This window comes from Thermodesulfovibrio sp. (assembly GCF_049969575.1).
GTDB lineage: Bacteria > Nitrospirota > Thermodesulfovibrionia > Thermodesulfovibrionales > Thermodesulfovibrionaceae > Thermodesulfovibrio > Thermodesulfovibrio obliviosus.
The window spans coordinates 1-42,059 of record NZ_JBMFOO010000015.1; the positions used below are offsets into that span (position 1 = coordinate 1).

The following is a 42,059-nucleotide window of genomic DNA, read 5'->3' on the forward strand; positions in this document are numbered from 1 at the left end:
TTAGCAATTTCTTCTCTCCATATTTTTATTGCTGTATCCAGCTTGCCCTTTGTAGCAAAAGGAAAGAGTATGCCCGTATGAATGCTTTCATGAAGTGCCTCTTTTATTTTGGCTAAAGCTACTGATGCTGAAGTATCCTGAAAACCTGTATCAATAGCTCTCTCTAAAAAAGATGTAATTGAATAAAGCTCCTTTGTATTTATTCCTGCCTTTTGAGTTAAAAAAGAAGTATTGATAAAAATTTCCCGTGATAGATTAAAAATAATCTCTCCTGGTAATTTTCTTATAATTCTTCCTTTATTTTTGGTCTCAATTTTTACTGGATTTCCATTCTTAAATATTTTATATCCATCGTAATTTCTTATAATCTGATAGAAATCATTTTCCGATTCAATCTCTATCTTAATGGTGCCATTGTGTAAAAGATGAGAGCCTTTTAGAGGATATAGGGCTTCAAGCATAGAGTTTGCAAGAAGGGATTTGCCAGCTTCATTTTTGTCAAAAATAATACAGCAGGGATGTTCAAAAATAAATTCCCTTAGCCTGTATATTCCTACATTTTCTATGAATACTCTTTTTATTTTAATCATAAAATTTTGGTATTAATGTTTTCCCGGCAAAAGCATCAAGTCCGTATATTAAAGCATCTTCAATAATTTGTTTTTCCTCATCCTTTGCCACTTCTCTCATTTTGAGCATTTCATTAATAAAGAGTCCAATCGTTGTTTCTGGTGAGATTTCCTTTAATCTCTCAAATCTCTCAATATCAAATTTTGTGAATTCAGAAATATCAAATAAAATTTTATGTTCAGAAAAAAGTTCTTTTAAATAGCTAATATTTAAATCTCCCATGCCTTTGATTTTTAAAATAAAAAGGGTATCCTGAGGAGCATCACTCTCTGTGATTTCAGTAGATATTATATTTTTGACTTTTTCAATATTTTGAGAGGCTGAAATCTCAATTTTTTTGATGGAAAAATCACTTAACCCTACAAATTCTGTTTCAATTTTTGTTTTACCACTGTCTTTTACAATTTCAACAATCAGTCCACCCCTTTTACCATATTCATAGATTGAAGTTGGCACCATACTTCCTGAATAGGCTGCCTTTATTCCTGAGTCATCATAGATTTCCGAGTAATTATGATAATGTCCTAAAGCAATGTAATCAAAGCCTGATTTTAAAATATCACTGTCTTCAAAGGGATGCCAGATTTCTTTGCCTTCAGGATTAAAGTTAATTCTTGATGCGTGAATAACTGCTATATTAATTTTTGCTGGATTAATATTTATAGATTTATCAAAAGCTCTTGCCTGTCTATTGAGACAGGGCTTGCCATAAATATTAACATTATCAGAGCTGAAAAATGAAAATTTGGGCTTTTTAAATATTTTCACATTTTCTTGCCATCCTTTAAATCTGAGTATATTAAGAAGTTTTTCATCATATGGACAATTAGGTGCTAAAAAATCATGATTTCCAGGTGAAATAATAACAGGTTTTGGATAGATTAATTCAAAAACTTCGTTTAAAAACTCTATATCTTCCCTGTAAATTTTATCATTTTCAAAAAAATCTCCTGCCACTATCATGGCATCAAGCTGCTTTTCTTTAATGATTTTAAATGCTTTTAAAAGAGCTTGTTTACAATAGTTAAGTCTATCTATTCCCTTGATTTTTAAACCTAAATGAAGGTCAGAAATTTGTAAAAAATTAAATTTCATTCTTTTATTATAAAAAAATACTTGACATTATATGAAAAATTTGGTATTGTTTACATCAAATCCTTAATTTATCAATAAAAAGGAGGTAAGTAGTTATGACAAAGGCAGAATTAGTAAGCAAAATTGCAGGGAAGGCAGAGCTTACAAAGGCTGAGGCAGCGAAGGCACTGGATGCTACAATTGATGCGATTAAAGAAGCTCTCAAAAAAGGCGACAAGGTTACATTAGTAGGTTTTGGCAGCTTCTATGTTTCAAAGAGAAAGGCAAGAAAGGGAAGAAATCCAAGAACTGGACAGGAAATTAAGATTCCTGCAACAAAAGTTCCTAAATTTACAGCAGGAAAATCTTTGAAAGAAGCAGTAAAGTAATCTTTGAAAATTTATTTTAGGGGGGAGGAGAAAATCTTCCCCCTTAAATACTTTTTAAAAGTGAAGGATTGGTCTGAGTTTTTTTTAAAACATATCTTCAGAGAAAAAATTCCTCCGAAACAGCAATTAAAAAATTTAATTCTAAAAGCTTCTGAGCTTTTTACTTTTTCAGATTTTAAAAGACCTATAGATTACATGAAAAATCAGGATATTTTAAAAGGGTATCTTGCCTATTTTTTCCCTGTAAATTTGTCAAAAGTATATGGAATTCTTAAGGAGCTTTTCAGGCATCCTTCAATTTCTCATAAAAAAGATTTAAAAATAGTTGACATTGGTTGTGGTCCCTGTCCAGCAGTTCTGCCAGTTTTTAAGCTATTTGAGCAAGGAATAATTTCAGCAGGCTATATCAGATATGAAGGTGTTGAATTAGAAGATCAGGCTATGAATTTTGCAAAGGAAATGATTGAGAGATTTAAACCATATAATTTGTCAGTAAATTATGAATTTTTAAAAGCTGATGCATCAGATGTAAAAACTTATGTTGAATTGAAAGAATTAAAACCTGACATAATGATTTTTTCAAATTCTATGGGAGAACTATTCGATAAACAAGGAATAAGCCAGGAGGACTTTATAAAATTCATAAAGTATTTTATTTATCGTAATGAAAATTTTACTCTAATTATTATTGAACCAGCAACTAAAAGAAGTTCTATGAGGCTTCATAGACTCAGAGATAGCCTGATTGATGAGCTTAAACTTTATCCTTACAGCCCTTGTCTGAATAATCTTGCATGTTCTGCTCTTAAAGCAAACAACTGGTGTTATGAAGAAAGGAGATGGATTCCTCCAGAATATCTCTCGTTTTTAAGCGCAGTGGGACTGCAGGTAAATTATCTTAAATTTAGCTATGTAATTTTAAGAAAAGATGGGATAAACATAAAAGATACTTTTCCAGAACATGAGATGGTTATAAAAAACACTTCCCATCTTCTCAATGAAAAAGGAAAAAGCAGATTATGGGGATGCTGGGATGGAAGACTTGTTGATATTGAGAGATTAAAAAGAGACTATATAGAAGATGATTGCTGGCTGAAAATTAAAAAAGGCTGCTATTTTTCTTTTTCTGAGTTTATTGAAGTCTCAGAAAAAAAAGTCCGCATTCCTAAAAATTCTAAAATAGAAATTTTTTACTGTCCTGAAATTGTATCTTTTATTTCCTTGTAGGCAAGACGGGCAATCGCTCCTGCAGTATGAACTTTAAGTTCCTTTTTATTTTCACCTGAAGCTTCTTCTAATTCTTTAATCTTCTTTAATGCTATCTCAGGGTCTGAGCGAAGTATCATTCTTACTGTATTTTTTGTAATTCCTACTATGCTCGCTATTTCTTCCTCGCTTTTTAAAAATTTTTCTTTAAGCACAACTGCATAAGAAGCCCTTGCTAAAGCAGGAAGCCATGTAAGACTTCTGTATTCAGCAAGTTTTCTAATTCCACCAAGAAGCTCAATTGTTTTGAAAAAAACTTTTTGTGTAATCTCCTCAACATCAGAAGATTCATCTTTTTGAGGCTTGACTTCAATAACCATTTTTTACCTCCCAATAGGTTCAAGGATTTTTACAAGTCCTGTTTCTGTTATTTCAAGAAAATGCGTTTTTGTATCATGACCTGAAAGTCTACAACCATCAATTCTAAAAAGTCTTACAATATCACCGATTTCTTTTTTATAAAGTTTCATTTTGTATGCAGAATCAACCAGTTCTTTAGCTAAAACCATTGTTCCATCAACAATGTGTCCTACAGCATATCCTCCTGCAGCCTCTGCAGTAAGTTCTTCGTGTCCGCTTCTTTTTTGTGATACAAGGAGTGCTGTTTGATACCATTTTTTTAAAAAATTGAAAATTTGCCTTACCACAACTCTTGCAAGCATTTCTTTATTTTCAAAAAGCCCTGTAACAGAATCAATCACTGTAAATTTAACTTTATAGTTCTGAATTACATAGGCGAGAGTGGAAAGAAGTTCAGGAATATTTTCCCTTAAGCTTCCATAGGAAGCAGCATCAATCAAAATTATGTTGTCTTCAAATTTCTCAAAATTATATCCCATTGCCTGCGCTCTGAGCCTAAGCCCAGCAACAAGAAAGTTTGCAGGAGCCTCAACAGTTATAAAGGCTACTTTATATCCCTTTCTTGCCTGTTCTACAGCAAATTGTTCAACCATTAATGATTTTCCTGTGTCTGAAACTCCTGTAATATTAAAAACAGAGTAGGCTGGAATTCCTCCAAGAGGCTGATTAATAAGCTTACCATCTTTTAGTGTAACTATATAAAAAAGCTTGTCAAGCCCTTCAATTCCTGTTGAGACTCCTTCTATTTCTGGAGCTTTTTCAAGTGCCTGTTTAGCTGTAAATATAGCCTTCTTAACAGGCTCAGGATATTCTTTCTGTTCTTTTAATGTTTCTGTAATTTCAGTTTCCTTTTTCATTTTATGTCTTCAAATTTTTAATCAACTCTTCCACTGTAATGGCAGGCATTGTCATGAGTTGAACTGTGCCTCTTGAACCAAGTTCAACAGACATTTTCATCACTGTGATATTATCTGGAGCCTCAATAATGTTTACAAAATCATAGGGTCCAAGAACAGCATACTGCGCAATTAGCCTGACTCCCATTTTTTCAATCTCCTTGTTGACTTCAGTAATTCTTTCAGGCCTTTCCTTTAAAGTCTCTCTTCCTTCATCTGTAAGAGTGCTTAAAATAACATAGTAAGGCATAATACACCTCCATTATTTTTTTAAATTATACCAATTTTTTTAGTAAATTTTTTATAATTAAATTATGGATTACATGGTGATTTTCATAACAGCACCTAATGAAGAGGAAGCAATAAAAATAGCAAAAACTCTTGTTGAAGAAAAACTTGCAGGTTGCGTAAATATCATAAAAAATATTCGTTCCATTTATTCCTGGCAGGACAAAATTGAGGATGAGCCAGAAGTTCTGATGATAGTTAAAACACGCTCTGAGTTGTTTGAAGAGCTTGAAAAAAGAGTAAAATCACTTCATTCCTATACAGTGCCCGAGATTATAGGATTAAAAATTAAAAAAGGCAGTGAAAGCTATTTAAACTGGCTTAGTGAGGTTACAAAATGAAAGAGGAAGCTTATACTTCTTTGATCTGTAAGAAATTTTGCAACTACTATAAACCTGGCAAAGAAACTGAATTATGCGGAGGATATTTTTATCTCAAGCAATATATTACCTCTCGTGAGTTAGATGGAATTATTGAGATATTTCATTTAAATAATGAGGCAGTACCAGTTCAGGGTTTATCCTTCCTCTGTGATAAATGCGATTTTAGAGAAGATGGATGTGATTTCTTTGTCAATAAAAGCCAGATACCCTGTGGAGGATATCTGATAATTAGCAGACTCCTTTATTATTTAAATTTCTGAAAAAGGAGGAAGTGTAGTTTTTCTTACTCTCACTGTATTTGCATGTGCTTGCAGTCCCTCAAGGCTTGCAAGCACCTCAACATATGAAGCAAGTTTATTAAATCCTTTTTTGCCAACCTTTATAAGAGAACTTCTTTTTAAAAAATCATAAACTCCTAAGGGAGAGAAAAATCTTGCAGTTCCAGATGTTGGAAGAGTATGATTTGGTCCTGCCACATAGTCTCCAATGGGCTCAGGAGTCCATTGCCCTAAGAATATCGCTCCAGCGTTTTTTAAAAGGGGTAACAGTTTTTCAGGATTTTCTGTCATAATCTCAAGATGTTCCGGTGCAATCTCATTGGCAACATCACATGCTTCATTCAAAGATTTAACAATTATAATGGCTCCGAAGTTTTTAAGAGATTTTTTAGCTATTGATGCCTTTGGTAAAGATTTAAGCTGTACTGATATTTCCTTTTTTACTGCCTCTGAAAGCTTTTCAGAATTTGTGACAAGAATGCTACATGCCATCTCATCGTGTTCAGCCTGACTGAGCATATCAGCAGCTACAAAGGCTGGGATTGCTGAGCTGTCAGCAATAATAAGAATTTCACTCGGTCCTGCAATCATGTCTATGTCCACTTCACCGAAAACAAGCTTTTTAGCTGTTGCCACATAAATATTTCCCGGTCCTACGATTTTATCAACCTTTTTTACTGTCTCAGTTCCATAAGCCATTGCTCCTATTGCCTGTGCTCCTCCAATTCTGTAGACTTCCTTTATTCCGAGAAGATGTAAAGCAGCACATACTGTTGAATTTAGTTCTCCATGAGGCGTGGGAACACATATTGCAATCTCCCTTACTCCTGCAACCTGAGCAGGAATAATATTCATGAGAACCGTTGACGGATATGAAGCTTTGCCTCCTGGAACATACGCTCCTAAACGCTCAATAGGTCTTATTAGCTGTCCAAGGGTAATATCTTCCTCTTCATACTGCCAGGAGTTTTCAAGTTGATGTTCATGAAACTTACGGATTCTTTCTGAAGCAAACCTGAGTGCATCAATGACTTCCTTTGAGACATTATCTGCCTTTTTTTTGATTTCATCAGGTTCAATTTTAAGAGGAAGGTTGTGTCTGTCAAACAACTTTGTATATTTAATTAGGGCTTTATCTCTTTTTTTCTTAACTTCATTGAGGATTTTTTTAACATTTTCTTCAATTTCAGGCTCAGATGTTGACCTTTTACGGAGTTTTTTTATAAACCTTTCAAGCTCTATTTTATCTTTGATCGTAAGCATAAACCCAATCCAACCTGCTTTTCAGTAACTGTATCTCTAACTATAGCCTCATAGATATCTTCTGCTGTTACTATACTTCCACCGGGTCTTCCATATAAATAAACTTCAGCCATGCCATTTACAGCAAGCCTTACATCTTCAACCATCTGTCCTGCATTGAATTCAACAACAATGAATTTTTCAATTTCCTGAGCAAGCTGTCTTATTGGCTCTTCAGGAAATGGAAAGAGTGTGATTGGTCTTAAAAGTCCTATTTTAATTCCTTCCCTTCTGAGCCTTTTTATTGCTGAAATTGAGATTCGTGCGGCAGAACCGAAGGCTACAATAACAACCTCTGCATCCTCAATAAAGTAGGTCTCATATCTGACTTCCTTTTCTTTCCACTGTTGATATTTTTCCTGTAGCTTCCAGTTGCGTTTTTCAAGCTCTCCTTCTCCCATAAAAAGAGTTCTTATGAAACGGGATGGTCTTCCTTTTGCTCCAGTTAAAGCCCAGGAGGATTTATCAAAAGTTTTTAATTCTGGAAATCTCTGAACAACGGGCTCCATCATCTGGGCAATTACTCCGTCTCCAAGAATCATTACTGGATTTCTCCATTCGTCTGCCTTTTCAAAGGCAAGTATTGTATAATCCCACATCTCCTGAACACTGAAGGGAGCATATACAAGCAAACGATAATCTCCATGTCCTCCCCCTTTTACTGCTTGAAAGTAGTCAGCCTGACTTCCTGATATATTTCCAAGCCCTGGTCCCCCTCGCATCATGTTTACAATAACTGCTGGCAACTCAGCACCTGCAAGATATGATATTGCTTCCTGCTTAAGACTTATTCCTGGAGAGCTTGATGAAGTCATTACTCTAACTCCACATGCACTGGCACCGTAAATCATGTTTATTGCAGCGATTTCACTTTCTGCCTGAATAAATACCCCTCCTGCCTCTGGCAGCTTTTTTGATAAGTATTCAGGGATTTCATTTTGAGGTGTTATAGGGTATCCTGCATAAAATTTTAATCCTGCCTGAATTGCAGCTTCTGCAACAGCTTCATTTCCTTTCATTAAGATTTTATTCATGAAAAGCCTCCTATATATTTTCAATAAATTCCTCAGATGGAATGCCACCCTCGGAATGAAGAAACAGTGCATCTTTCATGATTTACTGAATATAATTACTATATCATCTACAAAATTTACTGTCAATATTTTTTGAATTGTATGATATAATTTATAAACTTTCCTATCAGGAGGCTAAAATGAAGGCAATTATGAAGGCTTTTAATAGAGCTGTTGCCCTTGACAGCAGTATTCATAGAAATTTAAAAGTAAAAATGCCAGAAAACTACTCATTCATGAAGAATGTTGAGATTGTTCCTCTTACTTACTCTGAAATTTTATCTGCTACAATGTATTATCCAGTTATGTTCGGTCTTCAGGAAGGAGTTGTTTTCCCCTTTGCTGTTACAGGAATTAACGGTAAAAATATATTTTTAAAAGAAAACGGAGAATGGAAGGTTGACACTGTTCCAAATGTTTGCAAGCACTATCCTTTTGGAGTTTTCAAAGAAGTAGATGAATATACAATTATTTTTGATGAAATTTATGCATCTGAAGATGGACAAAGATTGTTTGACGATGAAGGAAATGAAACTGAATTTTTTTTCACAATAAAACAGGGACTTACAGAACTTGCAAGAGATTTTCATGATGCAGAGGAGTGTTCAAAAGAGTTATTTGAAGGCGGATACTTAAAACCTTTAAATCTTGAAGTTGATACAAAACTCGGTAAAATGCAGTTTCACAATACACTAATGGCAAACATTGAATATCTTTCCAAGCTCCAGCCTGAAAAGCTTTATACTGTCAATTCAAAGGGTTATCTTTTAATTCTTCATGCTCATTATCTGAGTCTTAGAAATTTCAAGCTTTTTGATATATTTGCAGAGTTCTGAGATTAAAAATTCTGTTTCCAGACATTTTCTTTCTTTACATACATCTGGAAAACAGGGTTTACAGCTTTCATAACGAATTACTGTAAGATTTGCACCGATAGGATGCCAGACTTCAGGATCTGTTGGACCAAAAATAACAATTGAAGGAACTCCAAGATAGCTGCTTAAGTGGCTTACTCCACTGTCAAGCCCAATATAAAAATCTGCTTTTAGAAGAATTTTTGCTATTTCAACAGGATGCTCTGCATAAACTGAGTTTTTAAAGTTTTTTACCAGCTCAGATTCAGCTGGTCCAAGTAAATAAAGAGTCTCAAATCCGTAGTCTTTTAAAATTTTTTCCAGCTTATAGAAAAAAATTAAATCAGGATTTTTCTTTTTTGAACCACTTCCAGGATGAATGATGCAAAAATTATCATGTTTTATTTCTGAAAAAGGCAGTGTAAGAACCTTTGAAAAAGTTTCATTCTGAAATCCAAGTTTTTTTAAGTAATAATCAACAATCCAGAGCTGCTCTCCTGGAATTGGATTGATATAAATTGAGTTATTGCTATGTAAAATATCCCTGTTTTGTGAAAAAATTATATTTAAATCAAACTTCTCTTTTGGCTCATAAAATATTGTTTTTTTGCAAAAGCCTGCTTCTTTAGCGAGATTAAAATATTCCGTATTTCCCCACACAGTCACTTCATATCCCTTTTTTACCAGAATTTCAAGAAGTGGATAAACAAGGATACTGTCTCCTAAGCCTGCCATGCGATAAACAAGAGCTTTCATGATATAATTTTAAATCATGTATAAAATTAGAACAAATCGTGGAGAAATTTTTGAAGCTAATAAAGAAACACTTCTTCAGATTTTACAAAAACATGGAATATATGTTCCTACATCTTGCGGAGGCAGGGGAAATTGTGGAAGATGTAAGATTAGAATCTTAGAAGGTAAGGTAAAATCAGACTCATTTTTCGGAATATCAGAGTATGAAAAAGCAGAAGGTTTTGTTCTTGCTTGCCAGAGTTTTCCAAAAAGCGATCTTCAAATTGAATTGCCTGCTCAGTTAATTACAGTCTCTGAAAGAATAGCTCTTGCAAAAGCAGAACTTATTGAAAATATTTTTAAAACTCAGCCATCTCTTTTAAGTCCCCTTGTTGAGAAACTTCATTTAAAAATAGACCCCCGGGAGGCTCTGGCGGATTTTGAAAATTTAAAAATCGCAGCTTGTAGAACTTTATCAATATCACGAAAACTTGCAGCAGAGCTTTCAGATTTTTTAAGACAAAATCAGTGGAATATAACTTTAGTATTATCAGAGGATGAAATTATTGATTTTCTTTCAAAAAGACTCTATGCAGTAGCCATTGATATAGGAACCACAACTGTGGCAATGGCGCTGATTGATCTGGAAAAAGGCAGGATTCTTGATGTGGCAACCTGTTACAACTCTCAGATTAATTACGGAGATGATGTAATTACAAGAATTGTCTTTGCAGAGGAAAATCCTCATGGACTTAATGTTTTAAGAAAATGCATTGTTGATGATATCAATGCTCTTGTCAATACAGTTTTACTAAGGCATGAAGATGGCAAAATTTACTGTGTTATTCTATCTGGCAACACTACAATGTGTCATCTTTTCTGGGGAATTAATCCAAAGTATATAAGACAGGAGCCTTACACTCCTGCTTTAAACTATTACCCTGTGTGGAGAGCTTCTGATGCTCGGCTTTTGCTGGAGGCACAAATACCTGTTTACACTTTTCCCTCTGTTGCCGGTTATGTAGGAGGAGACATTGTTTCGGGAGTTCTGGCATCCGGGCTTTACAACAATGAAGAGCTCTCATTATTCATTGACATAGGAACAAATGGTGAAATTGTTATTGGAAACAGAGAGTTTCTTGTTACTGCATCAACCTCTGCAGGACCATGCTTTGAAGGAAGTGGAATAAGCTGTGGAATGCGAGCAACTCAGGGAGCTGTGGAGTCTTTTAAATATCATAGAGAAAGTGACAGTTTTGAAATTAAAGTTATAGGCAATGTAAAACCACAAGGAATATGCGGAAGTGGAATGATAGATATTGTCTCCGAACTTTTCAGTAATGGAGTCATTGATCAGAAAGGCAAACTTCTTCCTGATAGATCCAGACACATTGTCTTCAGTCAACTCTCACGCGATGATTCAAGATTCATTATTTCATCTGACTGTTACATAACTCAATCAGACATTGACAATATTATCAGGGCAAAGGCTGCTATCTATGCAGGTGTTTCAACACTTCTTGAAGAAATGGGGATAAGTGAAAAAGAATTAAAAAAAGTTTACATAGCAGGAGGATTTGGTGAGTTTTTAGATGTGAAAAAGGCTATTAAAATAGGGATGTTACCGAATCTTCCAGAAGAAAGGTTTATTTTTTTAGGTAACACATCCTTAACAGGTGCTGTTTTATGTCTCTTAAGCAAAGAGTTATGGAAAGCAGCAAATGAAGTTGCTCAAAAAATGACATACATTGATCTTTCCCGTTCTAAAAAATTCATGGATGAATATATTTCTGCGCTCTTCCTGCCACATACAGATTGGGAAAGATTTAAATAATTAAGTTAAAATAAGCATAAATCAACTTTGGAGGATAGGATGAGAGTTTTCAATACATTGACCAACAGGCTGGAGGAATTTGAACCTTTGAATGACAAAAAAGTGGGCATTTATGCCTGTGGAGTTACTGTTTATGACCTCTGTCACATTGGTCATGCAAGAAGTGCTGTTGTTTTTGATGTGATAGTGAAATATCTTAGATACAAAGGCTATGAAGTTAAATTTGTGCGAAATTTTACAGACATTGACGACAAAATTATAAATAGAGCCAATAAAGAAGGTGTATCATGGAAGGAGATTGCTGAAAAGTATACAGAAGAGTATTACAAAGACATGGATCATCTTGGAATAGCAAGAGCTGATGTAGAGCCAAAGGCAACAGAACATATAAAAGAGATGATAGAGATAATTCAAAAGTTAATTGAAAAAGGATATGCCTATACAGTAGATGAAGGTGATGCAAAGAGTGTTTATTTTTCCGTAGAAAAGTTTCCTCAATATGGAAAGCTTTCAAAGAAAAAGATTGATGAGCTTATGAGCGGTGTCAGAGTTGAGGTGGATGAAAGAAAAAAGAGTCCTCTTGATTTTGCCTTATGGAAGGCATCAAAGCCTGGAGAACCCTGGTGGGATTCACCCTGGGGTAAAGGAAGACCTGGATGGCACATTGAGTGCTCTGCCATGTCAATAAAGTATCTTGGTGAAACCCTTGATATTCACGGTGGCGGTGCGGATTTAATATTTCCCCACCATGAAAATGAAATCGCTCAATCAGAGGCATATACAGGAAAAACATTCGCAAAATACTGGATTCACAACGGATTTGTAACGATAAATAAAGAAAAGATGTCAAAATCTCTCGGAAATGTTTTAAATATCAGGGATTTGCTTGAAATCTATGATGCTGAGGCTTTGAGGCTTTTTCTTCTTTCAAGTCATTATCGCAGTCCCATAGAGTTTACCCATGAGTATGTAAAAGAGGCTGAAGCAACCCTTGATAGAGTTTATAGCACAATAATGAGAATTGATGATTTTGAAAAAATTGAGCCAAATGTCAGAAACAGCTCAAATTTTGAAAAAATTAAGTCAGACTTTGAAAATCTTAAACCAGATTTTGAAAGAGCAATGGATGAAGACTTCAATACTGCAAGGGCGCTGGCAGTAATATTTGAATTCATTAAAGAGCTGAATCGGTTCATGGATAAAAGACCTTCCGGTAAAGAAGAAATAAACCTGCTTTTTAATTCAAAAAAAATCATCAGAGAACTCGGCAGTGTCTTAAATTTATTTCAGAGGGAGCCAATTCAGTGGCACAGGGATTTGCTTAAAATTAAGAAAATTGAGATTACAGAAGAGGAAATTAATATGCTCATAGAAGAAAGATTTCAGGCAAGAAAGAACAAAGATTGGCAGAGGGCTGATAGCATCAGGCAACAACTTCTTTCAAAGGGAATTATTCTCGAAGACAAACCAGATAGAACAGTATGGAAAGTAAAAATTTAATGTATATTTATGGTGTAAATCCTGTTGTTGAGGCTTTTAAAGTTCCACAGGCTTTAAAAGAGGTATTCATAGCAAAAAAAAGGATTCCAAAACTTAAAGAAATCATTGAACTTGCTGAGAAAAATTCAATTCCTGTGAAAATTGTTGATGAAGCATTTATTGAAAAGATTTCACAGGGAGTTCATCAGGGAGTAGTTGCAAAGATAAAACCAAAGGAAACAATAACGCTTGATGATGCTTTAAATATTGCATCACATAAAAATGAACCTGCCTTTTTCTTGATTCTTGATTTAATTGAAGATCCCCAGAATTTTGGAAGCATATGCAGAGTTGCTGATGCAGCAGGAGTTCATGCAATAATTTATCAGGAAAGACGCTCTGCAGGATTGGTTCCTTCTGCATGGAAAGCCTCAGCTGGAGCTCTTTGGCATGTCAATCTTGTGCAGGTCAACAACATCAAATATGCGATAAGGGCTTTAAAAGAGCATAACATTAAAATCTACGGAGCTGAGGCAAAGGCAGAAAAGCTTTATTGGAAGAGCGATTTTACTCAACCAATGGCTTTAGTGGTTGGTTCTGAAGGAAAAGGAATAAGGCAGACAGTGCTTTCTTTATGTGATGAAGTGGTAAAAATCCCGATGAAAGGTAAAGTAAACTCATTGAATGTATCAGTTGCTACGAGCCTGCTTGCTTTTGAAGTATTAAGACAGAGAAGTAAAATAATTGATTGAATCAAAAATAAAATAAGGAGGAAGCTGTGGATGAAATTATTAAAGCAATTATTCTTGGAGTGATTCAGGGAATTACAGAGTTTTTGCCAATTAGCAGTACCGCCCATCTTGTAATTACGCCATGGATTTTTGGATGGAGTGGTGAATTGAACTCTTTAAGCTTTGATATTGCTGTTCATTTGGGTACTTTAATTTCACTTATTTACTGCTTTTGGAAAGACTGGATTGAAATTCTCTTTAAAGATACAAGAATGCTCGGGTTTTTGATAATTGGAACCATCCCTGCTGGTATAGCTGGTGTGGCTTTTCATGATTTGATAGAAACTTCCTTAAGAAATCCCTTAGTAATTGTTTTTACTCTTGTAGCTGTTGGCTTTTTAATGCTTTATGCAGAAAAAATAGGGAAAAGACAGCGAAGCTTTGTAACACTTTTTGATGCAATAGTTATTGGTTTAGCTCAGGCAATAGCTTTAATTCCTGGAGTATCGCGCTCAGGAATCACAATTACTGCAGGATTATTAAGAGGCCTGACAAGAGATTATGCTGCTAAATTTTCTTTTTTGTTGTCAACTCCTGCGATTGCAGGTGCTGCATTCCTTGATTTTCATAAATCATTAAAATTAAATTATTCCCATGATTATTCACTTTTTATTGTGGGAATTATCTCAGCAGCCATAACAGGGATTATTGCAATTAAATTTCTTCTCAGCTTCCTCAGAAAATACCCTCTGAATCTTTTTATATACTATCGATGGATTTTAGCAGGAGTGATTTTTTTGTTATATTTTCTTAGAAGCTAATGCAGAAAAAGATATATAAAAAATCTAAAAAATTTATTCCCGTTCGAGAAATTGAAAGAGGTGCAAATTCTCACACTTTATCTGCTTCTGATATAGTTAAATCAGTTTTACTCGTAGCCTTAGCAGTTTATGTTTCTGTATGTCTTTTTAGCTATAGTTTTCTGGATCTCTCTTTTCTAACTTATACAAAATCAAAGCCTGTAAACTGTGGAGGAGTAGTGGGTTCTTATTTGGCTGATTTTTTATTAAGCATATTTGGAGTTGGAGGATTTTTAATCCCCCTTTTGCTTCTTTTTTTAGGGATAAAAAGATTTAATGGCAAACCTATTGCTTTTAGAAAAATGCCATATATTTTAACTCTTTTATTTTCTTTGTCTGTTATGCTTGAACCTTTAAGAAAAATTATTGAAACTTATAAAAAGCTTCCCACTGGAGTTTCATGGATAGCTTTTCATGGGAGTGAAGCTTTTTTATCGCTCGCTGGAACTTATATTTTATGGAGTTCTGTATTTATTGCATCAGTTATTTTGCTTAAACCTGAAATAATAAGAAGAAAGAAAATGGAAGCTTCTGAAAAATCTACTTCTGAGAAAGAAATATCTGAAAAAGAAATAAAGGTGGTTAAGGTATCAAAATCTGAAGAACCAATAAAGGATGTTAAAATTTCAAAAACAAAACAAATTGAAAAAGAACAAAGAGTTGAAACAGAAAAAAAAGGTTTTCTTATTCCACCACTTTCTTTACTCAAGGTTGAAAAAACAGATGAGAGTATTTCAAAGGATGAAATAATAGCATCTGCCCGTAGCATTGAGGCAAGATTTGCAGAATTCGGCATTCATGGCAGCATAAAAGAAGTTCATCCAGGTCCTGTTGTGACAATGTATGAGTTTGAGCCAGCAAGTGGAATAAAGCTGAGCAGAATAATTACCCTTAGTGACGAGCTTGCTCTTTCTCTGAAAGCTCAGAGCATAAGAATATACCCAATTCCTGGAAGGTCAGCAATAGGCATTGAAGTTCCAAATAAAAAGCGGCATATTGTAAGACTTGGTGAAATTATCGCCTCTGAAAAGTTTCAGAACTCATTATCCTATCTTACTCTTGCACTTGGGAAAGATATATATGGGAATCCTGTTATAACAGATCTTGCAAAGATGCCTCATCTTTTGGTTGCGGGTGCGACAGGTTCTGGTAAAAGTGTTTGTCTCAATACAATGATACTCAGTCTTCTTTATAAGGCAACTCCTCATGATGTGAGGCTTTTGCTCATTGATCCAAAACTTCTGGAACTTTCAGTTTATGAAAATATTCCCCATTTAATGTCACCTGTAATTACAGACCCAAAAGAAGCATCAGAGGCATTAAAGAAAGTTATTGTTGAAATGGAGCGTAGATACAAACTTTTTGCATCAAGAGGCTTCAGAAACATAGAAAGTTTTAATCAATCAGTGCAAGAAGATGAAAAAGTTCCATATCTTGTTGTATTTATTGATGAATTTGCAGACCTTATGTTTACAGCACCAACAGAGGTTGAACAGGCTGTAACCCGCATTGCTCAAATGGCAAGAGCATCAGGAATACATCTTGTTGTTGCAACCCAGAGACCAAGTGTTGATGTAATAACAGGCATAATAAAAGCAAACTTTCCTGCAAGAATTGCCTTTCAGGTTACATCCAGGGTAGATTCCAGAACAATACTTGATACACAAGGGGCAGAGAAGCTTCTTGGAAGGGGTGACATGCTTTTTATGGTTTCAGGTGTGAAGATAATCAGGGTTCATGGTGCTTATGTAAGTGAGGAAGAAGTAAAAGCAGTTACTGAATATCTTCGCAGTCAAGGTAACCCGGATTACTCCCTTTTTGAATCAATTCAGATTCCTCAAGACAAAAAGGAAAATGGCAAGACAGAGGAAACAAACAGGGACGAACTTTATCAAGAAGTTATTGAATATGCTCGCCAGGCTGGAGAGATTTCAATTTCTCTTATTCAGCGAAAATTCAAAATAGGCTATAACCGTGCAGCAAGAATAATGGATTTACTTGAAGAAGACGGACTTGTAGGTCCGCCTCAGGGTGCTGGTAAACCGAGAAAATTTTTGGGATAAAATTTAACTTGCATTTTCTGAAGAAGTTGTGCTATTATAAAAATTGTCTGGTGGCTATACCGGAGGGGAAACACCCGTTCCCATTCCGAACACGGAAGTTAAGCCCTCCAGGGCCGATGATACTATGACCGCGAGGTCATGGGAAAGTAGGTCGCTGCCAGGCATTTTTTATTTATACAAAACCTTTCTGTAAAAATCTACCTTTATAAATTCCTATTAAAACAGCATAGAAAAATTTTACTTTACTTTTTATGATGTAGCATGTTATAAAAGATTAGCTTTGCATTTTGCAAGCTTTTAGCACCTGCCATTGGTGGGAGAATTAAAAGGAGGTTTTAAGAAGTATGGCTTTTGAAGGACGTGTTAAGTGGTTTAACGAGTCAAAGGGATTCGGGTTTATTCAGCAGGACGGCGGACAGGATGTCTTTGTCCATTACACCTCAATTAAGGGTGATGGATTTAAGACTCTGAAACAGGGTGACAGAGTGAGATTTGATGTTGTTGAAGGAGATCGTGGACCTAAAGCAGTTAATGTAGAAAAAATCTGACAACCCGAGGGACCTCATACGAGGTCCCTTCTATAAACTTTCCTATGCCTCTTCCAGAATGGGTTAAAAGCCAGCTTAAAGAAATTAAAAAAACGCAGAATTTTTTAAAAAATCGCAGATTAAACACTGTATGTGAAACTTTAAGATGTCCCAACAGAAGTATTTGTTATAAAGAGTCAATTGTTACTTTTATGATTCTTGGCAATGTATGCACAAGAGGATGTAAATTCTGTAATGCAGAGAAAGGAATTCCTGAAAAAATTGATTCTGAGGAGCCTTTAAGAATTGCCAGAGCAGTTAAAGAGCTTTCCCTGAAATACGTTGTCATAACTTCCCCAACAAGAGATGACCTAAAAGATGGTGGAGCATCTCATTTTGCAAAAACTGTGAAAGAAATTAAAGAAATAAATCCAGATACTTTGGTAGAAGTTCTTGTTCCAGATTTTCAGGCAGACATAAAATCCATCAAAAAGGTTTTGGATTCTGATATTTCAGTTTTTGCCCATAATATTGAAACAGTGCAATCCCTTTATGGATATGTAAGAGTTGGTTGTTATAGCCGTTCATTAAAAGTTCTTGAATCTGCAAAAAATTTTAATCCAGAATTAATTACAAAATCAGGATTCATGATTGGATTTGGCGAAAGTATGAGTGAAATATTTCAGACAATAAAAGATTTAAAAAATGCAGGTTGCGACATTATTACAGTGGGACAGTATCTTCAGCCTTCAAAAAAAGCTCTGCCTGTAGTAGAATATAAAAAAGTAGAAGTATTTGATGAAATTGCTGATTTTGCTTTAAAAGAAGGCATTAAAGTTGTTTTAAGCAACCCGTTAATAAGAAGCTCTACAAGAGCTTATGAAGCCTATAAAGCAGTAAAGGTGGGAGAATATGGAAAACTTTGAATTTTTTAATCCAACAAGAATAGTTTTTGGCAGAGGCACAGAGAATAAAATTGGTGAGATTCTTAAAAAAGACGGAGTTAAAAAGGTATTATTTGTTTATGGTAAAGAGTCAATAAAGAAAATAGGACTTTATGAGAGAGTCCTCAAGGCATTAAAAGACAATGATATTGAATTTATTGAACACAGCGGAGTAAAGCCAAATCCTGTGCTCAGTCATACAAAACAAGGAATTGAAAAAGCCAAAGCAGAAAAAGTAAATGCCATACTTGCAGTGGGAGGTGGTTCTGTTATTGATGAAGGAAAGACAATTGCAGTAGGAGCTAAAAGTGAAAAAGATGTATGGAGGTTTTTTAAAAGGCAGGATGAGATAAAATCTGCTTTGCCTGTTTATACAATTTTAACTCTGGCTGCAACAGGAAGTGAGATGAATGAAAATGCTGTAATCACAAATGAAGAAACTCAGGAGAAACTATCAATCTCCTCAAAATATATATTCCCTAAGGTTTCTATACTTAATCCTGAATTAACCTTCAGTGTTTCTGCACAATATCAGGCATATGCAGCAGTAGATGCTATTGCCCATACAGTAGAGTACTATTTCAGTGGTTCTTACTGCCCGATGATTCAAAATAGATTTATTGAAGGATTAATTAAAACAGTTATGGATACTACAGAGAGCATTCTTAAAGAGCCTGACAACTACAATGCCCGTGCAGAGTTTATGTGGGCTGCAACTCTGGCTTTGAATGGACTTGCAAAATTGGGGATAAGAGGAGGAAGTTTTCCCAATCACATGATTGCTCATGCATTAGGTGCTCTTTATGATCTTCCACACGGTGCCTGTCTTAGCATCATTATTCCAGCATGGATGAAGTGGTATAAGGATAAAAATCCTGCACAGTTTAAAAGATTTGCAAAAGAAATATTTAATAAAGAAACAGCTGATGACGGAATTTCAGAGCTTAAGGCATGGTTTAAAAAAATTGGTGCACCTGTCAGTTTGAAAGCTGCTGGAGTCAAGGATTTTGAGATCTCAAAAATTGTTGATAATGCTTACAACATCGCTCATGTATGGCAGATAGGTTACACAAAAGAGACATTGACAGAAATAATAAAAAATGCAAATGATTAAATAAAAAATGGAGGGATAAAAATGTTTGATTTTCCAAGAATTAAAAGACTGCCTCCTTATGTATTTGCAGTGGTAAATCAATTGAAAACTGAATTGAGAAGAAAAGGTGAGGACATCATAGATCTTGGAATGGGAAATCCTGATCTACCAACTCCAAAACATGTAGTGGAAAAGCTATGTGAAGCAGCAAAGAATCCAAAAAATCACAGATATTCAGCAAGCAGAGGAATCACTCAATTGAGATGTGCTATTTCAGAGTGGTATAAAAGGAGATTTAATGTTGATATCGACCCTGAAACAGAGGCAGTTGTTACAATTGGTTCAAAAGAGGGTTTGAGCCATTTACTTTTAGCAGCAGTGCAACCCGGTGATGTGGTGCTTACTCCATCTCCAGCTTATCCAATTCATCCCTATGGAGCAATAATTGCCGGTGGAGATGTGAGAACCTTTAGTGTATGCCCTTGTATGGATTTCTTTGAGGAACTTGAACGAGCTTATAAAAATTCATGGCCCAGACCCAAGATTTTGATAATTAATTTTCCTCATAATCCAACAACAGCAGTGGTAGAGGATCTTGACTTTTTTAGAAAAGTGGTTGACTTTGCTAAAGAAAACAACATTATGGTCATACACGATTTTGCCTATGCTGATCTGGTTTTTGATGATTATAAAGCTCCAAGTTTTCTTCAGGTTCCAGGGGCAAAGGATGTGGGAGTTGAATTTTTCTCTATGACAAAAAGTTATTCAATGGCTGGATGGAGAGTAGGCTTTTGTGTTGGCAATAAAGAGATTGTTGGAGCACTCACGAAAATAAAAAGCTATCTTGACTATGGAATGTTTCAGCCAATTCAGATTGCTTCAATTGTAGCATTAAGAGGACCGCAGGATTGTGTTGAAGAAATAAGAAAAACTTATGAACTCAGAAGAAATGTTCTCATAAAAGGATTAAATCAGGCAGGCTGGAAAGTTGAACCACCAAAGGCAACAATGTTTGTGTGGGCAGAGATTCCAGAACCTTTCAAAAAAATGGGTTCTCTGGAGTTTGCCAAATTTTTAATAAATGAAGCAAAGGTTGCTGTATCTCCAGGCATAGGTTTTGGTGAAGGAGGAGAAGGTTTTGTCAGATTTGCTCTTGTTGAGAATGAACACAGAATAAGGCAAGCTTGTAAAGGTATTAAAAGGGCATTAAATTTGATTCCTCAGGTAAAGAAAATTAGAAAAGTAGGATAAGGAGGGGTAATGAAACAGGTTAGGGTTGGTGTTATTGGCTTTGGAACAGTTGGAACGGGAACAGTAAAAATTCTTCTTAATCAGAGAGAGTTAATTAAAAAAAGAACAGGCATAGATGTAGTGTTAAAAAAAGTTGCAGATAAAGACATCGAAAGACCGAGAGAAATAACTCTTCCAAAAGAGCTTTTGACAACAGATGCATGGGAAATCATAAAAGACCCGGAAATTGATATAGTTGTTGAAGTTGTAGGTGGCACTACTGTCGCAAAACAATTCATTATGGAAGCCTTAAAAAATGGAAAGCATGTTGTTACAGCAAATAAGGCTTTATTGGCAGAACAGGGAAATGAAATATTTAAAGAAGCTTTATCCAGAGGATTAAAAATTGGTTTTGAAGCCTCTGTTGGAGGTGGGATCCCCATTATTAAAATAATGAGAGAAGGTCTTGTGGCAAACAAGATGCTTGCAATTTATGGAATAATCAATGGAACAACCAATTTTATCCTTACAAAGATGACTAATGAAGGGATTGATTTTCAGGATGCCTTAAGGCAAGCACAAACTTTAGGGTTTGCAGAAGCAGATCCAACCCTTGATATTGAAGGGATTGATTCAGCTCACAAGATTACCATTCTGGCATCTTTAGCCTATGGAATTCCTTTAAGTTTTGATAGAGTTTACTGCGAAGGGATTACAAAGATAACTGCGCAGGATATAGCCTTTGCAAGGGAATTCGGATATAAAATCAAACTTCTTGCAATAACAAAAATTCTTAATGGAGAGATTGAGCTAAGAGTGCACCCCACAATGGTGCCAGAGGATTATTTAATCTCTAAGGTTGATGGTGTTTTTAATGCCATATATGTGGAAGGAGACAGTGTAGGCTCAACTCTTTATTATGGAAGAGGTGCTGGAAGCATGCCTACAGGAAGTGCAGTTACCGCAGACATAGTTGATATTGCAAAGGGTGTTAATACAATGCCCTTTGATTTTTCAGAAAAATACAAAATTAAACCAATGGAAGAAATAGAAAGCATGTATTATTTCAGGTTTACTGCACTTGATCGTCCTGGAGTGCTTTCAAAGATTTCAGGAGTTTTTGGAGAGCACAACATAAGTATTGCGTCAGTAATTCAGAAAGGAAGATCAAAAGCTGGAGCTGTTCCTCTTGTAATTTTAACTCATAAAGCCAGGGAAAAGGATGTACTTGAGGCATTGGAAAAAATAGATAAACTGCCTGTGGTTTCAGATAAAAGTGTGTTTATTAGGGTTGAGGGAGAAGAATCTTAGTGTATTCTATTCTGCAAAGCTTAAGTGAGCAACAGCTTTTAAGATATGACCGTCAGATTATACTTCCTCAGATTGGTTTAAAGGGACAGAGAAAGCTTAAAGAATCAAAGGTTTTAGTAATTGGCATAGGTGGGCTTGGAAGTGTTGTAGCTTACTGGCTTGCTTGCTCTGGTATTGGCTACATCGGGATTATTGATCCTGATACAGTTGAAATAAGTAATCTTCAGCGTCAGATTCTTCATAATGAAGAACATATTGGCATGCCAAAAGTGATTTCAGCGATGGTAAATCTTAAAAAACTTAACAGTGAAATACAGATTCTTCCATATCCTGAAGACATTAACAAGAAAAATGCTATGGATTATATAAAATTTTATGATGTTGTTGTTGCCTGTCCTGATAATTTTGAAACAAGAAAAATTATTAACGAAACATGTTTTAAATTAAACAAACCCCTTGTAATTGGAGCAGTATCAGAGTTTGAAGGACAGGTTTTTGATATAATTCCTCCAGCAGGGCCCTGTTATCACTGTATTTTTGATGAAGCAGAAGACAACACCTCCAGAGGCATTTTAGCTCCTGTAGCAGGAGTAATTGGCTCAATTCAAGCTACAGAAACAATAAAAATCTTGGTTGGTTTTGGAGAGCTTTTGCATGGCAGAATAATTATATATGATGCTTTAAAAGGAGCTTTCAGAGAAGCAAAATTTCTAAAAAATCCATCCTGTCCAATATGTAAATGAAAATAAAAAAAGAAATTTTTGATGAAATGATAAGCCATTGTGTAGCTTCTTTGCCCTATGAAGCCTGCGGAATTCTTGCTGGAAAGCATGATATGGTAACAAAAATTTATAAAATAAAAAATATAGAGAATTCTTCAGTAAGCTATCTCATGGAGCCAAAAGAACAGTTAAGGGCAATGAAAGATATTAAAAACAAAGGGCTTGAAATGGTTGCTATTTTTCATAGTCATCCTTCTGGCTCTGCCTATCCATCCAGCAAAGATATAGAGCTTTCTTTTTATGATGTTTACCATGTGATAGTTGCTTTAGAACCAGATTTTGAGGTTAAATGTTTTAAAATAAATGATGGAAAAGTTTATGAGGAAGAATTAGTTATTGAGCAATGAAAGCAAAAATATTTTATACTGCCATTTTTTTCTTTCTTTTTCTGATTGGTGCATGTGCAGGCTATATATACTGGCTTTTTTCAGACCTACCAGATGTAAAAGCCTTAGAGAGCTATAGACCTATGGAAGCCTCTATTGTTTATTCCTCTGATGGGCAGGTTCTTACAGAGTTTTTCTATGAGAGAAGAAAATTCGTTCCCCATTATGAAATTCCTGACTTGATAAAAAAAGCCTTTGTTGCTGCAGAAGATGTAAGGTTTTACAAGCATCCAGGGGTTGATATTATTGGTATCTTGCGAGCTCTTTATAGAGATATAAAAGCTGGAGGAATAGTTGAAGGAGGAAGCACAATCACACAACAGCTTGCAAAGATGCTGTTTCTAAAACCTGAGCGAAGCATTACAAGGAAGTTAAAGGAGGCAATACTTTCAATACAGATTGAGAAAAAATACACAAAGGATGAAATACTTGGACTCTACTTAAATCAAGCTTATTTTGGAAATAGAGCTTATGGAATAGCAGCTGCATCAGAGACCTATTTTGGTAAATCCTTTAAGGAGTTAAAAATTTCTGAAATTGCCTTACTTGCTTCTCTACCTAAAGCACCATCAGCCTTTAATCCGTTTAAAAGACCAGAGATAGCATTAAAACGAAGAAACATTGTTTTACAGAAAATGCTTGAAGAGGGGTTTATTACAAAGGAGCAGTATGCCGAGGCAGTAAAAGAGCCTCTTGCTGAACATCCACACTACAGAAGATTTGAAGCTCCTTATTTTGTCGAGACATTGAGGCAGGAGCTTGAAGCAAAATATGGAGAAAGACTTTATAAGGATGGATTAAGAATTTACTCTACGATTGATTACAATCTTCAAAAAAAAGCAGAAGAAGCTGTGCAGAAAGGGCTTAATGAGATTCACAAGAGGGTAAAGCCTAAGGTTCAGGCAGCATTGATTGCCATTGACCTTAAAAGAGGTTATGTAAGGGCTATGGTAGGAGGAAATGATTTCTGGGAGAGCCAGTACAACAGAGTATTTGCGCTGAGACAGCCTGGAAGTGCCTTTAAACCCTTTGTTTATGCAGTGGCTCTCACTGAAGGCTGGAGTCCTGATGATACAATTCTTGATGCTCCTGTTAGTTTTCCTGGTGCAGTTCAGGGTAAGAGCTGGAGTCCGAAAAACTATAACAATGAATACCATGGTGAAGTTCCACTCCGCAAGGCAATTGCTCTTTCTTTAAATTCTGCCACTGTTAGATTAGCCTCTCAGATAGGCATTAAAAAAGTTGTTGAATTTGCTCAGGAGTGTGGTTTAACAACAAAGATTCATCCATATCTTTCAACAGCCCTTGGTGGCTCTGATGTAAAACCAATAGAGCTCACAGCAGCCTACTCAGTGTTTGCAACAGGAAAAAAAATAAAACCAATTTTCTATGAAAAAATAACTGACCACAATGGTATTACAATTGAAGAAAACAAACCAGAAATAAAAACAGTACTACCAGAGGAAATAGTGGAGCAGATTAGAGAGCTTTTAAGAGAGGTTGTTCTTTCAGGAACTGCTCAGAAAGCAAAGGAAATTGGAAGAGAAGTTTATGGCAAAACAGGGACAACCAATGATTTTTCTGATGCATGGTTTGTTGGATTTGATGACAATTTACTGGTTGGTGTATGGGTAGGAAGGGACAATCACAAGCCAATTGGACCAAAGGAAGCAGGAGCAAGAGCAGCCCTTCCAATATGGATAGATTTTATGAAAGAAGCAGGGCAAATGTTAAAATAAAAAATGGGTAAAATAATTGCCATTGCTAATCAGAAAGGCGGAGTTGGGAAGACTACAACAGCTTTAAATTTGGGAGCCTGCCTCAGTATTGAAGGCAAAAAGGTTCTTTTAGTGGATTCAGATCCCCAAGGAAATCTTACAACAGGAGCAGGAATAGACAGGCATAAACTTAATTTTAGCCTTTATAATTTATACATTAATTCACATCCTCCAGAAAGTGCAAAACTCAGCACAGCTTTTGAAAATCTCTGGATAATTCCATCAACAATAGACCTTGTTGGAGTTGAAGTAGAGCTTGTTCACAGGGAAAACAGAGAGTTTATTTTAAAAAACTTGCTCTTTAAAATTGTTTCAGATTTTGACTATATTTTTATTGATGCTCCTCCATCCTTGGGATTATTGACACTTAACTGTCTTGTAGCAGCAGATTCTCTCATAATTCCTGTTCAGTGTGAGTATTATGCTCTTGAGGGACTGGGATTGCTTATGAGAACAGTTGAACTTGTAAAAGCCAAACTAAATCCAGAGCTTAAAATTGAAGGGATTCTACTTACGATGTTTGATGGAAGGAATACCTTGTCAAGGCAGGTTGCTCAGGAAGTGAGACGCTTTTTTGGTAAAAAAGTTTATAATACAATGATACCAAGAAATGTAACACTTGCGGAGGCTCCAAGTCATGGAAAGCCGGCTGTTTTTTATGATATAAAATCAAAGGGCTCGCAAAGTTATTTAAGTTTTGCTATGGAGTTTTTAAATGAAGAAAGCACTCGGTAAAGGACTTGATGCTTTAATTCCTAAGCAGGAAGAGCAGCTTCAGGAAATTGAAATAGAAAGAATAATTCCAGGTGAGGCTCAACCAAGAACAGATTTTAATGAAGAAGCTTTAAAAGAACTTGCCCAATCCATCAAGGAAAAGGGAGTTATTCAGCCTATTGTTGTATCCCGTGTTGGTGATGGAACTTTTAGAATAATTGCTGGAGAGAGAAGATGGAGAGCAGCAAAAATTGCAGGACTTGAAAAAATTCCAGCGGTTATAAAAGATGTTTCTCCTTCGGAAGCTGTTGAGATTGCACTGATTGAAAATATTCAAAGAGAAGACCTTGATCCTGTTGAAACAGCCTCTGCATTTGACAGACTCATTAAAGAGTTTAACATTACACAGGAAGAACTTTCAAAAAGAGTTGGAAAAGACAGAGCCACAATTGCAAACTATTTGAGAATTCTCAAGCTTCCTGATGAAATAAGACAACATCTTAAACAGGGTACAATAACAATGGGGCATGCAAAGGCAATTCTTTCAGTTGAAGAATCTCAAAAACAGATAGAAATTGCAAATATGGTTATAAAAAAGTCATTGTCTGTGAGGCAGACTGAAGAGCTTGTAAAAAAAATAGATAAACCCAAGCCTTCCAAGGAAATTATTCCGGAAATAGCAGAACTTGAGGATAAACTTACTTCAGAGCTTGGATATAAAGTTAAGATTTTACATAAAGGTAAAAAAGGCAAGCTTGAAATATTTTACAACTCCCTTGATGAGCTTGATGGTATTTTACAGAGAATATTTAGAAAATCCTTCCTTGATTCATGAATTCATTGAGCTCAAGTTTTTTACTGTGTTATGAATTTCAATGAGAAATTTAAGAAGCTCTTTGAACTCTTTAAGAGGAATCATATTCGGACCATCGCATAAAGCTCTGTCAGGCTCTGGATGGACCTCGAAGAACAATCCGTCAACTCCACAGGCAACAGCTGCCCGAGAAAGATAGGGAATAAACTCTCTCTGCCCTGAGGAGCATGTTCCAGCACCTCCAGGAAGCTGAACTGAATGAGTTGCATCAAAAACTACAGGTACACCCATTGAGCGAATTATTGGAAAACTGCGGAAATCAACGATGAGATTATTATATCCAAAGCTTGTTCCTCTTTCTGTAATGATTATTTTTTTGTTATCAGTAGATTCAATCTTTTCAATTATATTTTTCACATCCCATGGAGCAAGAAACTGCCCCTTTTTAACATTCACAGGTTTTCCAGTTTTCCCTGCTTCCACAATCATATCTGTCTGTCTGCATAAAAAGGCAGGAATCTGAATAACATCAAGAAAATCTTTTGCAATTTGTATCTCTTCCACTGAATGAACATCGCTCAGAATTGGTAGATCAAATTCTTCTTTCACTTTATTTAATATCTCAAGCCCTTTTTTTATTCCAGGACCTCTGTAAGACTTTATTGATGATCTATTTGCTTTATCATAGGAAGATTTAAATATTAATGGAATTTTCAAGTTCTGAGTAATTTCCTTTAATTTTTCAGCAGTTTTAAATAATATTTCTTCAGATTCTATAACACAGGGTCCTGCTATGACAAAAAGTTCGTCTCTTTTTATTTCAATGTTACCAATAGAAAACATTATTTTTTCTGCTGTAATTCAAAAGCTTTTTTAGCTGCCTCTGCAGCCTGTTTTGCTTCTTCTGCAGCCTTTCTGGCTTCTTCAGCAGCTTTTTTTGCTTCTTGTATATCTTTTTCAGTTTCTTTTTTCTCCTCTTTTGTTTCAATTTTTTTAATTATAGAGGGGGTTGTTGCCAGTTTATAAATTTTTTCATCTGCTGAAGGGCTTCCCCAATCACTAATTTTTACAATATAACCAGAATTTCTATCAGAAATCCAGAGTTTGCCGTCAATCCAGACCATTGCTGAAGGAAATGTAACATAGCGAGAATTTGAGATTTCCTCAATAACCTTTCCATTTACAGTATCTAATCTCAGGATTTTTACATTATCCGATGAATCAGACGGAAGAGCAGGATTTATAATTCCAGCGACTATCAAATATTTTCCATCCCATGCTAAAGCAGTAGGATAGCTAACAGGTGAGAGATATTCTTCAATTACTGAGCCATCTTCTGTAGTTATTTTAAATACCTTTCCTCTTTTAGAGTCAGCAATCCAGAGATATTTTCCATCAAATGTCATGTCTTCAGGATAGATTTTGTTTAATTGAATACTCTTAATTGTTTCTCCCTGAGTAGTCAGTTTAATAAGTCTTTTATTCGCTGCATCTGCCGCCCATATGAAGCCAGAATATGCTGTTTTCTGCCATGCAAGTCCTGTTATATAAGGTGGATTTTCCTTTGATGTTATTGTTATTGGATAGTTATTTAGAAAATAGTGGCCCTCATATCCTATGAAAGAGCCAGCAGTAGCTGTGTCTATGTTTTCTAAAAAAACAATTATGCCCTCCTTTGCAATTATAAGATTTTTACCATCCCATGTAATTGCTGATGGAGCTGTAGGAAAAGTTTCTCCAACTCCGGCAATATCTGTCTTTACCTGCTGTGTACATCCAATAGCAAAAATTATAAGTATTGCTAAAAATAATCTTCTCATTTTTAACCTCCTCAATCTGAACTAATCCTTATTATACAATCTTTGATTACCTCAAGCAACCTTGCAAGATTTTCCTCTGAAATAACAAGTGGAGGCATGATTACTATAACATCGCCGAGCGGTCTGAGCCACACTCCGTATTTTCTTGCTAATCTAACTACTTTCCAGCCAGTCTGCTCTTTCCATGCAAAAGGCTCTTTTGTTTTTTTATCCATTACAAGTTCTATTCCGGCAATCATTCCTTTTTGTCTTACATCTCCTACATGGGAAAGCTCTGCTATCTCTGAAAGCTTATTTTTCAATAATTCGATTTTCGGTGGAAGATTCTCTAAAGTTCTATCTTTTTTAAATATTTCAAGACTGGCAATGGCTGCTGCACAAGCTAAGGGATTTCCTGTGTAGGAATGTCCGTGATAAAAGGTTTTTCTTTCTTCAATTTCACCTAAAAAGGCATTGAAGATTTTTTCGTTCACCGCAGTAACTGCCAATGGCATGTAACCATTTGTTATTCCTTTGCTAAGGCATATTATATCAGGAGTTACCTCTTCATGTTCACAGGCAAACATTCTGCCTGTTCTTCCAAAGCCTGTTGCCACTTCATCAGCAATTAAAAGAATTTCATATTTGTTGCATAGCTTTCTTAGCCCCTTTAAATATCCCTGAGGCCATACAATTATACCACCCGCACACTGAACAATAGGCTCAACTATTACAGCCACAATTCTTTCATGATTTTGCCTTATTATTTTTTCCATTTCACCAAGGCAAGCAAGTCCACAGGATGGAAAGTTTAGCTTTAATTCACATCTGTAGCAATAGGGTGCAGGTGCCTGAATTGATTTGCTTAGCAGGGGTTTGTAAATCTCATGAAAAAGCTTAATTCCTCCAACGCTTACTGCACCTATTGTATCTCCGTGATAACCTTCTTTTAGGCTTACAAATGTATCTTTTTCCTTGATGCCCTGATTAACCCAGTACTGATAGGCAATTTTCAGAGCAATCTCAACTGCTGTTGAGCCATTGTCAGAGTAAAATATCTTTGTAAGAGGCTCACCCCATGGAAGTCTTTCAATCAGCATTTCAGCAAGATTTTGTGCAAGCACTATACTTGGTTCATTACATGCTCCAAGCAATGTGGAGTGTGCAAGTTTGTCGATCTGTGCTTTGACTGCCTCATCAATTTCAGCTCTTCTATGCCCGTGAATGTTTACCCAGAGGGATGATACTCCATCAAGATACCACTTTCCATCAATGTCCTTTAAGAAGCAGTCTCTGCCTTCAGTAAATATTACGGGTTCTTCAGTAAGCCATTGATTCATCTGTGTAAAAGGATGCCATATGTATTTTTTATCCCATTCAATAAGAGTTTTTTTATTCATATTGCCCTCCAGATTTATTTATATTATACACAACAAAATTGCTCAATAGAGAGATTATTGAGCTTATAAATTTAGATTTTTACCTGTAAAGATGTTGACCTCAAGAGGCACTTTGAGATCAAAATTTTTCATTTCATTCTTGACAATTTCTTTCACCTCTTCAATGATATTTTCTTTCACTTCAAGAACTATCTCATCATGAATCTGAAGAATAAGCCTTGCATTCATATTTTTTGTTTTAAGATGTCTGTATATTCTTATCATTGCAATTTTTATAATGTCTGCTGCAGTTCCCTGAATAGGAGCGTTCACTGCTATTCTTTCTGCCTGCATTTTTAAAAACTGATTTGGACTGTTAATTTCTGGCAGGGGGCGAATTCTTCCAAAAAGAGTTTTTACGTAGCCATTTTTTCTTGCAAAAGAAATTGTTTCCTCAATAAATTTTTTCACCATTGGATATCTTAAAAAATAGAGCTCAATCAGTTCCTGAGCCTTTTCATAGGGAATTTTTATTGAGTCAGACAGTCCAAAGGGACTTATTCCATAAGAAATGCCGAAATTTACAGTCTTTGCAATTCTTCTATGATCCTCTGTAACAGCTTCTTCAGGTATTGAAAAAATCTCAGATGCTGTTGCTCTGTGAATATCCTTTCCTTCATGAAATGCTTTGATTAGAGAAGTATCATTACTCATATGAGCCAGAAGTCTTAACTCAATCTGAGAATAATCAGCACTCAGAAACAGATATCCATCTTCAGGTATAAAGACTTCTCTTAAGAACTCTGCCCATTGTCCCTTTACAGGAATGTTCTGTAAATTAGGCTCACTGCTGATAATTCTTCCTGTTCCTGCTACGGTTTGAGACCATTTTGTATGAATTCTTTGTGTTTCAGGATTTACACAATCTCTGAGAGGAATTAAATAAGCTGTCAAAAGCTTATTTAGTATGCGATGATTGATTACTTCCTGAGGCAGTTCATGTTGTGTGGCAAGCTCTTCAAGAACTTCCATTTCTGTTGAACGAGCCTTTTTACCTCTTTTTCTGCTCTTAAGTCCAAGCCTGTCATATAGAATTTCTGCCAGCTGTCTTGGTGAGTTAATATTAAACTGTTTCCCTGCAATTCTGTAAATTTTTTCCTTGATTTTATCAATCTCTGTAGATACAATTCTGGTAAGAGCTTCAAGTTTTTCAAGATCAACCTTTATTCCTGCTTCCTCCATGTGGAAGAGTACTTCAATAAGAGGCATCTCAATATCAAAATAAAGTTTTTCAAGCTCCTTTTCTTTTAATTCGTTGTTTAATTTTTCATAAAGCTCACGCATATAACAAACAGAATTTTGAGAATCATTATAGAACTTGCCAAGATATTCAAGCACAAGCTCATCAAAATTATATTTACCTCTGTTTGGATTTATAAGATATGCTGCTATCATAAGATCAAAGTAAGGAGGTTCAAGTCTGATGCCTGAATTTTTCAATCTCCTGAGTGTTTCCTTTACATTGAATAAAACTTTTAATGCTCGAGAAGACAGAATCAATTCTGAATCATCAAGGGATATTTCATATACATCTCCATTAATACCAACATTAAGAGTATTTTCATCAATTGATGCTGAAAAACTTCCTTTTTCTTTTATTTTTTTAAGTAATGTTTGAACATCAGTTTTTTTGTTTTCTGATTTTTCTATCTGTGGCTTTATATAAAGTTGCATTGTCTGCTTTAGAAGGCTTGTGAATTCAAGTTCACGAAAAATTTTAGCAAGTTTTTCCGTGTTCTGCTTCTTTATTTTAAGCTCCTCAAGTTTAATTTCAACAGGAGCATCCTTTTTTAACATTACAAGTTCTTTACTGAGCTTCACCGCTTCAATGTTTTTTCTTAAAATGTCTGCGACCTTTGAAGGTTTTATAATATCAAGATTTTTAATGATGTTTTCCACAGAGCCATATCTCTTTAAAAGCTCTAAAGCTGTTTTTTCTCCAATTCCTTTTACTCCTGGAATGTTGTCAATAGAGTCACCCACCATAGCCATAAAATCATTAAGTTTTTCAGGAGAAATTCCGTATTTATTAATGACATACTTTTCATCAATTATAATGTTATTGAAAGGGTCATAGATTTTTACATTCTGCGAGACAAGCTGTAGCATGTCTTTGTCAAGACTAACGATATAAAAAAATCCTGAAGGCTGAAGTTTAAAAATGACAGAGGCTACTATATCATCAGCTTCGTATCCGGGAATTTCTATTCTTTTGATACCCAGAGCATCAACAATCTCTTTTATATATTCAATCTGGAGTGGTAAATCCTTGGGTGTCTCAGGCCTTGTTATTTTATATTCTTCATATATTTTATGCCTTTTAGTTGGATGGGGACTGTCAAAGGCACAAAGCATGTATTCGATATTTTTTTCTTTAAGAAGCTTAAGAAGCATTCTTGTAAAACCATAAACAGCATTTGTTGGGATACCACGACTGTTACTCAGTCCTTTTATAGCATGATAGGCTCTGTAAACAAAACAGCTTCCATCAAGCAGATAAATTTCTTGCATATTTTTAGAATACCATAGAAGATGTCTTTTTTTGTGATTTTGATTTATAATTAAAAATTAAATAATAAAATCAGAGGTGAAGTAGTGACAGATATAGAATTCTTAAAAGAAAAGGCAAGACAGTTGAGAATTGAAATTGTAAAAATGCTTGCTCAGGCAGGCTCTGGACATACAGGAGGAAGCCTTTCTGCAGCAGATATTGTAACTGCTTTGTATTTTTATAAAATGAGACATGACCCTAAAAATCCTCAATGGCAACAAAGAGACAGATTTGTTCTTTCAAAAGGTCATGCAGCACCTCTGCTTTATGCAGTTTTAGCTCTTACAGGATATTTTGATAAATCTCTTCTTGGCACTTTAAGAAAAATTGGCTCTCCTCTTCAGGGTCATCCATGCTGCAGAGAACTGCCAGGAGTTGAAGTTTCAACAGGTTCTCTTGGGCAGGGGCTTTCTGTAGCCTGTGGAATTGCTCTTGGATTAAAAATTGATAACATTCCAGCAAGGGTTTACTGTTTGTTAGGAGATGGAGAAATTCAGGAAGGACAGGTATGGGAAGCTACCATGACTGCTTCTCATTACAAACTTGACAATCTCTGTGCTATCATTGATCACAACAATCTTCAGATTGATGGAGCCTGCACCGAAGTAATGAATATAAAACCTATAGAGGATAAATTTCTTGCCTTTGGATGGAATGTATTTACAATTGATGGGCATAATATGCAGGAAATTGTTGATGCTTTAAATGAAGCTGAAAAAATAAAAGGAAAACCTACAGTAATTGTGGCAAATACTCTGAAAGGTAAAGGAGTTTCCATATTTGAAGGAAAGGTTCAGTATCATGGAGTAGCTCCAACACATGAGGAGCTTGAAATTGCACTTAAGGAGTTAAAGGATGGGAAAAATTAATGAGGCTTGTTTATTAAATGATGTTTCCCAGTTTTATGGAAAAGAGATTGCAACAAGAGATGCTTATGGTATTACACTTGTTGAATTAGGCAAGAGAAATCCAAATATAGTTGTTCTTGATGCTGATCTCAGCTGTTCCACAAAGACTGCCAAGTTTGCAAAGAGCTTTCCAGAAAGATTTTTTAACATTGGAATTTCTGAACAGGATATGATTGGAGTTGCTGCTGGACTTGCTCTTACAGGTAAAATTCCCTTTGCTTCCACATTTGCAATTTTTGCCACTGGAAGAGCATGGGAACAGATCAGGCAGACTGTTTGTTATTCAAATGCAAATGTAAAAATTGTTGCAACTCATGGAGGAATTACAGTTGGCGAGGATGGAGCAACTCATCAGGCAGTTGAGGATGTAGCACTTATGCGTGTTATCCCCGGGATGACAGTTATTGTTCCAGCAGATGCCTATGAAACTGCACAGGCTGTAACATTGGCAGCAGAATACTACGGACCTGTTTATATAAGACTTGGAAGGGCAAAGGTTTCTTCAGTAATGCCTGAAGACTATAAATTTCAGATTGGAAAAGCTTATCTATTTAAAATTGGCAGGGATGTAAACATAATAGCAAATGGAATTATGGTTTCAGAGGCATTGAAGGCTTCAGAAATTTTAAATAAAGAAGGAATAGATACAGGTGTAGCAAATTTTTCCTCTGTTAAACCAATTGATGAGCAAACTTTATTAAAAATTGCAAGGTCTTCAAAGTTAATCATAACAGCAGAGGAACACTCAATAATTGGAGGTCTTGGTTCAGCTGTAACTGAGTTTATTTCTGAAAATCATCCTACTGTAGTGAAAAGAATCGGGATAAGAGATACCTTTGGATGCTCTGGTTCATGGAAAGAATTGCTCAAACTTTATGGTCTTACAGCTGAAAACATTGTTCAAACAGTGAAAGATTTTTTTAAAAAATGATAACGTTCCAGGGAGTTTATAAATACTACAGCGGAGTGGCTGTTTTACAAAATGTTTCATTTAATATAGAAAAAGGTGAGCTTGTATTCATAACAGGTCCTTCTGGAGCTGGTAAAACAACACTTCTTAAATTAATCTTTGGAAGCGAATTCCCGGATGAAGGTGAAATAAAGGTGGCAGATTTTGAACTCAGCCGAATAAAACAAAAAGAGATACCAAAACTAAGAAGAGTGGTTACCTTTGTTTTTCAGGATTTTAGATTAAGGCAGGATTTAACAGTTTTTGACAATGTGGCACTTCCTTTGAGAGTTATTGGAGAAAAAGAAAAAGAGATTAAAATAAAGGTTTTTGATGTTTTGAAAGATGTTGCCTTAAGACATAAAGCAGACAGCATTGTTAAAACTCTATCTGGTGGTGAACAGCAAAAAGTTGCCATAGCAAGAGCTATTATTACAAATCCTCAGATTATTCTTGCTGATGAGCCTACAGGAAATCTTGATCCTGAGGCATCACAGGATGTAATAAATCTTTTTAAAAGAATAAATAACAAAGGTTGTAATGTTGTCATTGCCACACATAATAAAGAACTTTTTAAAAATTCTTCTTACAGAGTTTTAAATTTAAAAGAGGGGAAAGTTCAATGAAGATGCAGCTTCAATCAGCAATTAAAGGATTATGGTTCAACAGATGGTCATCTTTACTGTGTATGGTTAGTATTGGCATATGTTTCTTTATTTTTACAGCAGTATTTTTACTGCTTTACAATCTTGAAATTTTTACAAAAAAGCTTTCTGAGAAAGCAGCCATAGTTATATATATAAAAGAAGGCACAACTCAGGATGAAACTTCTTCTATGATTGCGAATTTAAAAAAAATGGGAGTTTTTTCAAAAATTCAATATATTTCAAAAGATGAAGCTTTAAACGAAATGAAAGATCTTATTGATCCATCATTAATACAACTTATTGGATACAATCCCCTTTCTGATACAGTAGAGGCTTTCATAAAAGAGGAAAATCTTAAAAATATTGAAGAAATAACAAAAAAAATCAAAGAAATAAAAATTGTTGATGATGTTTATTATCCAACCAAAATCATATCAGGATTGAAGACAATAAAGGTAACCATGTGGAATTTTGCTATTGCTGTGCTTTGTTTTATTTCAATTGCAATTTTATTTATAATTTACGCTACTGTAAAGAGTTTTTACTGGAAAAAAACTGAAGAAATTGAGATTTTAAAACTTCTTGGAGCAACTCCTTCCTTCATAAGACTGCCTTTTTTAATTGAAGGAGGAATCATTGGATTGGGAGGAAGTATTTTTGCAACTGTTTTAATTATTTTGATATACTTTGCTTTACATTCAAAAGATATTTTAACTTACCTGCCAGCAGTGACTCAGATTGTTTTTCCTGTTGAGGTTTTTTATGTATTGCCAGTATTTGGTGTAATTTTTGGGATGCTTTCTTCTTTTTTTGCACTTGGTAAAATAAAATATCAATAAAGATGAGTAAAAAGTTACACATTATAATAGCCCTATTTTTTATTGTTGTGAGTTCTGTTAGTTTTGCTGCTCAACCAAAAGAAGAATTAAATCAGATAAAAAAAGAGCTTAAGATCCATAAAAAAAAGCTCGAGGAGACAAAAAAAATTGAAGAAAATGTTCTTGAAGATTTAAAGAGAGTTTCAAGACAACTTAGTGAAATAGAAAAAAACATAAAAAATCATCGTGCAAAGATAAAAAGCCTGCAGATAAGAATTGCAGAAACAGAAAAAGGGATAAAAACTTACAGCGCTCAACTTGAAGAGAGAAAGATTTATCTAATAAACAGAATAAAAGGAATTCAGAAACTGAGCAAAGAGCCTGATGTAGCATTGATAATTTTAATGGAAGAAGACACAACAAAGGCATTTCGTCTCATGAGAAATACTCAAAAAATTGTTAACATTGATAAAAAACTAATACAACAATATAAAGCAGAACTTGGTAATTTAATACTGCAACAAACAGAGTTAAAAAAACTTTATGCCTCATTAAAGCAGGAAGAGGAAGCTCTTAAAAAAACCGAGGAAGCTCAAAAGCAAAAGAAAAAAGAAAAGGAAGTTTTACTTGCTAAGGTAAGACAAAATAAAGCCCTTTATGAGAAAAAAATTAGGGAACTTGAAGAAAATGCAAGAAGGCTTACAAGACTTCTTCAGGAAACTGAAAGAAAAGAAAAAAGAACAGGTAAAATAGAATCTTTGCCGCAGGGAGGTTTTACTAAAAAAAGAGGAAGTCTTCTATGGCCTGTGAGCGGTCCTGTTGTTGCCCATTATGGCAGCCAAAGGGATCCTGTTTTTAATGTTCCAATTATGAGAAGCGGAATTTACATTCAAGCACAACCTGGCACTCAAGTAAAAGCCTCTGCTGACGGTAGGGTTGTTTATGCAAATTATTTTAAAGGATATGAAAACCTTGTTATAATAAGTCATGGAGATGGTTACTACACAGTCTATGGTAATCTTGGTTCAATGAGCGTGAAGGAAGGTTCGTATGTTAAAGCAGGGCAAGTCATTGGAGCAGTTGGAAGTAATTCAAATATAGATACGCCAGCCTTGTATTTTGAGGTTAGATATAGAGGAAAACCACTTAATCCAGAACAGTGGTTAAGAAAATGAAAAGGAGGAATAAATAAGAGATGAAAAAAAAGATTAAGATTTCAGCATTAATCTTTATTATTGCCTTTATGGGAATAATAATAGGAAGATGGTCAGCAGCTCAAAATACAGATAGTATTTACGAGGATTTAAGGACATTTACTGAGGTTTTTACAACAATAAAGAAAAATTATGTTGAAAATGTTAATCCCCATGAACTCATAATATCTGCAATTAAAGGAATGGTTAATTCTCTTGACCCTCATTCTGCCTATTTAACTCCAGAAGCCTATAAAGAATTTCAGACAGAAACTAAAGGTGAATTCGGAGGAATAGGAATTCAGATTGGGATAAAAGATGGTAGTTTAACAGTAATTGCTCCGATTGAAGACACTCCTGCATGGAAAGCTGGAATTAAAGCAGGTGATAAGATTATAAAAATTGATGGGCAGTCAACAAAAGATATGAATATAAATGATGCTGTGTCAAAAATGCGTGGGCCAAAAGGAAAACCTGTTACTCTTACAATACAGAGGGATGAATGGAAACAACCTAAAGACATCACAATTATAAGAGACATAATCAAAATTAAAAGCGTAAAATACAAAATGATTGATAAAGAAATTGGTTATATAAAACTCATTCAATTTCAAGAAGGCACAGCACAGGATCTGGCAAATGCATTACAAAGTCTTAAAGAATCAGGAATGCAAAGCCTTATTCTTGACTTAAGAAATAATCCTGGAGGACTTCTTCAGAGTGCAGTTGATGTTTCTGAACAATTTTTACCTCCAAAGCATCTTGTTGTATCAATTAAGGGAAGAACAGGAGACAAAATCGATTATTATACTGAAAATTTAAGGACTGCTTACACTGATATTCCTATGATTGTTCTTGTAAATCAAGGTTCTGCCTCTGCATCAGAGATTGTTGCAGGAGCTTTACAAGACTGGGGCAGGGCTTTAATTGTCGGAGTGCAAACTTTTGGAAAAGGTTCTGTTCAGAGCCTCATTCCTTTAAGTGATGGATCTGCTTTGAAACTTACTACAGCGAAATACTACACACCAAAAGGAAGAAGCATTCATGGAGTTGGAATAATGCCAGATATAGTGGTAAAACTTGAAAGCAAAAATGGCAAGGAAGTTCCTGTAATTAGAGAAAAGGATCTTGAACAACATCTGAAGGGAGAAAAAGTTGAACCTCAGGAAAAGGCTCCTCAAGAGGTTGATGAAAAAGATGATACCCAGCTTCAGAGAGCAATTGATATTTTAAAAAGCTGGAAAATAATGGAAAAATTAAAAAAGGCAGCATAACACTGTAAAGAATTTTCAATTTTCTGTTAAAATATTTTTTGACCTCCCGCGAAAGCGGGAGAATTTTATTTTGAGGTATTAAAATGAAAATCGAGGTCTTTGATATACCTGATGAAGGACTTGATATTGAACTGGAAGAAACTCCAAAAATAGAGGGAATAAAGATTACCAAATCTTTTAAAGCAATTTTGAGGATTGAGAAAAAAGGAGCAGAGGTTTTTGTAAAAGGTATTGTTAGTGGAGAAGTTGAACTTCAATGTAGCAGATGCCTTAAGGAATATACGATGCCTATAAAAACCTTAGTGGAAGTTACATATCATCCAATTGAGGAGCTCAGTAAAGAAGAGCTTGTTGAACTTAAGAAAGATGAAATGGATGTAGATTTTTACAGAGAAGGAATAATTGACACAGAAGATATAATTCGCGACCAAATTTTGCTTAATATTCCAATGAAACCTTTGTGTTCTGAAGACTGTAAAGGGTTATGTCCTATCTGCGGGACAGATTTAAATGAATTTAAATGTGGATGCGTAGTTAAAGAAATAGATCCAAGAATGGCTATATTACAATCACTTTTAAGGAGGATGAAGAAAAATGGCTAATCCAAGACATCGTCATACCCCTTCAAGAAGGGACAAAAGAAGAGCAAATTGGCTTAAAATGGCTGTGCCTACACTTGTTGAATGCCCTGAATGTAAGGAGCCAAAGCTCGCACACAGGGTATGTCCAAATTGTGGCACTTATAAAGGAAAAAAATTCTTAGAGGTTGAAGAGTAATTTAAAAAAATGCTAAAAATTGCTGTTGATGCAATGGGGGGCGATTTTGCCCCTGAAGTAAATATTTTAGGTGCTATAGAAGCAGCTTCAGATAGCGAAATAGAGATTATTCTTGTTGGGGAGGAAAATAAAATAAATGAATTTTTAAAAGACAGGAAAGATTTAAAGGGAAAAATATCTATTTTGCATGTGGAAGAACAGGTTGGGATGGATGAAACTGTCTCAACTGCCATTAGAAGAAAAAATACATCCATGAAAAAAGCTATAGAACTTGTAAAGGAAGGCAATGCTCAAGCTGTTCTTAGTGCGGGTAATTCTGGTGCAATGATGGCTTTAAGCCTTCTTTTACTTGGGAAGCTACCAAATGTTGACAGACCAGCTATTGCCACAGTAATGCCAAGTCTTAAAGGTCATTTTATTCTTCTCGATGCAGGAGCAAATGTTGATTGTAAAGCAGAACATTTACTTCAATTTGCCTACATGGGAAATGCCTATCATAAAGCTCTTTTTAACTCCACTTCTCCCAAAATAGCGCTTCTTAGCATTGGTGAGGAAGCAACAAAAGGAAATGAGGCAACAAAAGAAGCCTTCAGGCTTCTTAAGTCATCAAAGCTCAATTTTATAGGAAATATTGAAGGAAAAGATATATTTTTTGGCTCAGCTGATGTTGTTGTTTGTGATGGTTTTGTAGGTAACATTGTCCTGAAGGTAGGTGAAGGGCTTGCAGAAGCATTGATGAAAATGCTAAAAAGAGAGGTCACAGAGATAATAACTGGAAGGCTTGGATATATGATGATAAAACCAGCTATAAAGAGTTTTCGGAAAAAGGTTGATTACTCAGAGTATGGCGGCGCTCTTTTACTTGGAATTAATGGCACAAGCATAATATGTCATGGAAGATCTTCGGCAAAGGCAATAAAAAATGCAATAAAGGTTGCTGCAGAAATGGCAAAAAAAGAGATTTACAAAACAATCTCAGAAAGTTTAGAGCATATGGAGGAGATTAATGAAAGCACGAATAGTTTCAACAGGCTCTTATGTTCCTGAAAAAGTTTTAACAAACCATGATCTTGAAAAAATGGTAGAAACATCAGATGAATGGATAACTGAAAGAACAGGAATAAAAGAAAGAAGAATAGCATCAGCAGAGCAGGCAACAAGTGATCTTGCCTATGAAGCTTCTATTAAAGCATTAAAAAAAGCAAATTTAACCGCAGAAGACATAGATTTAATTATTGTTGCAACAGTTACACCTGATATGCTTGTTCCATCCTGTGCGTGTATTCTTCAAATGAAGCTTGGAGCAACCCGTGCAGTAGCCTTTGACATAAATGGTGCGTGCACAGGCTTTATTTATGCGCTGGCTGTAGCAGAAAAATTCATAAGAACAGGTTCATCAAAGAGAGCACTTGTCATAGGTGCTGAGACTCTTTCAAAATTTACCGATTGGACTGACAGAACCACTTGTGTTCTTCTGGCTGATGGAGCTGGTGCAGTGATACTTGAACCAACAAAGAAAGATGAAGGAATTAAGATAATAGACATTTATTCAGATGGAACAATGTGGGATTTTATACACATGCCTGCAGGAGGCTCAAAAATGCCTGTCACAGAAGATGTAATTAAACAGAGGCTTAACTTTATAAAAATGAGAGGCAATGAAACATTCAAAGTTGCAGTTAAAACTCTTGAAGAAATTGTTGATGCCACGCTTAAAAAGGCTGGAATTACTTCTTCAGAGCTTGCTTTATTGGTTCCTCATCAGGCAAACATTAGAATTATTCAAGCAATGGCAAAAAGACTTGAACTGCCAATGGAAAAAGTAATGGTAAATATAAATAAATACGGTAATACCTCAGCTGCCTCTATTCCTATTGCACTGGATGAAGCTGTGCAGAATGAAAAAATTAAAAGAGGTGAATATGTTATGCTTGCAGCCTTTGGAGCAGGACTTACATGGGGGTCAGCTTTGATAAAGTGGTAATCATTTTTTCTTTTTTTTTCTATATCTGCTTACATGCCATATCCTTAAAAGGCGTTCAATTTTTTCTTTAAATAGCCATACTATTACCATTACAACCGCTGCTATGCCAGCAAGACTCAAAAATTTTTCATATTCATGATGTCTCAGATAGTCTCCACCAAGAGAAAGAAGAACTGTTCCAAGAAGTCTTCCCACTCCTGCAATTACTGTAAACTCAAGAACGCTGAGGCTGCTTAATCCCAAAAAGTAGCTCAGATAGTCTTTTGGAAATCCAGGAATCAAAAAAAGAAAAAATACTAAAAATGCACCCTTATGATGTAGCAGATAGTCAAACTTACTAAGGACCGTTGGATCAACAACCCTTTCAACAAATGGTCTTCCAAATGTTCTTCCAAGAATGAATGCAACTACTGAGCCAAGCGTAAGTCCGATTGTGGATAAGACTATTCCACCTACAGTTCCGTATAAATAACCACCGAGTAATCCTGTTACTTCACCAGGAATTGGTGCTGCTACTACCTGAAAAGCCTGTAAAAGAACAAAGCCAATCACCCCAAAGGGTCCAAGAGACTGTATAAAACTTTTAAGTTTTTCCTCATTGAGAAATAATTCAATAATTCCAAATTTATAGGCTAAAAAAACAGATAAAGCAATAAGCACTGCAAGGGCTATAAACCTGAGCAGTGCTTTAAAAGTTATCTTATTTTTTACCACGAGATATAAGCTCCATGAAAGGAGTGATTAAATCTATTGGAAGAGGGAAAAGGATTGTTGAGTTTTTCTCAGAGGCAATCTCTTTCAAAGTCTGCAAGTACCTGAGTTGCAATGCAGCAGGCTCTGATGAAATAATTCTTGCTGCCTCTGTGAGTTTTTCAGCAGCTTGAAGCTCTCCTTCTGCATGAATGATTTTTGCCCTACGCTCTCTTTCAGCTTCTGCCTGTCTTGCCATTGCTCTTAACATTTCCTGTGGCAGGTCAACATTTTTAACCTCCACTGCAGTAACCTTAATTCCCCAGGGTTCTGTTTGTGAGTCAATAACCTTCTGAAGCTCTGCATTAATCTGTTCACGATTTGTAAGCAAATCCTGAAGTTCACTCTGCCCAAGAATACTACGAAGGGTTGTCTGAGCAATCTGACTTGTTGCATAGTAAAAGTCCTCAACAGCTGTAACTGCCTTAACTGGATCAATTGGTCTGAAATAAACAACTGCATTAACTTTTACTGAAACATTATCCTTTGTAATAACATCCTGTGCTGGAACATCCATTGTAACAATTCTCAGGCTTACTTTTACCATTTTGTCAATAACTGGCCATATAAGAACTAATCCAGGTCCTTTAACAGGAATTACTCTTCCAAGTCTGAATACAACTCCTCTTTCATATTCTTTAAGAATCTTGATTGCGCTGCTGAGAATATAAACTGTCAGGAAAATAATTACAATCAAAGTTAAAAGTGAAGTTTCAAAAAACATAAAAAACCTCCTTAAACTTTAAATCTGCCAATGGCAGTGTTAAGCTCTGCACCTAATCTTGCTAAGGCAGTTGCTGTCTGTGCTGACTGGTCAACTGCAAGTGATATCTCTTTTGAACCCTCTGCAATGCTTCCAATGTCCTGTGTTATATGGTCTGTAACTGAGCTCATTT

44 protein-coding genes and 1 rRNA gene are annotated in these 42,059 nt (G+C 35.3%); 31 read left to right on the forward strand and 14 right to left on the reverse strand.

What is annotated here, in order from left to right:
* Window positions 1–590, reverse strand: a 590-nt coding sequence (locus ACP5O9_RS04750; protein ID WP_428723529.1) for a hypothetical protein, incomplete at its 3' end; no start/stop codon positions are given.
* The gene (locus tag ACP5O9_RS04755) at window positions 583–1,725 is read right to left on the reverse strand and encodes a metallophosphoesterase family protein (protein WP_428723530.1); all 1,143 of its coding nucleotides are present in this window, start codon (window positions 1,723–1,725) and stop codon (window positions 583–585) included. The genes ACP5O9_RS04755 and ACP5O9_RS04750, both read right to left, overlap by 8 nt.
* A 95-nt stretch (window positions 1,726–1,820) precedes the next feature.
* Here ACP5O9_RS04755 and ACP5O9_RS04760 point away from each other — a divergent pair, with 95 nt between their 5' ends.
* Entirely contained in the window at window positions 1,821–2,093 is a 273-nt protein-coding gene (locus tag ACP5O9_RS04760; RefSeq protein WP_353686621.1) for an HU family DNA-binding protein, read from the forward strand.
* A 60-nt stretch (window positions 2,094–2,153) separates the two neighbouring features.
* Window positions 2,154–3,320, forward strand: coding sequence for a small ribosomal subunit Rsm22 family protein (locus ACP5O9_RS04765; protein WP_428723531.1), 1,167 nt, complete (start codon window positions 2,154–2,156; stop codon window positions 3,318–3,320).
* On the opposite strand, the gene ACP5O9_RS04770 is transcribed toward ACP5O9_RS04765, so the two are convergent.
* From ACP5O9_RS04770 to ACP5O9_RS04780, 3 genes are read right to left on the reverse strand one after another with little or no spacing between them, the layout of a single operon-like run.
* A complete protein-coding gene (locus ACP5O9_RS04770; RefSeq protein ID WP_353686623.1) occupies window positions 3,284–3,679 on the reverse strand; it encodes a hypothetical protein in 396 nt (131 codons plus the stop codon). The two genes, ACP5O9_RS04765 and ACP5O9_RS04770, sit on opposite strands and share 37 nt — an antisense overlap.
* Window positions 3,680–3,682: 3 nt before the next feature.
* The gene (locus ACP5O9_RS04775; protein ID WP_353686624.1) at window positions 3,683–4,576 is read right to left on the reverse strand and encodes a KaiC domain-containing protein; all 894 of its coding nucleotides are present in this window, start codon (window positions 4,574–4,576) and stop codon (window positions 3,683–3,685) included.
* 1 nt (window position 4,577) lies between these two features.
* Window positions 4,578–4,865: a GYD domain-containing protein gene (locus tag ACP5O9_RS04780; RefSeq protein ID WP_353686625.1), complete on the reverse strand. Its 288-nt coding sequence runs from the start codon at window positions 4,863–4,865 to the stop codon at window positions 4,578–4,580.
* 64 nt (window positions 4,866–4,929) lie between these two features.
* Here ACP5O9_RS04780 and cutA point away from each other — a divergent pair, with 64 nt between their 5' ends.
* Together cutA and ACP5O9_RS04790 are read left to right on the forward strand one after the other, a co-directional pair.
* A complete protein-coding gene (gene cutA / locus ACP5O9_RS04785; RefSeq protein ID WP_428723532.1) occupies window positions 4,930–5,244 on the forward strand; it encodes a divalent-cation tolerance protein CutA in 315 nt (104 codons plus the stop codon).
* The gene (locus tag ACP5O9_RS04790) at window positions 5,241–5,546 is read left to right on the forward strand and encodes a hypothetical protein (protein WP_353686627.1); all 306 of its coding nucleotides are present in this window, start codon (window positions 5,241–5,243) and stop codon (window positions 5,544–5,546) included. The genes cutA and ACP5O9_RS04790 overlap by 4 nt, the downstream gene beginning before the upstream one ends.
* Here the strand turns inward: ACP5O9_RS04790 and hisD are convergent.
* Both hisD and ACP5O9_RS04800 read right to left on the reverse strand, forming a co-directional pair.
* Window positions 5,535–6,827 carry a histidinol dehydrogenase gene (gene hisD, locus ACP5O9_RS04795; RefSeq protein ID WP_428723533.1) on the reverse strand — a complete coding sequence of 431 codons (1,293 nt, stop codon included), beginning with the start codon at window positions 6,825–6,827 and terminating at the stop codon, window positions 5,535–5,537. The genes ACP5O9_RS04790 and hisD overlap by 12 nt on opposite strands.
* A complete protein-coding gene (locus ACP5O9_RS04800; RefSeq protein ID WP_353686629.1) occupies window positions 6,803–7,900 on the reverse strand; it encodes a 3-methyl-2-oxobutanoate dehydrogenase subunit VorB in 1,098 nt (365 codons plus the stop codon). Before ACP5O9_RS04800 ends, hisD begins: the two co-directional genes overlap by 25 nt.
* A gap of 179 nt (window positions 7,901–8,079) precedes the next feature.
* On the opposite strand from ACP5O9_RS04800, the gene ACP5O9_RS04805 reads away from it, so the two are divergent.
* Window positions 8,080–8,775: a SapC family protein gene (locus ACP5O9_RS04805; protein ID WP_353686630.1), complete on the forward strand. Its 696-nt coding sequence runs from the start codon at window positions 8,080–8,082 to the stop codon at window positions 8,773–8,775.
* Here ACP5O9_RS04805 and ACP5O9_RS04810 read toward each other — a convergent pair.
* Window positions 8,707–9,549 carry a glycosyltransferase family 9 protein gene (locus ACP5O9_RS04810; RefSeq protein ID WP_353686631.1) on the reverse strand — a complete coding sequence of 281 codons (843 nt, stop codon included), beginning with the start codon at window positions 9,547–9,549 and terminating at the stop codon, window positions 8,707–8,709. The genes ACP5O9_RS04805 and ACP5O9_RS04810 overlap by 69 nt on opposite strands.
* A gap of 16 nt (window positions 9,550–9,565) precedes the next feature.
* Here ACP5O9_RS04810 and ACP5O9_RS04815 point away from each other — a divergent pair, with 16 nt between their 5' ends.
* The 16 genes from ACP5O9_RS04815 to ACP5O9_RS04890 all read left to right on the forward strand — a co-directional run bounded on the left by ACP5O9_RS04815 (window position 9,566) and on the right by ACP5O9_RS04890 (window position 26,095).
* Window positions 9,566–11,362, forward strand: a complete 1,797-nt coding sequence (locus ACP5O9_RS04815; RefSeq protein ID WP_428723534.1) for an ASKHA domain-containing protein — start codon at window positions 9,566–9,568, stop codon at window positions 11,360–11,362.
* A 39-nt stretch (window positions 11,363–11,401) separates the two neighbouring features.
* On the forward strand, window positions 11,402–12,862 hold the full coding sequence (gene cysS / locus ACP5O9_RS04820; protein WP_428723535.1) for a cysteine--tRNA ligase: 1,461 nt from the start codon (window positions 11,402–11,404) through the stop codon (window positions 12,860–12,862).
* Window positions 12,844–13,593 (forward strand): 23S rRNA (guanosine(2251)-2'-O)-methyltransferase RlmB, encoded by a 750-nt coding sequence (gene rlmB / locus ACP5O9_RS04825; RefSeq protein WP_424904812.1) that lies wholly within the window; start codon window positions 12,844–12,846, stop codon window positions 13,591–13,593. Before cysS ends, rlmB begins: the two co-directional genes overlap by 19 nt.
* Window positions 13,594–13,619: 26 nt before the next feature.
* On the forward strand, window positions 13,620–14,393 hold the full coding sequence (locus ACP5O9_RS04830) for an undecaprenyl-diphosphate phosphatase (RefSeq protein ID WP_428723536.1): 774 nt from the start codon (window positions 13,620–13,622) through the stop codon (window positions 14,391–14,393).
* Complete coding sequence (locus ACP5O9_RS04835) at window positions 14,393–16,495, forward strand: FtsK/SpoIIIE family DNA translocase (RefSeq protein WP_353686636.1); 2,103 nt, start codon at window positions 14,393–14,395, stop codon at window positions 16,493–16,495. Before ACP5O9_RS04830 ends, ACP5O9_RS04835 begins: the two co-directional genes overlap by 1 nt.
* Before the next feature lie 46 nt (window positions 16,496–16,541).
* Window positions 16,542–16,658, forward strand: a 5S ribosomal RNA gene (rrf, locus tag ACP5O9_RS04840).
* A gap of 181 nt (window positions 16,659–16,839) precedes the next feature.
* On the forward strand, window positions 16,840–17,043 hold the full coding sequence (locus ACP5O9_RS04845; RefSeq protein ID WP_353683323.1) for a cold-shock protein: 204 nt from the start codon (window positions 16,840–16,842) through the stop codon (window positions 17,041–17,043).
* 44 nt (window positions 17,044–17,087) lie between these two features.
* The gene (lipA, locus tag ACP5O9_RS04850; RefSeq protein WP_428723537.1) at window positions 17,088–17,948 is read left to right on the forward strand and encodes a lipoyl synthase; all 861 of its coding nucleotides are present in this window, start codon (window positions 17,088–17,090) and stop codon (window positions 17,946–17,948) included.
* Window positions 17,935–19,080: an iron-containing alcohol dehydrogenase gene (locus ACP5O9_RS04855; protein ID WP_353686638.1), complete on the forward strand. Its 1,146-nt coding sequence runs from the start codon at window positions 17,935–17,937 to the stop codon at window positions 19,078–19,080. Before lipA ends, ACP5O9_RS04855 begins: the two co-directional genes overlap by 14 nt.
* A gap of 21 nt (window positions 19,081–19,101) precedes the next feature.
* The gene (gene alaC / locus ACP5O9_RS04860; RefSeq protein ID WP_428723538.1) at window positions 19,102–20,310 is read left to right on the forward strand and encodes an alanine transaminase; all 1,209 of its coding nucleotides are present in this window, start codon (window positions 19,102–19,104) and stop codon (window positions 20,308–20,310) included.
* 9 nt (window positions 20,311–20,319) lie between these two features.
* The gene (locus tag ACP5O9_RS04865; protein ID WP_353686640.1) at window positions 20,320–21,600 is read left to right on the forward strand and encodes a homoserine dehydrogenase; all 1,281 of its coding nucleotides are present in this window, start codon (window positions 20,320–20,322) and stop codon (window positions 21,598–21,600) included.
* Window positions 21,600–22,343 carry a HesA/MoeB/ThiF family protein gene (locus ACP5O9_RS04870; protein ID WP_424904816.1) on the forward strand — a complete coding sequence of 248 codons (744 nt, stop codon included), beginning with the start codon at window positions 21,600–21,602 and terminating at the stop codon, window positions 22,341–22,343. The genes ACP5O9_RS04865 and ACP5O9_RS04870 overlap by 1 nt, the downstream gene beginning before the upstream one ends.
* Entirely contained in the window at window positions 22,340–22,729 is a 390-nt protein-coding gene (locus tag ACP5O9_RS04875) for a M67 family metallopeptidase (protein ID WP_353686642.1), read from the forward strand. Before ACP5O9_RS04870 ends, ACP5O9_RS04875 begins: the two co-directional genes overlap by 4 nt.
* Complete coding sequence (locus ACP5O9_RS04880) at window positions 22,726–24,507, forward strand: penicillin-binding protein 1A (protein WP_424904817.1); 1,782 nt, start codon at window positions 22,726–22,728, stop codon at window positions 24,505–24,507. Before ACP5O9_RS04875 ends, ACP5O9_RS04880 begins: the two co-directional genes overlap by 4 nt.
* Window positions 24,508–24,510: 3 nt before the next feature.
* On the forward strand, window positions 24,511–25,281 hold the full coding sequence (locus ACP5O9_RS04885; protein WP_353686644.1) for a ParA family protein: 771 nt from the start codon (window positions 24,511–24,513) through the stop codon (window positions 25,279–25,281).
* Window positions 25,262–26,095 (forward strand): ParB/RepB/Spo0J family partition protein, encoded by an 834-nt coding sequence (locus ACP5O9_RS04890; RefSeq protein ID WP_353686645.1) that lies wholly within the window; start codon window positions 25,262–25,264, stop codon window positions 26,093–26,095. The genes ACP5O9_RS04885 and ACP5O9_RS04890 overlap by 20 nt, the downstream gene beginning before the upstream one ends.
* Here the strand turns inward: ACP5O9_RS04890 and kdsA are convergent.
* The 4 genes from kdsA to polA form a co-directional block, all read right to left on the reverse strand.
* Window positions 26,090–26,917, reverse strand: a complete 828-nt coding sequence (kdsA, locus tag ACP5O9_RS04895; RefSeq protein WP_353686646.1) for a 3-deoxy-8-phosphooctulonate synthase — start codon at window positions 26,915–26,917, stop codon at window positions 26,090–26,092. The genes ACP5O9_RS04890 and kdsA overlap by 6 nt on opposite strands.
* Window positions 26,917–27,894: a hypothetical protein gene (locus tag ACP5O9_RS04900; protein WP_428723539.1), complete on the reverse strand. Its 978-nt coding sequence runs from the start codon at window positions 27,892–27,894 to the stop codon at window positions 26,917–26,919. The genes kdsA and ACP5O9_RS04900 overlap by 1 nt, the downstream gene beginning before the upstream one ends.
* A gap of 11 nt (window positions 27,895–27,905) precedes the next feature.
* Complete coding sequence (bioA, locus tag ACP5O9_RS04905) at window positions 27,906–29,273, reverse strand: adenosylmethionine--8-amino-7-oxononanoate transaminase (RefSeq protein ID WP_353686648.1); 1,368 nt, start codon at window positions 29,271–29,273, stop codon at window positions 27,906–27,908.
* Window positions 29,274–29,336: 63 nt separating this feature from the next.
* Window positions 29,337–31,823, reverse strand: a complete 2,487-nt coding sequence (polA, locus tag ACP5O9_RS04910; RefSeq protein WP_428723540.1) for a DNA polymerase I — start codon at window positions 31,821–31,823, stop codon at window positions 29,337–29,339.
* 84 nt (window positions 31,824–31,907) lie between these two features.
* Here polA and ACP5O9_RS04915 point away from each other — a divergent pair, with 84 nt between their 5' ends.
* The 10 genes from ACP5O9_RS04915 to ACP5O9_RS04960 all read left to right on the forward strand — a co-directional run bounded on the left by ACP5O9_RS04915 (window position 31,908) and on the right by ACP5O9_RS04960 (window position 40,413).
* Window positions 31,908–32,732, forward strand: coding sequence for a transketolase (locus ACP5O9_RS04915; protein WP_353686650.1), 825 nt, complete (start codon window positions 31,908–31,910; stop codon window positions 32,730–32,732).
* On the forward strand, window positions 32,719–33,702 hold the full coding sequence (locus ACP5O9_RS04920) for a transketolase family protein (RefSeq protein ID WP_353686651.1): 984 nt from the start codon (window positions 32,719–32,721) through the stop codon (window positions 33,700–33,702). Before ACP5O9_RS04915 ends, ACP5O9_RS04920 begins: the two co-directional genes overlap by 14 nt.
* On the forward strand, window positions 33,699–34,346 hold the full coding sequence (gene ftsE / locus ACP5O9_RS04925; RefSeq protein WP_353686652.1) for a cell division ATP-binding protein FtsE: 648 nt from the start codon (window positions 33,699–33,701) through the stop codon (window positions 34,344–34,346). The genes ACP5O9_RS04920 and ftsE overlap by 4 nt, the downstream gene beginning before the upstream one ends.
* Window positions 34,343–35,206, forward strand: coding sequence for a cell division protein FtsX (locus tag ACP5O9_RS04930; protein ID WP_428723541.1), 864 nt, complete (start codon window positions 34,343–34,345; stop codon window positions 35,204–35,206). Before ftsE ends, ACP5O9_RS04930 begins: the two co-directional genes overlap by 4 nt.
* Before the next feature lie 2 nt (window positions 35,207–35,208).
* Window positions 35,209–36,360, forward strand: a complete 1,152-nt coding sequence (locus ACP5O9_RS04935) for a murein hydrolase activator EnvC family protein (protein WP_353686654.1) — start codon at window positions 35,209–35,211, stop codon at window positions 36,358–36,360.
* A 20-nt stretch (window positions 36,361–36,380) separates the two neighbouring features.
* Window positions 36,381–37,652: a S41 family peptidase gene (locus ACP5O9_RS04940; protein WP_428723542.1), complete on the forward strand. Its 1,272-nt coding sequence runs from the start codon at window positions 36,381–36,383 to the stop codon at window positions 37,650–37,652.
* An 83-nt stretch (window positions 37,653–37,735) separates the two neighbouring features.
* Window positions 37,736–38,254, forward strand: coding sequence for a YceD family protein (locus tag ACP5O9_RS04945; RefSeq protein WP_428723543.1), 519 nt, complete (start codon window positions 37,736–37,738; stop codon window positions 38,252–38,254).
* On the forward strand, window positions 38,247–38,429 hold the full coding sequence (rpmF, locus tag ACP5O9_RS04950; RefSeq protein WP_353686657.1) for a 50S ribosomal protein L32: 183 nt from the start codon (window positions 38,247–38,249) through the stop codon (window positions 38,427–38,429). The genes ACP5O9_RS04945 and rpmF overlap by 8 nt, the downstream gene beginning before the upstream one ends.
* A 9-nt stretch (window positions 38,430–38,438) precedes the next feature.
* Window positions 38,439–39,476, forward strand: a complete 1,038-nt coding sequence (gene plsX / locus ACP5O9_RS04955) for a phosphate acyltransferase PlsX (RefSeq protein WP_353686658.1) — start codon at window positions 38,439–38,441, stop codon at window positions 39,474–39,476.
* Window positions 39,436–40,413 (forward strand): beta-ketoacyl-ACP synthase III, encoded by a 978-nt coding sequence (locus ACP5O9_RS04960; protein WP_353686659.1) that lies wholly within the window; start codon window positions 39,436–39,438, stop codon window positions 40,411–40,413. The genes plsX and ACP5O9_RS04960 overlap by 41 nt, the downstream gene beginning before the upstream one ends.
* On the opposite strand, the gene ACP5O9_RS04965 is transcribed toward ACP5O9_RS04960, so the two are convergent.
* Window positions 40,414–41,127, reverse strand: a complete 714-nt coding sequence (locus ACP5O9_RS04965) for a TVP38/TMEM64 family protein (RefSeq protein WP_424904822.1) — start codon at window positions 41,125–41,127, stop codon at window positions 40,414–40,416.
* Window positions 41,114–41,887, reverse strand: coding sequence for a slipin family protein (locus ACP5O9_RS04970; RefSeq protein ID WP_424904823.1), 774 nt, complete (start codon window positions 41,885–41,887; stop codon window positions 41,114–41,116). Before ACP5O9_RS04970 ends, ACP5O9_RS04965 begins: the two co-directional genes overlap by 14 nt.
* Window positions 41,888–42,059 lie beyond the last annotated feature (172 nt).

What these genes read in the sequence shown, in the direction of transcription:
- ACP5O9_RS04755 (WP_428723530.1), bottom strand. Translation starts at nt 1,725, where the DNA reads ATGAAATTTAATTTTTTACAAATTTCTGACCTTCATTTAGGTTTAAAA.
- ACP5O9_RS04760 (WP_353686621.1), top strand. Translation starts at nt 1,821, where the DNA reads ATGACAAAGGCAGAATTAGTAAGCAAAATTGCAGGGAAGGCAGAGCTT.
- ACP5O9_RS04770 (WP_353686623.1), bottom strand. Translation starts at nt 3,679, where the DNA reads ATGGTTATTGAAGTCAAGCCTCAAAAAGATGAATCTTCTGATGTTGAG.
- ACP5O9_RS04775 (WP_353686624.1), bottom strand. Translation starts at nt 4,576, where the DNA reads ATGAAAAAGGAAACTGAAATTACAGAAACATTAAAAGAACAGAAAGAA.
- ACP5O9_RS04780 (WP_353686625.1), bottom strand. Translation starts at nt 4,865, where the DNA reads ATGCCTTACTATGTTATTTTAAGCACTCTTACAGATGAAGGAAGAGAG.
- cutA (WP_428723532.1), top strand. Translation starts at nt 4,930, where the DNA reads ATGGATTACATGGTGATTTTCATAACAGCACCTAATGAAGAGGAAGCA.
- ACP5O9_RS04790 (WP_353686627.1), top strand. Translation starts at nt 5,241, where the DNA reads ATGAAAGAGGAAGCTTATACTTCTTTGATCTGTAAGAAATTTTGCAAC.
- hisD (WP_428723533.1), bottom strand. Translation starts at nt 6,827, where the DNA reads ATGCTTACGATCAAAGATAAAATAGAGCTTGAAAGGTTTATAAAAAAA.
- ACP5O9_RS04800 (WP_353686629.1), bottom strand. Translation starts at nt 7,900, where the DNA reads ATGAATAAAATCTTAATGAAAGGAAATGAAGCTGTTGCAGAAGCTGCA.
- ACP5O9_RS04805 (WP_353686630.1), top strand. Translation starts at nt 8,080, where the DNA reads ATGAAGGCAATTATGAAGGCTTTTAATAGAGCTGTTGCCCTTGACAGC.
- ACP5O9_RS04810 (WP_353686631.1), bottom strand. Translation starts at nt 9,549, where the DNA reads ATGAAAGCTCTTGTTTATCGCATGGCAGGCTTAGGAGACAGTATCCTT.
- ACP5O9_RS04815 (WP_428723534.1), top strand. Translation starts at nt 9,566, where the DNA reads ATGTATAAAATTAGAACAAATCGTGGAGAAATTTTTGAAGCTAATAAA.
- cysS (WP_428723535.1), top strand. Translation starts at nt 11,402, where the DNA reads ATGAGAGTTTTCAATACATTGACCAACAGGCTGGAGGAATTTGAACCT.
- rlmB (WP_424904812.1), top strand. Translation starts at nt 12,844, where the DNA reads ATGGAAAGTAAAAATTTAATGTATATTTATGGTGTAAATCCTGTTGTT.
- ACP5O9_RS04835 (WP_353686636.1), top strand. Translation starts at nt 14,393, where the DNA reads ATGCAGAAAAAGATATATAAAAAATCTAAAAAATTTATTCCCGTTCGA.
- ACP5O9_RS04845 (WP_353683323.1), top strand. Translation starts at nt 16,840, where the DNA reads ATGGCTTTTGAAGGACGTGTTAAGTGGTTTAACGAGTCAAAGGGATTC.
- lipA (WP_428723537.1), top strand. Translation starts at nt 17,088, where the DNA reads ATGCCTCTTCCAGAATGGGTTAAAAGCCAGCTTAAAGAAATTAAAAAA.
- ACP5O9_RS04855 (WP_353686638.1), top strand. Translation starts at nt 17,935, where the DNA reads ATGGAAAACTTTGAATTTTTTAATCCAACAAGAATAGTTTTTGGCAGA.
- alaC (WP_428723538.1), top strand. Translation starts at nt 19,102, where the DNA reads ATGTTTGATTTTCCAAGAATTAAAAGACTGCCTCCTTATGTATTTGCA.
- ACP5O9_RS04865 (WP_353686640.1), top strand. Translation starts at nt 20,320, where the DNA reads ATGAAACAGGTTAGGGTTGGTGTTATTGGCTTTGGAACAGTTGGAACG.
- ACP5O9_RS04875 (WP_353686642.1), top strand. Translation starts at nt 22,340, where the DNA reads ATGAAAATAAAAAAAGAAATTTTTGATGAAATGATAAGCCATTGTGTA.
- ACP5O9_RS04880 (WP_424904817.1), top strand. Translation starts at nt 22,726, where the DNA reads ATGAAAGCAAAAATATTTTATACTGCCATTTTTTTCTTTCTTTTTCTG.
- ACP5O9_RS04885 (WP_353686644.1), top strand. Translation starts at nt 24,511, where the DNA reads ATGGGTAAAATAATTGCCATTGCTAATCAGAAAGGCGGAGTTGGGAAG.
- ACP5O9_RS04890 (WP_353686645.1), top strand. Translation starts at nt 25,262, where the DNA reads ATGAAGAAAGCACTCGGTAAAGGACTTGATGCTTTAATTCCTAAGCAG.
- kdsA (WP_353686646.1), bottom strand. Translation starts at nt 26,917, where the DNA reads ATGTTTTCTATTGGTAACATTGAAATAAAAAGAGACGAACTTTTTGTC.
- ACP5O9_RS04900 (WP_428723539.1), bottom strand. Translation starts at nt 27,894, where the DNA reads ATGAGAAGATTATTTTTAGCAATACTTATAATTTTTGCTATTGGATGT.
- bioA (WP_353686648.1), bottom strand. Translation starts at nt 29,273, where the DNA reads ATGAATAAAAAAACTCTTATTGAATGGGATAAAAAATACATATGGCAT.
- polA (WP_428723540.1), bottom strand. Translation starts at nt 31,823, where the DNA reads ATGCAAGAAATTTATCTGCTTGATGGAAGCTGTTTTGTTTACAGAGCC.
- ACP5O9_RS04920 (WP_353686651.1), top strand. Translation starts at nt 32,719, where the DNA reads ATGGGAAAAATTAATGAGGCTTGTTTATTAAATGATGTTTCCCAGTTT.
- ftsE (WP_353686652.1), top strand. Translation starts at nt 33,699, where the DNA reads ATGATAACGTTCCAGGGAGTTTATAAATACTACAGCGGAGTGGCTGTT.
- ACP5O9_RS04930 (WP_428723541.1), top strand. Translation starts at nt 34,343, where the DNA reads ATGAAGATGCAGCTTCAATCAGCAATTAAAGGATTATGGTTCAACAGA.
- ACP5O9_RS04935 (WP_353686654.1), top strand. Translation starts at nt 35,209, where the DNA reads ATGAGTAAAAAGTTACACATTATAATAGCCCTATTTTTTATTGTTGTG.
- ACP5O9_RS04940 (WP_428723542.1), top strand. Translation starts at nt 36,381, where the DNA reads ATGAAAAAAAAGATTAAGATTTCAGCATTAATCTTTATTATTGCCTTT.
- ACP5O9_RS04945 (WP_428723543.1), top strand. Translation starts at nt 37,736, where the DNA reads ATGAAAATCGAGGTCTTTGATATACCTGATGAAGGACTTGATATTGAA.
- rpmF (WP_353686657.1), top strand. Translation starts at nt 38,247, where the DNA reads ATGGCTAATCCAAGACATCGTCATACCCCTTCAAGAAGGGACAAAAGA.
- plsX (WP_353686658.1), top strand. Translation starts at nt 38,439, where the DNA reads ATGCTAAAAATTGCTGTTGATGCAATGGGGGGCGATTTTGCCCCTGAA.
- ACP5O9_RS04960 (WP_353686659.1), top strand. Translation starts at nt 39,436, where the DNA reads ATGAAAGCACGAATAGTTTCAACAGGCTCTTATGTTCCTGAAAAAGTT.
- ACP5O9_RS04970 (WP_424904823.1), bottom strand. Translation starts at nt 41,887, where the DNA reads ATGTTTTTTGAAACTTCACTTTTAACTTTGATTGTAATTATTTTCCTG.